Origin of the sequence: Fodinibius salinus (assembly GCF_008124865.1) — a bacterium.
Taxonomy (GTDB): Bacteria; Bacteroidota; Rhodothermia; order Balneolales; family Balneolaceae; genus Fodinibius; species Fodinibius salinus.
The window spans coordinates 865071-922741 of sequence record NZ_VNHY01000001.1; the positions used below are offsets into that span (position 1 = coordinate 865071).

Annotated in this window: 51 protein-coding genes and 1 pseudogene (2 of these 52 cut by a window edge); 33 read left to right on the plus strand and 19 right to left on the minus strand. The window is 41.7% G+C overall.

Translation table 11 applies throughout. The features are described 5' to 3' along the window. Both hprK and LX73_RS03955 read left to right on the plus strand, forming a co-directional pair. Nucleotides 1-756, plus strand: partial view of an HPr(Ser) kinase/phosphatase gene (gene hprK / locus LX73_RS03950; RefSeq protein ID WP_148898166.1) — the 3' portion only. Its footprint begins 273 nt before the window's first position; only the last 756 of its 1029 coding nucleotides appear in the window; its start codon lies beyond the left edge, outside the window; the stop codon is at nt 754-756. A 103-nt stretch (nt 757-859) separates the two neighbouring features. Then, entirely contained in the window at nt 860-1834 is a 975-nt protein-coding gene (locus LX73_RS03955; protein ID WP_148898167.1) for a M23 family metallopeptidase, read from the plus strand. A gap of 249 nt (nt 1835-2083) precedes the next feature. Here LX73_RS03955 and LX73_RS03960 read toward each other — a convergent pair whose 3' ends face one another. Continuing rightward, complete coding sequence (locus LX73_RS03960) at nt 2084-2767, minus strand: TrmH family RNA methyltransferase (RefSeq protein ID WP_148898168.1); 684 nt, start codon at nt 2765-2767, stop codon at nt 2084-2086. 84 nt (nt 2768-2851) lie between these two features. On the opposite strand from LX73_RS03960, the gene LX73_RS03965 reads away from it, so the two are divergent. Continuing rightward, the gene (locus LX73_RS03965) at nt 2852-3295 is read left to right on the plus strand and encodes a CBS domain-containing protein (protein WP_148898169.1); all 444 of its coding nucleotides are present in this window, start codon (nt 2852-2854) and stop codon (nt 3293-3295) included. A gap of 6 nt (nt 3296-3301) precedes the next feature. On the opposite strand, the gene LX73_RS03970 is transcribed toward LX73_RS03965, so the two are convergent. Beyond that, nucleotides 3302-3979, minus strand: a complete 678-nt coding sequence (locus tag LX73_RS03970; RefSeq protein ID WP_148898170.1) for a response regulator transcription factor — start codon at nt 3977-3979, stop codon at nt 3302-3304. 75 nt (nt 3980-4054) lie between these two features. Further along, entirely contained in the window at nt 4055-4747 is a 693-nt protein-coding gene (locus LX73_RS03975) for an alpha/beta hydrolase (RefSeq protein WP_148898171.1), read from the minus strand. A 304-nt stretch (nt 4748-5051) separates the two neighbouring features. Here LX73_RS03975 and bioB point away from each other — a divergent pair, with 304 nt between their 5' ends. The 3 genes from bioB to LX73_RS03990 all read left to right on the plus strand — a co-directional run bounded on the left by bioB (nt 5052) and on the right by LX73_RS03990 (nt 8076). Next, entirely contained in the window at nt 5052-6056 is a 1005-nt protein-coding gene (bioB, locus tag LX73_RS03980; protein ID WP_148898172.1) for a biotin synthase BioB, read from the plus strand. Nucleotides 6057-6401: 345 nt separating this feature from the next. Further along, nucleotides 6402-6860: a TspO/MBR family protein gene (locus LX73_RS03985; RefSeq protein ID WP_148898173.1), complete on the plus strand. Its 459-nt coding sequence runs from the start codon at nt 6402-6404 to the stop codon at nt 6858-6860. Nucleotides 6861-6870: 10 nt separating this feature from the next. Continuing rightward, the gene (locus LX73_RS03990; RefSeq protein WP_170245572.1) at nt 6871-8076 is read left to right on the plus strand and encodes a lycopene cyclase family protein; all 1206 of its coding nucleotides are present in this window, start codon (nt 6871-6873) and stop codon (nt 8074-8076) included. A 67-nt stretch (nt 8077-8143) separates the two neighbouring features. Here the strand turns inward: LX73_RS03990 and LX73_RS03995 are convergent, their stop codons facing one another. The 7 genes from LX73_RS03995 to LX73_RS04025 form a co-directional block, all read right to left on the minus strand. Continuing rightward, the gene (locus LX73_RS03995; protein WP_148898175.1) at nt 8144-9220 is read right to left on the minus strand and encodes an AI-2E family transporter; all 1077 of its coding nucleotides are present in this window, start codon (nt 9218-9220) and stop codon (nt 8144-8146) included. Nucleotides 9221-9267: 47 nt separating this feature from the next. Continuing rightward, complete coding sequence (locus tag LX73_RS04000; protein ID WP_148898176.1) at nt 9268-9978, minus strand: PIG-L deacetylase family protein; 711 nt, start codon at nt 9976-9978, stop codon at nt 9268-9270. A 105-nt stretch (nt 9979-10083) separates the two neighbouring features. Further along, a complete protein-coding gene (locus LX73_RS04005) occupies nt 10084-11421 on the minus strand; it encodes a TolC family protein (protein ID WP_148898177.1) in 1338 nt (445 codons plus the stop codon). A gap of 104 nt (nt 11422-11525) precedes the next feature. After that, nucleotides 11526-11909: a hypothetical protein gene (locus LX73_RS04010; RefSeq protein ID WP_148898178.1), complete on the minus strand. Its 384-nt coding sequence runs from the start codon at nt 11907-11909 to the stop codon at nt 11526-11528. Nucleotides 11910-11914: 5 nt separating this feature from the next. Next, entirely contained in the window at nt 11915-12355 is a 441-nt protein-coding gene (locus LX73_RS04015; RefSeq protein WP_148898179.1) for a hypothetical protein, read from the minus strand. Between the two features lie 4 nt (nt 12356-12359). Further along, nucleotides 12360-12572 carry a hypothetical protein gene (locus tag LX73_RS04020; RefSeq protein WP_148898180.1) on the minus strand — a complete coding sequence of 71 codons (213 nt, stop codon included), beginning with the start codon at nt 12570-12572 and terminating at the stop codon, nt 12360-12362. Between the two features lie 521 nt (nt 12573-13093). Further along, the gene (locus LX73_RS04025; protein WP_211359353.1) at nt 13094-14338 is read right to left on the minus strand and encodes a glycosyltransferase; all 1245 of its coding nucleotides are present in this window, start codon (nt 14336-14338) and stop codon (nt 13094-13096) included. Nucleotides 14339-14568: 230 nt separating this feature from the next. Between LX73_RS04025 and bshB1 the strand changes: the two genes are divergently transcribed. Beyond that, nucleotides 14569-15321, plus strand: a complete 753-nt coding sequence (gene bshB1 / locus LX73_RS04030; protein WP_246138157.1) for a bacillithiol biosynthesis deacetylase BshB1 — start codon at nt 14569-14571, stop codon at nt 15319-15321. 50 nt (nt 15322-15371) lie between these two features. Here bshB1 and LX73_RS04035 read toward each other — a convergent pair whose 3' ends face one another. After that, nucleotides 15372-16199: an inositol monophosphatase family protein gene (locus LX73_RS04035; protein WP_148898181.1), complete on the minus strand. Its 828-nt coding sequence runs from the start codon at nt 16197-16199 to the stop codon at nt 15372-15374. Between the two features lie 41 nt (nt 16200-16240). After that, a complete protein-coding gene (dnaG, locus tag LX73_RS04040; RefSeq protein ID WP_246138158.1) occupies nt 16241-18289 on the minus strand; it encodes a DNA primase in 2049 nt (682 codons plus the stop codon). A 215-nt stretch (nt 18290-18504) separates the two neighbouring features. On the opposite strand from dnaG, the gene sucD reads away from it, so the two are divergent. The 8 genes and pseudogenes from sucD to LX73_RS13200 all read left to right on the plus strand — a co-directional run bounded on the left by sucD (nt 18505) and on the right by LX73_RS13200 (nt 27012). Continuing rightward, nucleotides 18505-19380 carry a succinate--CoA ligase subunit alpha gene (gene sucD, locus LX73_RS04045; protein ID WP_148898182.1) on the plus strand — a complete coding sequence of 292 codons (876 nt, stop codon included), beginning with the start codon at nt 18505-18507 and terminating at the stop codon, nt 19378-19380. Between the two features lie 166 nt (nt 19381-19546). Then, the gene (locus LX73_RS04050; RefSeq protein WP_148898183.1) at nt 19547-19732 is read left to right on the plus strand and encodes a hypothetical protein; all 186 of its coding nucleotides are present in this window, start codon (nt 19547-19549) and stop codon (nt 19730-19732) included. Between the two features lie 39 nt (nt 19733-19771). Beyond that, entirely contained in the window at nt 19772-20095 is a 324-nt protein-coding gene (locus tag LX73_RS04055) for a hypothetical protein (protein WP_148898184.1), read from the plus strand. A 537-nt stretch (nt 20096-20632) separates the two neighbouring features. Then, a complete protein-coding gene (locus tag LX73_RS04060; RefSeq protein ID WP_148898185.1) occupies nt 20633-23026 on the plus strand; it encodes a TonB-dependent receptor in 2394 nt (797 codons plus the stop codon). 844 nt (nt 23027-23870) lie between these two features. Next, nucleotides 23871-25463 (plus strand): amidohydrolase family protein, encoded by a 1593-nt coding sequence (locus tag LX73_RS04065; RefSeq protein WP_148898186.1) that lies wholly within the window; start codon nt 23871-23873, stop codon nt 25461-25463. A gap of 124 nt (nt 25464-25587) precedes the next feature. Further along, a complete protein-coding gene (locus tag LX73_RS04070) occupies nt 25588-26049 on the plus strand; it encodes a hypothetical protein (RefSeq protein WP_148898187.1) in 462 nt (153 codons plus the stop codon). A 5-nt stretch (nt 26050-26054) separates the two neighbouring features. After that, complete coding sequence (locus LX73_RS04075; RefSeq protein WP_148898188.1) at nt 26055-26606, plus strand: PepSY-associated TM helix domain-containing protein; 552 nt, start codon at nt 26055-26057, stop codon at nt 26604-26606. Between the two features lie 42 nt (nt 26607-26648). Further along, a pseudogene (locus LX73_RS13200) lies at nt 26649-27012 on the plus strand ((2Fe-2S) ferredoxin domain-containing protein). A gap of 111 nt (nt 27013-27123) precedes the next feature. Here the strand turns inward: LX73_RS13200 and LX73_RS04085 are convergent. Beyond that, nucleotides 27124-29754 (minus strand): M14 family metallopeptidase, encoded by a 2631-nt coding sequence (locus tag LX73_RS04085; RefSeq protein ID WP_148898189.1) that lies wholly within the window; start codon nt 29752-29754, stop codon nt 27124-27126. 155 nt (nt 29755-29909) lie between these two features. On the opposite strand from LX73_RS04085, the gene LX73_RS04090 reads away from it, so the two are divergent. Genes LX73_RS04090 through LX73_RS04105 form a run of 4 tightly spaced genes read left to right on the plus strand, consistent with a single transcriptional unit; the run spans nt 29910 to nt 34772 of the window. Next, complete coding sequence (locus LX73_RS04090) at nt 29910-31511, plus strand: AsmA family protein (protein WP_148898190.1); 1602 nt, start codon at nt 29910-29912, stop codon at nt 31509-31511. Nucleotides 31512-31536: 25 nt separating this feature from the next. Then, the gene (locus LX73_RS04095) at nt 31537-32487 is read left to right on the plus strand and encodes a pyridoxal-phosphate dependent enzyme (RefSeq protein WP_148898191.1); all 951 of its coding nucleotides are present in this window, start codon (nt 31537-31539) and stop codon (nt 32485-32487) included. Nucleotides 32488-32500: 13 nt separating this feature from the next. Next, nucleotides 32501-33670 carry an FAD-dependent oxidoreductase gene (locus LX73_RS04100; protein ID WP_148898192.1) on the plus strand — a complete coding sequence of 390 codons (1170 nt, stop codon included), beginning with the start codon at nt 32501-32503 and terminating at the stop codon, nt 33668-33670. Nucleotides 33671-33689: 19 nt separating this feature from the next. Then, nucleotides 33690-34772, plus strand: coding sequence for an AI-2E family transporter (locus LX73_RS04105; RefSeq protein ID WP_148898193.1), 1083 nt, complete (start codon nt 33690-33692; stop codon nt 34770-34772). A gap of 30 nt (nt 34773-34802) precedes the next feature. Here the strand turns inward: LX73_RS04105 and LX73_RS04110 are convergent, their stop codons facing one another. Continuing rightward, entirely contained in the window at nt 34803-35141 is a 339-nt protein-coding gene (locus LX73_RS04110; protein WP_148898194.1) for a ribbon-helix-helix domain-containing protein, read from the minus strand. A gap of 26 nt (nt 35142-35167) precedes the next feature. Further along, nucleotides 35168-35989 (minus strand): ZIP family metal transporter, encoded by an 822-nt coding sequence (locus LX73_RS04115; protein ID WP_148898195.1) that lies wholly within the window; start codon nt 35987-35989, stop codon nt 35168-35170. Nucleotides 35990-36336: 347 nt separating this feature from the next. Between LX73_RS04115 and LX73_RS04120 the strand changes: the two genes are divergently transcribed. Further along, nucleotides 36337-38217 (plus strand): CocE/NonD family hydrolase, encoded by a 1881-nt coding sequence (locus LX73_RS04120; protein ID WP_148898196.1) that lies wholly within the window; start codon nt 36337-36339, stop codon nt 38215-38217. A 243-nt stretch (nt 38218-38460) separates the two neighbouring features. Here LX73_RS04120 and LX73_RS04125 read toward each other — a convergent pair whose 3' ends face one another. Beyond that, nucleotides 38461-40425, minus strand: coding sequence for an aconitate hydratase (locus LX73_RS04125; RefSeq protein WP_148898197.1), 1965 nt, complete (start codon nt 40423-40425; stop codon nt 38461-38463). A gap of 232 nt (nt 40426-40657) precedes the next feature. Between LX73_RS04125 and LX73_RS04130 the strand changes: the two genes are divergently transcribed. The 6 genes from LX73_RS04130 to LX73_RS04155 all read left to right on the plus strand — a co-directional run bounded on the left by LX73_RS04130 (nt 40658) and on the right by LX73_RS04155 (nt 46679). Beyond that, nucleotides 40658-40951: an HU family DNA-binding protein gene (locus tag LX73_RS04130; RefSeq protein WP_148898198.1), complete on the plus strand. Its 294-nt coding sequence runs from the start codon at nt 40658-40660 to the stop codon at nt 40949-40951. Continuing rightward, a complete protein-coding gene (locus LX73_RS04135) occupies nt 40944-42689 on the plus strand; it encodes an HU family DNA-binding protein (protein ID WP_148898199.1) in 1746 nt (581 codons plus the stop codon). The genes LX73_RS04130 and LX73_RS04135 overlap by 8 nt, the downstream gene beginning before the upstream one ends. Before the next feature lie 72 nt (nt 42690-42761). Further along, nucleotides 42762-43082 (plus strand): Dabb family protein, encoded by a 321-nt coding sequence (locus tag LX73_RS04140; protein ID WP_148898200.1) that lies wholly within the window; start codon nt 42762-42764, stop codon nt 43080-43082. A gap of 170 nt (nt 43083-43252) precedes the next feature. After that, nucleotides 43253-44548, plus strand: a complete 1296-nt coding sequence (locus LX73_RS04145) for an amidohydrolase family protein (protein ID WP_148898201.1) — start codon at nt 43253-43255, stop codon at nt 44546-44548. A 125-nt stretch (nt 44549-44673) separates the two neighbouring features. After that, nucleotides 44674-45879 (plus strand): amidohydrolase family protein, encoded by a 1206-nt coding sequence (locus LX73_RS04150; RefSeq protein ID WP_148898202.1) that lies wholly within the window; start codon nt 44674-44676, stop codon nt 45877-45879. Nucleotides 45880-46082: 203 nt separating this feature from the next. Next, nucleotides 46083-46679, plus strand: a complete 597-nt coding sequence (locus LX73_RS04155; protein ID WP_148898203.1) for a MarC family protein — start codon at nt 46083-46085, stop codon at nt 46677-46679. Between the two features lie 1410 nt (nt 46680-48089). On the opposite strand, the gene add is transcribed toward LX73_RS04155, so the two are convergent. Next, nucleotides 48090-49079, minus strand: a complete 990-nt coding sequence (gene add / locus LX73_RS04160) for an adenosine deaminase (protein WP_148898204.1) — start codon at nt 49077-49079, stop codon at nt 48090-48092. A 193-nt stretch (nt 49080-49272) separates the two neighbouring features. Here add and LX73_RS04165 point away from each other — a divergent pair, with 193 nt between their 5' ends. The 5 genes from LX73_RS04165 (at nt 49273) to LX73_RS04185 (ending at nt 55001) form a co-directional block, all read left to right on the plus strand. Next, on the plus strand, nt 49273-51165 hold the full coding sequence (locus LX73_RS04165; RefSeq protein ID WP_148898205.1) for an ABC-F family ATP-binding cassette domain-containing protein: 1893 nt from the start codon (nt 49273-49275) through the stop codon (nt 51163-51165). Further along, nucleotides 51149-51421 (plus strand): Smr/MutS family protein, encoded by a 273-nt coding sequence (locus tag LX73_RS04170; RefSeq protein WP_246138159.1) that lies wholly within the window; start codon nt 51149-51151, stop codon nt 51419-51421. The genes LX73_RS04165 and LX73_RS04170 overlap by 17 nt, the downstream gene beginning before the upstream one ends. Nucleotides 51422-52635: 1214 nt before the next feature. Further along, nucleotides 52636-53331: a MutS-related protein gene (locus LX73_RS13255; RefSeq protein ID WP_425461086.1), complete on the plus strand. Its 696-nt coding sequence runs from the start codon at nt 52636-52638 to the stop codon at nt 53329-53331. A 15-nt stretch (nt 53332-53346) separates the two neighbouring features. Beyond that, nucleotides 53347-54315, plus strand: a complete 969-nt coding sequence (locus LX73_RS04180; protein ID WP_148898208.1) for a threonine/serine dehydratase — start codon at nt 53347-53349, stop codon at nt 54313-54315. A 17-nt stretch (nt 54316-54332) separates the two neighbouring features. Next, nucleotides 54333-55001, plus strand: coding sequence for an SIMPL domain-containing protein (locus tag LX73_RS04185; RefSeq protein ID WP_148898209.1), 669 nt, complete (start codon nt 54333-54335; stop codon nt 54999-55001). A gap of 125 nt (nt 55002-55126) precedes the next feature. Here the strand turns inward: LX73_RS04185 and LX73_RS04190 are convergent, their stop codons facing one another. Next, nucleotides 55127-56056: a PIG-L family deacetylase gene (locus LX73_RS04190; protein WP_170245574.1), complete on the minus strand. Its 930-nt coding sequence runs from the start codon at nt 56054-56056 to the stop codon at nt 55127-55129. A gap of 38 nt (nt 56057-56094) precedes the next feature. Further along, nucleotides 56095-56727: an arylesterase gene (locus tag LX73_RS04195; protein WP_148898211.1), complete on the minus strand. Its 633-nt coding sequence runs from the start codon at nt 56725-56727 to the stop codon at nt 56095-56097. Between the two features lie 118 nt (nt 56728-56845). Between LX73_RS04195 and LX73_RS04200 the strand changes: the two genes are divergently transcribed. Then, complete coding sequence (locus LX73_RS04200) at nt 56846-57565, plus strand: ABC transporter ATP-binding protein (protein ID WP_148898212.1); 720 nt, start codon at nt 56846-56848, stop codon at nt 57563-57565. An 18-nt stretch (nt 57566-57583) separates the two neighbouring features. Then, a protein-coding gene (locus tag LX73_RS04205; protein WP_148898213.1) for an ABC transporter permease crosses the window boundary here: on the plus strand, nt 57584-57671 show its beginning. The gene runs 2459 nt beyond the window's last position; 88 of the gene's 2547 nt are visible here — the first part of the coding sequence; the start codon lies at nt 57584-57586; its stop codon lies beyond the right edge, outside the window.

Below are 57671 nucleotides of genomic sequence, written 5' to 3' on the forward strand. Positions count from 1 at the left end.
GCTTTCGAAAACCTGACGCAGTTTGATATTCCTATTTTATTTATTACTGACAGTAACGAACTGCCCGATTACCTGCTTAAAATGGCTGAAGAAGCAGGAATTCCTGTTGTAGGTACTCCGCTCGAGACAACGCGGTTTATGCACGTCATTAGGGATTTTCTTGAAGATCAGTTTGCACTGCAAACAATGGTTCATGGTACCATGGTAGATGTATATGGCATTGGCATTCTCATTGCAGGCAAATCAGGTATCGGTAAAAGCGAGGTCGCTCTTGATTTAGTTGAACGTGGACACCGTCTGGTTGCGGATGATGCCGTTATCCTAACCAAGAAAAACAACGTCTTGATGACCTCGGCCACAGAAATGAACAAGCACTTTATGGAAATTCGCGGACTCGGCATTATTGATATTATGTCGATGTTTGGAGTCCGCGCAATCAGGTATCAAAAACGACTGGAGGTGGTTTTGGAATTGTCATTGTGGGACGAATCCAAGGATATTGAACGTACAGGCCTTAACCGTGACACGACCTCTATCATGGATATCGATATACCACGTATTAAATTACCTATTACACCCGGTAAAAATATTACCGTTATCGCCGAAGTTATTGCCATGAATTACCTGTTGCGACACTATGGATATGATGCAGCTGAGGCCTTTCAAGATAAAGTTAAAACCCATATTGCCGAGAAAAAAGATCCTCGGGCAATGCCAAAACGGGCTATAGAGTATTTTGAAGGTGATATTGAGTAATTACATTCGATTTTTGAAAGCTCATTTTTATCCGTATAATTAAGTTCCGTATTTGCGGACATAGCTCTCTTTTGGTGACGGATCAGTATTAACAACAATTCTTATGGGTTTAAAAAATTATTACTATTACGACGAACAAAACTGTGATTTTGTACCCGTCGAATATAACAGTCTGGAACGCATTATTTATACCGCATGCGTATGGATTTTATGTGGTGTGGTACTTGCCGGCGTAGGTATTTCAATCCTCTCCTTCTCAGTAGGAACACCGGCCGAAATTGCTCTTAAAGCTGAGAACCAAGAACTCATCGATCAGCTTGAAAAGACGAAGTCTACTATTAAAAATCTTGATCAAGAAGTTGACAAGCTTGCCGAGACTGATAATGAGATGTATCGATCAGTGCTGGGAATGGATCAAATTTCGTATGATGAACGGCAAGGTGGTGTTGGTGGTGCCGATATTTATTCAGAGTTTGACATCCACAGCAAGAAAACAGCAGAAATTTTAAAATGGACTTCTAAAAATCTTGCAAGTTTAAAGCGAAGTATCAATATCCAAAAGCTTAGCTTTAAGGAGATCAAAAGTCATTACAATAAAAATCAGGAGAAAATGGAGCATATTCCTGCTATAAAGCCCACCAAGGGAATTATCCTTAGTGGGTTTGGAATGCGCTACCATCCCATTTTAAAGTATCAGAAAAAACATGAGGGACTTGATTTTCGCGCTAATGTCGGCAGTAAAATATTTGCTACCGGTGCTGGTGTTGTTAAATATGCCAGCCGTAAAGGAACTTTTGGACGGTTGGTTATTATTGATCATGATTTTGGGTATGAAAGTTATTATGCACACTTATCTTCATATGCTAAAAATATTCGGCCAGGTACCAAGGTAAACCGTGGAGACCTTATAGGTTTTTCAGGTGAATCTGGTCGTGTAGAAGGTCCCCACCTTCATTACGAAGTTCACAAAGAGAATCTCCCGATTGATCCTCTCAATTACTTGTTTGCTGATACTTCCCCCGAAGAATATCAAATGTATAAAGAGATTGTTGAAAACAATGACCGCTCAATGGATTAACAGTTTAGCATAAGTGCAAATTTATTAAGGCTGCTTTCGGGCAGCCTTTTTTATTTCACTTAACCGTTCTGTGCCATTTTATTTACTATTAAGAGTGGTTTATCTTTTCTTGACAAGAGCTGTAAATACTATAGACAAACTAAACGGAAAAGAATATTAGAAGTACATTGCGGCAATGCTGAATATGGTATATCTAGCTGCAGACATGTCATAGCACTTGTCCTGGAAATAACAATCAATAAGCCAATATTATTGGTGCTCTTTAAAGAATCGGGCTTCTAATTTATCCGGTGCCCGAACAGATTGTTTTACCCACTCCAGCCGTAAATCCAGCTTTTCATCCTCTGTTAGTGACCACTCTCGATCTCCATTGCGTAACCTACTTGTCAAATCATAAAGACACAGCGCCGCCCCTACTGATATATTAAAACTTTCACTAAATCCCGACATCGGTATTTTGGCATAACCATCTGCTTGCTGCATCGCAGTATCAGAAAGTCCTTTTAGCTCGGCACCAAATACAAGAGCTGTCGGTTCATCCACAGAAACCTCATCTATTGTCACATCATCGTGGTGGGGAGTAGTCGCAATAATTTGATATCCCTGCTCTCTCAATTTTTGATAACAGTATTCTGTATTATTCTGGTCCTCCTCATTATAGTGATGTTGGGTAATCCACTTGTGAGCACCTATAGTTACTTCATTATTAGGATCAAATGAGTTCCTGTTCTCAATAATATGCACATCCTGAATACCAAAACCCTCGCAGCTGCGCAACACAGCACTTGCATTGTGCGGCTGGTAGATATCTTCGAGGACAACGGTGAGGTGACGCGTGCGCTTTTCTAATACCTCATTAATTATTTGCCAACGGTCTTCGGTAATAAATGCTTTTAAAAAATTAAGGAGTTGTATTTTCAATGACTTATCCATAAAATTGTTTTAACGACTTGTTCTGTTATTTCTGACAAACATACCGTTTTGTTTACTGATCTTTTAACTTAAAAAGGAGGTCTTATGTTCGTACGTGATGTCTTAAAAGTCAAAGGCAATGCCGTATATTCGGTAAAGCCAAACCAAACAGTGTACGAAGCTATTGCCAAAATGGATGAGCTGGATATCGGGGCTTTGTTGGTGATGGAAGATGATAACCTACAAGGCATTCTCAGTGAGCGTGATTACCGAAGTAAGATTATTCTAAAAGGCAGACGTTCCAAAAGTACAGCGGTGAGCGATATTATGAGTAATCAGGTATATTGCGTAGAGCCTACTGATTCTGTACAAGACTGTATGTCTATAATGACTGAAAAGAAAATTAGACATCTGCCGGTTCTCAAAGACGATGAGGTTGCGGGGGTAGTCTCTATTGGAGACTTGGTCAAAAGTATTATTTCCAAACAAAAAGTTGAGATCAACAATCTCCGGGGGTATATACAAGAAGGGGGTACTTATCCCGGCTGAGCCAACTTATTGACCGCAGTGCATAATAAACCCCTTTTTGCGTACAGTATCGATATATTCCTTATCAGAGTGATTACGTATTTTTTTCCGCAAATAGCTGATATAAACGTTTATATAATTTGTTTGGGTATCAAAATGGATATCCCATACATTTACAGCAATCTCTTCTTGCGTAACAATTTGATTTTTATTTTTCAGTAAGTAAACCAACAAATTAAACTCATTGTTTGTCAGATCTACTTCAGTACCATTAACCCTAAAGATACGCTCTAGCACATCCACCTCCAGCTCCCCGCATGTTAATGTACGATCTTCCAGAAGTCCATTATTGCGTCGCGTTATCGCTTCAATACGTGCCAACAATTCTTCGGTATTAAACGGCTTAGTAATGTAGTCATCGGCCCCCACGCGCAGACATTTAATTTTTACATCTGTTTCCTGCTCTGCAGAAAGTATGAGTACCGGGGTTGTAATATTCTCGTCACGCATTCTTTTACAAACCTCAAAACCGTCACCGTCGGGTAGCCCTAAGTCAAGAACGATAACGTCATATGGATTTTCATAAGCCTGACTTTCACCGCCACTTGCCGTTTCGGCAAGGTCCACATGATTATCATCTTTTTGGAGTACCGTTTGTACTAACGTACGTACTGACGGATCATCTTCTATGACTAATATGTCCATATTTTATTTCTTTTAATTCTTACCCCTAAATAAGTATATATCTTACAAAATTTAAAAAATAGCCACATAAAAATATCATTCATTTTGAAGTGACAAAAACCATTTTTTAATCTTTTTTACATACTCAGGCTTTAAACGATGGCCGGAATCAATTGTCTGAAACTTAACATTCGCTCCCCACTCTGAAAGCAGATCACAACATCTTTTCTGTGGGTTGCTATCAACACTCTTGTCATTCGCGCCATGCAAGGCTAATACATTTAACTGTTCGTACTGTTTATCAGCGTCTTCAAATACTTCTGTTTTAATTCGCCCACCAATTACAACTAATTTATTTACAATATTGGGACGAGACAATCCGAAATAACCGGCCAAATATCCACCCATTGAATATCCCACAATGGCAACTGACTTTGCGTCAATGTCTTTCCTTACTTTGTCAATGATTTCTTCAATAAATTCTGAAGCAGCTTCGAGAGATTTTAAAAACTGATCTTGTTTCCCGTCATATAAGTACCATGCACGTCCCCAGTCTTCCACCTTTCGTTGTTTCTTACGATCGTAAATAGGATACGGACCTTGAATAAACAAGTGGTAAGCATCTACAGTAAACATATCATCAACTAAATCTTCAAAGCGCGCTATATTTTGCTTGAATCCATGTAAGTAAACAATTAACGGTTTAGAGCTATCTTTGCCAGTTTTAATAAGCTTATATGGCACCTCAATGTCGAATGGATGAGTACCAGAACATAGAACACTTTTCATATCTATTTGATAATAGATCAGTTAATGCCGATAGAGTTTATCCAGATAATTGCAGTATAATATCTTGTCTCTACTAACCTAATATTTTTTTATAAACAAGAACTCCTAAATCTTGCCTAAAACACACGTATTATTTAAATCTCTTTTCAATATAACCAGATTACATCTAATTAATAAAAAGTTAAAGTTTAAATGATGCAAAAGATGATGGATTTCCATTTAGGTATATTTTCTATTGGTATTTGCCACTCATCACTATTACTTTTGAGCAAATTGAATTATGGACTGAAGACCCAACTAATTTATGGCTGATTTGCGAAATGACTGGACACATAATGAAATTTCTGAAATCTATAACACTCCACTGATGGAGCTAATCTATCGTGCGGCAACAGTGCACCGCGAGCACCAAGAAACCGGCGAAGTACAAGTGTGCACCCTTCTTTCTATTAAAACAGGGGGCTGTCCCGAAGATTGCGCCTACTGCCCGCAATCGGCCCATCACGATACAGACGTAGAAGCCCAAGACATGCTTGACCGTGATGAAATTATATCTGCTGCGCGCAAGGCAAAAGAAGCCGGCAGTACCCGATTTTGTATGGGAGCTGCCTGGCGATGTGGAAAAGAAACAAAAGATTTTGATACCGTACTTGATATGGTCAGCGAAATTACTGACATGGATATGGAGGTTTGCTGCACCCTAGGTATGCTTACAGATGAACAAGCCGCTAAACTGAAAGAAGCAGGGCTGTATGCCTACAATCATAATCTTGACAGCGGTGAAGATTTTTATAACCGCATTATTTCCACCCGTAAATATCAAGATCGACTGGACACTATAGAGAAAGTCCGGGAAAATGATATTAGTGTTTGCTCCGGTGGAATTATTGGAATGGGCGAAACTGATAACGACCGTATTGAGTTGATTCACAATCTTGCGACCATGCCCGAACATCCCGAATCAGTTCCTGTTAATGCCCTTATTGCTGTAGAAGGCACCCCGCTGGAAGATCAGCCCAAAGTTCCTTGGTACGATATGGCCCGGATGATTGCCACAGCCCGCATAACCATGCCTGATTCAATGGTTCGACTATCAGCAGGACGTGTAGATATGAGTATGGAAGAACAAGCGCTTTGTTTTATGGCGGGTGCAAACTCTATTTTTACTGGCGAAAAACTGCTTACTACCGACAATAATGAGTTGGAAGAAGATATGAAAATGTTTGACATCCTGGGACTATCCGCCCGAGAAGCATTTAAGGATGCCAAGGACAAGCATGTCCCCAAAGGAGCTGAAGCTGCTGAATAAATTTAACTATTATAACAGGTTGCATAATAGTTACCAAGCTGCAGGGACTATCCTGCAGCTTTTTTATTTACCTTATTATTACAAATGTTATCCCATCAATTAATGTTATCAGAACAAAATAAAGGTTAAGAGCTTAACATAGCTTTTAGAAACACCTATTATGTTTGTATTAGGTAAATAAGAAACGACGATAATCAGTCCTCTTTGCACAAAAACTCAACGTGGGGTTACAAGGAAATAACAGCCAATAGCAAATATAGCCCTAAAATGGTTTATTAAGATTAATTAGTTACTTATTGAATCCCTGAACGTGATAATTTAATCAGTTTAAAATAGAACATTGGTATGAAAAAGGCACTTAACCTAGCGGGCTGGATTTTGATTTGTAGTCTGGCAGGTATATTCGGCGCTCAGTTTGAACCCGGCACATGGTACGAAATGCTGCAAAAACCCGCTTGGACACCTCCCAACTGGGTATTCCCTGTCGTCTGGCCCATTTTGTATATACTAATGGGTATAGCTGCCTGGATGATGAGGAAGATGAAATCAGTTAGTATTTACGGAACGGAATTCACTTGGTTTTTTGTGCAGCTTATTCTCAATGCTCTGTGGTCGTGGATATTTTTCGGTCAACATTTAATAAGTACGGGACTGGCAGAAATACTTCTCCTGTGGGTTTCAATCATATTTACGGTATTGCTATTTTGGAGTCGAAATCGCACAGCCGGTATCTTGCTTATCCCGTACCTACTCTGGGTGAGTTATGCCTCTGCATTAAATCTTGCAATTTGGCAGTTAAATTAATCTTAAAAGAGTGTCGAAAGCTACTTTGGATCAGCAATATGACTATATCATAGCAGGTGCTGGGGCAGCGGGCCTTTCACTGGCCTGGAAGATGATCCATTCTCCGTTATCAGATAAAAAAACACTTGTTATTGATAATGAACTGGAGCCCACCAATACCAAAACATGGTGCTTTTGGGAATCCGGCGCCCCTCCCTTTTCCGATATTATTCACAAAAAATGGACTCATACAAAAATAGGAACCTCCCAAAAGCATTTTTCCCAACCACTCAATGAATATCCTTACTATTGCATTCGCAAAATAGATTTTCAGCGAAAAATTCATCAGGCAATACGTTCCCATCCCCATTTTACACTAGCAGAAGAACAAATCACTACCTTAGAATCTCACTCCGACAGTGCCATACTCCATACTAATGATCATTCTTACCAAGCTGAATATATTTTTCAAAGCTGTTTTCCTCTTCATCCACAAAAAAAGCAAGCCCCCAAACACCCACTTTGGCAGCACTTTCTGGGCTGGGAGATTACCGTTGAAGAACCACTCTTTGATCCGCAGGTATTTACGCTCATGGATTTTGACGATAGTTTCTGCGACGGTATCGCCTTTATGTATATTCTACCCTGGTCTGCAACTTCCGCGCTTATAGAATATACCATATTTTCTGAGCGAGTTGAGGAACAATCGTTTTATGAGGATAAAATTTCTCTTTACCTCAACAATCAGTTCAATCTCCGCCCTATCGACTATCAAATTAATCGCCAGGAATTAGGAAAAATTCCAATGCAGGATCTTCTTGCAAAGCCATGGTATAAACCCCGAATCCTAAATATCGGCACCAGTAGCGGTCGCACTAAACCTTCAACCGGCTATACTTTTCAGCGAATTCAACAACAAACTAAAAACCTTGTCACAAACTTGAATAAAACCGGCACTCCTGATCCACAACCCCCTTCTGCATTTAGGTATAAAGCCTACGATCTGTGGCTACTGCATATCATTCATACTAGCCCCCAAAAAGCATTAACTGTATTTAAACAGTTGTTTACTAATAATTCAGCTGATGATCTTTTCCGTTTTCTGGGAGAGCAATCCACCTTCAGGCAGGATTTAAGCATTATGAGCAGCGTTCCCTATGCACCATTTCTTAAAGCGATTTGGAATACCCGGAATCGGCTTTGGCAAATTTTTAAGAACTATTTATTACGGAATTGAGCAGAGAATATCACAAAAAGTTATAAAACAACCTTCCCCTGCGGGTGACCAACACTCTTAAACGCTATTAATTTGTACTTTCTTCTGTTCCTGGATGATATTCTCTTTTATTACCAAAAATATATCCGTAGGGTCGGAGTATTTCCACTTGGTCAAAAATACATTTGAGAATTCCCAGAAATGGCACAAAAAGTATCATCCCGGCAATTCCCCAAATTTTACCTCCTACAATCAGTGCAATAAGCGCCATAAACGGGTTGATACTAACCCTCGACCCGATCACATTAGGCGTAATAAAATTACCTTCTAAAAACTGTACTACCGCAAATACTGCAACCACTCCCAATGGATTTAACAACGAATTCGTGAACAGCAGTGCATAAATAATGGCCGGCAGACTGCCGATTATAATCCCGATGTATGGGATAACGGCAAGGATGGCTGCAAAAATGGCAAAGAACAATACATGTTTAATGCCGACAATCCATAATCCTATAGCATTAAGGATGGCAAGAAGCGTAATAACGGTAATCATCCCAATAATATAGTTTTGCGTTACATTCTGGATGCCGTCAATGACCGAATCAATGGCTTCATTTTTGCCATCCCACAACTTGTGCAGGAAGGTGCGGTACATCTTTTTGTAGTACATCATAAAGAATACAAAGAACGGTAAGAGTCCCAATGTAGTGAATACATTGGTGGTAGCTCCAAGGGCAGTTGTTACATACTGACCGCTTTTATTAACCACCGTTTCCAGTCCCCGTTTGAAATAGGCAATTTGACGATCTGGAGAAATATTAAACTGGTTTTCGAAAAACTGAACAATATCACTGCTGACAGCCTGTATTTTTTGATTGGCCTCCGGCAATTGATCGGCAAATTGCACCAGCTGTATAGAAAGCAGCGATATAATACCTGCTAAAATAATACCCAAAAAGAACATACTGGTGATGATGGCTGCAATACGGTTAAATTTATACTGCTGCAGCCAGTTGCTTATGGGTTCTAAAAGCATGGCAAAAAGGGCGGCAAACGCCAAGGGCATCAAAATGAACTTGCCATAATAAAGAAGTATAAAAAGCAAGGCTACCCCTCCCAGGATTGCCGGACCCTTTATCCAAAAGGGATACGGTTTATTCATAACTCTTACTTATACTTTGTAAAGTACTCTGATAATAATTTTCACATTCACGATCCGATTTTATCACCAAGATCTGACAAAGAGGGATCGAAATTTTCCTGAAATATTTCAAATGGCACCCTCTGCCCTACTTCCTCTTTGACATTGCTGTCTTCAATAACCTGTTGATAAGTTTCGTAGCAATCCAGTGCATCCAGAAACTTTTGATAATCTTTTTCATTCGCTTCTATCCAGCAGTCAATCTCTTCTTTATTTGATGAGCTCAGCTGAAATTTACCTTCTCCATCTTCTTCATTATAGTGGGTAAAAAATGCCAAGCGCCTGGGATATTCTTTGCCCTCTCTTTTCATATTGCAATATACACTTTTAACCGCAGCGTGGCTCACCAAGTGATCCTCAAAGCCGCTAATTCCATGCACGGCATAGGTTATGAGTACATCTGGCTGTATCTCTTCGATATGCTCTTGAATTGGATTTTCAATATCCGCTGGATCCATCTCTTTAAGTCCGCTGTCTGGCAAGTCAAGTACGGCCATTCCATTCAAATCAAGAACTTCTTGTACACACTGCATCTCCTTAAAGCGAATCTTACCCATTTCTTCTTTACTTACCTCCAATCGAAATCGTTGCTTGGTGGCTTCTCCTTTGGTGAGAGTCAATAAAAAAACCTCATCGCCCATGCGACGCTGAGCGGCCATAGCCGGGGCCGGACCGAATGATTCATCATCAGGATGGGGAAAAACATATAGAATGCGCATATCAGTTATACTAATTCAAATTCAGTGTAATAGTAATCATCTTACCTACAACAAAAAAGCCCCGGTAACCGGGGCTTCAAAATTAAGCTGTTGCTATCCTTTTACTTAGTTTAGAGATATATTTTTATCGAGCTTACCAATGTAGTAGTCAAGCAACTTTTGTTGAAAAATAAGTCGAAACAGCGCTTGAGCCCGATTTGATTGCGCTTCAATATATTGTGCATTCGCATCACTTAATTCAATGAGCGTTCCTGCACCTACTTTATATCGCTCTTTTTGCGTTTGATATGATCTTTCAGCAGCCTGAAGTGATTTCTCTGATGATTCAAGCTGTTTTATGTATGACTTATAATCATTATATGCCTGATTAACTTCCTGCACAATTTGTAATTCGGTGTCACGCAGGTTCAATTTAGCATTTTTGTAGTTGATTTCCTGTGATTGCACATTGGTTCTTCTATTCAAATTACCAAAAATAGGAATGTTGAGCGAAAGACCTACTGAACGGTTAATATTTTGATCAAAAAACTGATCTTGAAAACCAAACGGCTGCAATTCTGAATAACTACTTGAAACAGATCCACTTAAACTTAGTGACGGATATAAACTTCCGCGGGTAGCTTTTAGTTGATGCTTTATAGACTTGATACTGAACTCTTCACTTTTCAAATCTGATCGATTTTTAAGTGCCGTAGTTACCAACTCGTCCAAATCATAACTTGTTGCTTTTACAGACTGTGTATCAATCTCGGGAGTAGCAAATTCATATTCTTTTCGGGGATCAGTTTGCAGGGTTTGAATCAACTTTAACCGACTGGATTCCAGCGAATTTTCGGAGTTTACTACTGAAAGCTCATTATTAGCAACGGTGGATTCCTGATTGTAAAGGTCAACCTGAGGACGGGAGCCAACTTCAACCTGCGCTTTAACCTGCTCCAGCGTTTTTCTGGAAGCTGCCAAATTTTCACGATCAATCTCCAGAATTTTCTTATCTAAAATAAACTGCAGATAGTTGCTGGCTGTGTTAAAGATGATATCCTCGCGAACACGCTGCAAAGTTTCCTCATTAGACTGCTGGTTGTATTTACTATTCTTAAGTGAATGTAAATTTTCTAACCCACTAAAAACTGGTAAATCCGCACTCAAACTACTGCGGAAAGAATTGTTTGTTCGAGTTGTTATTCGACCGGTATTTTGATTAAAAGTACGGCCAATATTTTTATTTCCGGATATATTGGCATTCAAAGAAGGTAGGTAATCAGCCTTTTCACTCAACACCTCCTTTTCGGCGCGAACAACATTGTTTTTGGCTACTTTCAGCTGGTAATTATTTTCCAGAGCAATATCTATAGCATCTTGCAGCGATATTTTTTTAGCCTCTTGAGCGTATGTGGTCGTTGCCAAACACAGGCTTACAAATAAGAATAGAATTCCTTTGCGCATATCAATAAATATTGATTTGTGATTTGTAACTCGTGCAATTACACGAATGTCTATAAGAATTGTTACAGTAAGAAGAGATTTTAAAACCTTAAAAGTAAAATATGTTACTCTTGCTCTTCTTCATCAGATGACGACAAATGTTTATCAGCTTTAGCTTCCAGCAGTTCTTCTACATAATCCGTAGCGTAAGAGATGGCTTTGCGGGTCGCTAATTTTTTTAACTGTTTTACCAGCGCAGAGCTAAACTCTCCGGGAGATGATTTCTTTGCTGATGAGCGGCTGTCATGTCCCAACAAAAATCCAATTAATGTCGCTCCCCCTACGATAGGTAGCGGATGTTTTTGAATTATCGCTTTGGGATCGAGCTTGTTATTTACATTATCCCGGACCTGGTCAATGGAATTATCCAGCTCCTCTTGTATCTGTCCCAGCTCTTGCTGTAATTCCTGTTTTTTCTTCTCCAGTTCGTCTAATTTGTCTTCAGCCATAATAGTTAATTATCCTTCTCAGTATTAGATCGGTTTAAATCGGTTGCTTCCAATTTCTTTTGCTTGCTTTCTTTGGTCTCGTTTACTGCCTTAATGACTTCGGCTTCAAAGAGCTGTTCCAATCGATCACGCATAGCCTCCGGTTTAAGGTATACAAACAACAATCCGGAAAACAGTAATGGTAACGAAACCAATACAAATCCAAGGCTTTCGCTGCCAAGCAGATCACCAAGATAAATAGCCAGCGCAACAAGCAGAAAACAAACACCGCCCAAAAGTAATAATACGCCGGCCGTACGCTGCACTGAGGCAGCCATCCATCCGGAAATATATTCTCCGGCATTCAGCATTACCAGCTCCAGGCGTTTTTCAATATACAGCTTAATATCAGCAGAAATACGCTGCAGGCGCTGACCTAACTTGTCACTATTCTTGGACTTGTTCATGATACTAATCTTCTGAACTAAATAGTTTCCCCAGCATATAACCAGCCAGCAGTCCTCCTGCTACGCTCTTAACGGGGTGCTTTCGTACCATTCGTTCTACCCGCCCTTTCAATTCATCTACCTGCTCGGTAAGTTCTTCGTCTTCAACGATACGTCGTCCGCGATCAAGGGCCTCATCCAGACGATCATTTAAGTTATCCAGTATCTCTTCATTCATAATAGTATCTATCTTGTGTAACGATTGCTTGTTTTATTATAAGGAAATATGAGGAGAGAAAATATACAGTTTTCTACTTTTGTTATTTATTTGATGCTTAATGTATTGAAGCAGTTGTTACTGTTATATTAAATTAACTATCCCAAATAGATTATACTATTTGGAACAAGATAAATAATTATAAAAGTGGCAGTTCATATGCAATATATGCCTCACTAGAATGACCATTCCCGTTCATAAAAAGAAAAACATATTAAAAACTATCAACGCAATTTAACTAATAATATCAATAGTAATACTTCTTGTATTATTTACTGCTTCATATTTATCTCAAGAAAGTTCGAAAACAGGCCAAGATATTAACAGCGTACCAAAGAACAAATCTGCAAACGACTGTTCAATTAGGCTGTCAAAGATCCCCAGTGACCTTTTCGGAGCATCAACAAAATAGTGTACCTATCCCTAATAAATTTTTATGCCGTGTTGAGTCCAATAAAGCTTGTTGCCGTTAACCAACTTTACTAGCTGTTCTTCTCCTCAATCCAGCGCGACATATATTCTGTGCTGGCCACGCGATGATGCTGTAACATTTGTCCCATAAAATTTTGGCGGCGATGACTTTCCAGGCTATCACTTATTTTCTTTACCCTCTCCATAAATTGTTTGGTGAAATCCGGACCAACAAACCTATTGTTAATGATATTGATACCATTTTTCTGTGCCCTGCTCCATGCTGTTTGGTTGCTGTACAATTCTACAGCTTTAAATGCAATATCCTCAGGACTGTCAGCTATTTCCCCGGCCCATGGCAGCTCGCCGTTCAATCCTTCGGCTCCGATTGCAGTCGTCACGCTGGGAGTACCACACTGCATGGCTTCTATCAATTTTCCTTTGAGTCCCGCCCCAAACCTAAGTGGTGCCAACATAATACGGGCTTGCTGTATTACTTCCTGGGATTTTTTTGCTCGTCCCTCTATAAAAAATCCCTTCTCGGGATTATGGAGCTCCCTTGCTTGCTGTGTGACATATGAACCATAAATATGAAGCTGGGCTTCGGGCAGTTCTTTTCGTATCAGCGGCCAGATTTTTTCATGAAGATACCAAACCGAATCCCAGTTAGGTGGGTGATGAAAGTTACCGATAGTCATAAAATGTTTGCGATCATCAAACGATGGCCAACTACGTGATTTCTGCTTGTCAATCTCATCGAACAGAAAAGGAATATAACACAACAGTTCATCATCAATATCAAAAAAGCTGGTCAGCAACTGCATCTCATATTCTGAAATGATCAGCGACAAATCTGACCGATAAATGCTGGCTATTTCGCGCTTGGCTGTATCTTCATCCAGAAGATCATTCTCAGTAAATGTATGCTCCTCTTTCACTGCTTCTTTGCGACTCCGACGCAAAAAGTGCAGATCTTCGGTATCTAGAATACGCAAGGCATTGGGGCACTGCTCGGCCACCCGCCATCCAAACTGTTCTTCAATCACAAAACGATCAAACAAAACAGCAGCAGGCTGTAAATTACTCACAAAATCATCAAATGTTGAGCTGTTTACCTCAATGGAAACGGTTTCAACACCGAGCGACTCCAAATCGGTCCGATATTCACTCTCTGCTGCAGAGGTAGCAAAGGTAATTTGCCAACCGGCGGACTGAAATATCGAAATCAGCTCCATCATTCTCCTGCCTGCCGCCGATGAGTCGGGCTCCGGCCAAACGTACCCGATTATCAAAAGCTGTTTTGTTGCTTTGATCATTGATACTATCGATTAAAATTTATTCCAACCTCCCTTATCCTTCTTCATAAGAAGAGGAAGATCTTCAATCCAATTTTACTTTCTTTTTAAAGAGTAGAAGAAGGGTCAAAAATCATTTTATAGAAAAATAGGTCTATTAATATCAGGATTAACTCAATTAAGTGATGCCTACATCTGTATTTAATGGTCGCTGAAATTTAAGCTATATTTAACCGCAATGATAATGAAGAATGACTGATATGCAACTCGATGTTTTAGCTTTAGCACCTCATCCTGATGACACTGAACTTTGCTGCGGAGGTACTCTTACCGCACTCGTCAACCAGGGCAAAAGTGTAGGCGTTGTGGACTTTACCCGCGGAGAGATGGGCAGTCGCGGAACCCCGGAACAACGGCTTTCTGAAGCTCAAGATGCAGCTGAAATTATTGGCCTTGAAGTCCGCAAAAATCTGGGCCTGCCAGATACAAAGCTTAAAAGCATACGCGAATATCAGAAAAAAATTATTCAACAAATTCGAGCCTATCAGCCGCATATCTGCATTGTTGGCGCTCCCTCGGACCGCCATCCCGATCACGGCAACGGCACCCAACTTGCGCTGGATGCAATTTTCTACAGCGGACTCACAAAAATTGAGACAACCGGTGAAGAAGGTAATCTTCAGGACCGTTGGCGACCGTCGCATGTGCTCCATTTTATGCAGGACCGCCCCTTTAAGCCCGACATTGTTTTTGACATTTCGGATACCTTTGAAACAAAGAAGGAGGCTATTTTAGCTTTCGAAACCCAGTTTAATGTTCAGGATACCGGCGATGATCCGGAAACATATATCTCAAACGAGCAGTTTTTTGAGGGTATTGAAGCGCGGGCTCGTCACTATGGACACCTGATCGGGGCCAAATACGGAGAGCCGTTTAAATATCACAACGGACCAGTACCTATGGAATCATTTGAAACATTTTTTGAGACGGAACCACAGCGGTGAGACGACAGATGGTAAACGTGAATTGTGAGAGAAACTAGCAATTACTGCTCTTATATCATTTCACGTCTGCCGTTTCGCTCCTCTTCCGAAAAATAGTTTTCCATTTCATCCAGCAAAAAATCATGCACCACTGCATTCCCCGCCATAATACGCCGGCCAAGTAGCCAGTTGTCACTACCCTTCCAGTCAGAAACAATACCCCCGGCCTCTTGCACAATTAAAGCCGCAGCACCAACATCCCAGGGATTGAGCGCGTACTCATAAAAGCCGTCAAAACGTCCACATGCCACACAACATAAATCGTAAGAAGCCGCACCGGCACGCCGAACAGCCTGAACATTATTCATCAGCATGCGAAAAAACTGCAGGTAATGATCAACCAGACTCATATCATTATAGGGAAACCCTGTACCTACCATAGCCTTTTGAGGATCATCACATTTTGATACAGAGATCGGGTTTCCATTCCGATAAGCACCGTGGCCGTTGAGCGCTGTAAACAGTTCGCCGGATGAAACCTCAAGCACCACTCCTACTTGCGGCTTGCGATTTTCCCATAACCCGATAGACACACAGTAAACCGGGAAGCCATGCGCAAAATTAGTAGTCCCGTCAATGGGATCAATTAGCCAGGTACGTTCTTCCGGGAGTGTCAATTCTTCTGCACTTTCTTCAGCCAAAATATAATCTGCGGGAAAGTTGCTTTCGATGATAGAAAGAATTTGCTCTTCCGCTTTTACATCAGCCTCTGTCACCAGATCGTTTTTGCCTTTGTAATCAACCGAGAAGTTGCGTTCCGTCTGATAATTTTGAATAATTTCAGCCGCCGATTTTACGGCCTTTTTTGATACGGTTAACTCTTCTAAATACTTTGACATCTATAACATTAAATTTGGAAAAATTACTTACTCAATATCCATTACTGATTCCGTTCGTGCTTCATCTTATACTCAAATACTTTATCAGAGACTTTTTTTGCCGCATCAGAATCAGGATCGGGGAATAGTTCATCGATAGGTGATTGTTGTAAAATAGTACGCTGACGTCCAGCCTCTTTCATCGCTTTCATTACTTTTTTTCGCTCTTCATCTTCAGCCGAATTATACCGTTCATAAAGCTCTACCTGCAGGCGATCCAAATAATGGATCTTTAATGCTTTTAACGCCCCTTTGGCCGTCCGGTATGGGTTCTTATCCTTCTTATATTGAACCCCCACCTTTTCGTGATGACGCTCGCTCACCGAATGTTCTTCAAGCGCCACCTCTCCCACCAACTTAGGATACGGATGTTCGCGATCAGCATAAACTTCTATTGATACTTCCTTTTCATCCTTGTACCGGGCAATGATATCCTCGTAAAATTTTCGCAGTTGTTTATCTTCAAACTGCTGGCCATTACACTGCGACCCAATATAATCAATGATGTCACGGTCGTATATTAGCATCAGGCGAATGAGCTCTTTCTCATAATTGGGACGCTTGCCACGGGGCTGCGATTGTCGTTGATCCTGCTGATTGGCGTCTGTCTGTTCATTAAATGCAACGGTATGCGGTTGAGAGGCGCGGGAACGGCCATTATCCTGATCCCTATTAGATCGCCGGGCCTCACGTTCTCTGCGCTTTTTTTCGCGCCGCTTAGCCTTTTGGCGCTCTTCTTTAAGATCTTTGCGAATTTTACCCAGTTCATCAAAAAGAGCGCGGTCACCCACTTTCGCCTTGCTGTTGAGATGCTGCACAAATGTTTCGCGGGACACCGGATCCGGCATGTGGGCAATACTTTCCAGAATTTCAGAAATAACGTTCTTCTTCTCTGCAGGATTTTCCCAGCGCCCCTCTTCTTTGGCTTTATGAATCTGATACGTTAAAAAGTTTTCTGATTCCTCCTTTTTCATTTCCAGAAAAGAATCCTTGCCGAACTGACGCACAAATGAGTCGGGATCCTCACCTTTGGGCAGCTCCAGCAGGTTCACATCCATACCTTCGCGCAGTGCTATATTTATGCCCCGCTTCATCGCCCGCTGACCGGCGGAATCGGAATCATAAATCATCGTAATGGTATCGCCATAACGATGCAATAGCTTCATCTGTCGGGGCGTCAGCGAGGTACCGCTGGAAGCAGCCACATTATCGATACCCTTTTGCTGCAGTGAAATTACATCCGTATATCCTTCCACTAAAATCACTTCATCAGTTTTACGGATTTCATTTTTCGCAAAATTGATACCGTAGAGTACAGAGCTCTTATCATATACTTTGGTCTGCGGTGAGTTGATATATTTTGCGGCTTTTTCTTCACCGAGTACACGTCCCGCATAAGCAATAACTTTACCCGAGGGATTAAAAATTGGGAACATAAGTCGACCGCGGAAGGCATCATAAAAACCATCATCGCGATTACTCGGCTTTACCAATCCGGATTCTAGTAAATACTCTTCCTTAATACCGGAATCAATAGCTGTTTTATAAAGTTTATCGCCGCCAGCGGGAGCATATCCTAACCCATATTTTTTTATGATTGACCGGTCATATCCCCGTTGTTGTAAATATTCACGCGCTTTTTCGGCCTCATCGGTTTCCACCAGGTGACGATGAAAAAAGACACCGGCATATTTTAAAGCGTAATAAATACCCTCGCGAAGGTGGTGCTGTTCGTCAAACTCCTCGTCATCTTTTTCGGGTAAGGAAACGCCGTAACGGTCGGCCAGTGAGCGCATAGCTTCCACAAATCCCACGCCCTCCATAGCCATCACAAAATTAAATACATCGCCCGACTCTCCACAGCCAAAACATTTATAAATACCTAAATCCGGTGTCACATGAAAAGAAGCTGTCTTCTCATCATGAAATGGACAAAGACCTTTCCAGCTGCGCCCGGAACGCTTTAATTTTACGTAGTCTTCGACCACCTCGACGATATCCGCCGCCCCTCGTACTTCTTCTTTTTTTTCGTCGGGAATCATAGCTGCCATAGCACTGAAATGATAACAGAATTATGAATGATATTCATCCTTATAATCAGGAATTAGGAATTAAAAAAATCAGGAATATAAAACCATAACTATCTATCTTATCCATTATTCATTTAAAATTACTAATTCTCTACTCTCATCTTTGCCAAATCATAATGATGTGGGTATATTCCGATCGACTTGAAGAAACTTTTTAACTTAATTTTTGAAAGTTCATGAGCGTACTTGTAGGTAATGATACTCGACTCGTTGTACAGGGAATTACAGGTAGTGAAGGTAGCTTCCATGCCGAACAAATGATTGAATACGGTACCGATGTGGTAGCTGGCGTTACACCCGGTAAGGGTGGACAGACGCATCACGATCTGCCAGTTTATAATACGGTGGCTGATGCCGTGGAAAAAGAAAATGCAAATACCTCGGTCATTTTTGTACCACCCGCTTTTGCAGGCGATGCCATTTCTGAGGCTGCTTTTGCCGGTATTGAAGTCATTATCTGCATTACCGAAGGCATCCCCGTAAAGGACATGATTACCGCCAAAGAGATTGTAAATAATCACGATGCCACACTCATCGGTCCTAATTGTCCTGGTGTAATTACTCCCGGAGAAGCAAAGATTGGCATTATGCCCGGCAGCATTTTTACGCCTGGTAAAGTAGGTCTCATCTCTCGTTCCGGAACACTTACATACGAAGCAGTTGATCAGCTTACTAAAGCTGACTTGGGACAAAGCACAGCTATCGGCATCGGCGGCGATCCGGTCATCGGCACTACGCATACTGATGCAGTAAAAATCTTTGAGAACGATGATGAAACCGAAGCTATTGTGCTAATTGGTGAAATTGGCGGTACGGCCGAGGAAGAAGCTGCAGCATATATCGAAGAAAATGTAGATAAGCCGGTGGTTGCATTTATTGCAGGCAGTACGGCACCTCCCGGCCGACGAATGGGGCATGCCGGTGCTATTATTTCTGGTGGTGAAGGCGGTGCCGATGCTAAGAAACAGGCACTGCGCGATGCAGGCGTTACCGTTGTTGATAGTCCTGCTGAAATCGGTACTACGCTCAAAGAATTGCTGGAAACTGCTTAAGTTATATTCTTTACTGATCCGATCGTTTCAAACCGATCGGATCATCTTTTTTTTCCTGTCATTATATTCCAAGGACCTGGATTAGTATTTTACTTAAATGAAATTTTCAAGAGGTCCTGAAACAAGTTAGGATGATATTTTTTAAAATTTAATCCGGGTATATATTATGGCATACCTTATATTTGGTCTGGCAACGGGTACTTTTGTCTGTGGATTGATTGAGCACTTCCACAAAGACGATCAGTCCAGCTGGATTAAGCCTTCCTACCTATTTGGCATCAGCGGACTCGGATATGCTTCATTCTTATATTTTGCTTGGCCTCTGCTGCAACAAGTATTTTCACATTTCTGATTTGTAAGGTTATTAGCCAAGCACTAACTTTAGAAACTGATGAAAAAGCGTAGATTTTATATTTGGCTAAGTGTTGCCATCATGCTCATTATGAGCATGAACCTTATCATTTCTACGCTTCATTCCCATCATAATTTAGAGCTCCACAACTCCACCGATTTTGCGGATACTGGGCAGTGCCTATCCGCTGATAATCACCTCTGCCCCATTTGTGGATATATTCTACAAACTGACCCTCCTTCAGATTTCTCTTTTGCTGATATTTTCCTCGATGTTACCGAAGTGGTAAAAGATCGGCGTGATACATCTACTTTTTCTCCTTCCTACAATATTCGCAAAGGACGTTCTCCTCCAATGGGCTAACAGTTGAGGGATATTATATGTAGCAGTATATCAGCTGGATATATCAAAGCTAGTTGATACACAATTAATCCATCGCTGATAATACATCTCTAACCTAATTAGATTTTAAACGATCATATAAAAATACGGCTGTAATACGTCCAATTTATTTGATCTTTAATCAGGACCTGTGTTACGCATCAAAACCAACATATTTAAACAATCCATAATTTTTGTAGTTGGAGTATGCCTTATTGCTTCGGCATTTCATTTCCACCAGCTACATCCTGATTACAATTTCAACAACTTTTCGCTTGATCACCACTTAACAAATTCCCAGCCCGACTGTATTGCCTGTCAAAATTTACTACAGAGCAAGTTTGTAAATCCTGATAATTCTATAACAATATACTTTGAGATAACAACACAAATTGGGTTTAGCAGTATCCCCCTCAAAGTCCTGGAACATACTGGTCTTAACAATAAGTCTCCGCCTGCCAGCTGTACCGTTTGTTTTTCTAACACAGATTTTAATAACCTATTATTGAAACCAGTATTATGAAAAATCACATCATACGTTTTTCGATTACCATTGTATTACTTTGCACTAGTTTCTTATTTAATAACAAAGCCGCTGCTCAATCAACAAACAAATCGTCAACAGCAATAAAGGGTATTGTTAAAGACAAGAATGATAACCCATTACCGGGCGTAAATGTAGCCTTTCCACAGTTGAGCCGCGGTGCTTATACCGATTCTGAAGGGCGCTATCACATTTCTGACTTGCCAACAGGCATCTATACACTCATATTTTCTTTTGTGGGATATGAAAGCCAAAAGAAGGAAATAGTCATTACAAAAGGTGAAACAAAAATAGTTAGCATATCGCTGACAGAAACCATGCTCCAAAGTGAAGCTATCACCGTAACCGGCACTCCATATGCCTCCGATCCGCTGACTACCCCGGCGGATGTTGATGTGCTAACGGGTGATACCAAATTTGCCAAACAACAAACCTCACTGGGAAGCTCTCTCGAGGAACTGTCAGGGGTATCAAGTATCTCAACGGGTAGTCAAACGGGAAAGCCTGTTATCCGTGGACTCAGCGGGAGTCGCGTGCGTGTGCTCGATGACGGTGTAGCCATGGATTATCAGCAATATGGGGTGCGTCATGGTCCTAATGTAGATCCTTTTACCTCCGAACGCATTGAAGTTGTTCGCGGAGCGGCCAGCGTACAATACGGTTCGGATGCCCTGGGCGGTGCCGTAAATGTAATATCGAATTCATTGCCTGATGCTATTGATGCTCAACCCTTTTTACAGGGACAAACGCTCGGTGAATTTTCCTCGAACAATGATGAGCTTGCGGGTGGTTTGCACCTGGATGGGGCCACCGGACGATGGGGATTTACAAGCACAATTATTCGAAGAGTATCCGGCAATATGACTACTCCCGATGTGTCGTCTAATAGTGTCTCTGCTCCGAAATTTTCGGGAGAACTTGACCATACCGACTATGAGCAGTTGAACGGGAGCTTCGGCATCGGCTATCAAACTAAAATAGGACAACTCACTGCTGAATATACCCGTTGGCAAAACAACCATAATTTTCTACTGCCCAACGGCAAAGGATTGGGGCAAAATCTTGAAAATAACTCCCTGCAGATCGAAGGAAATCTTCAGCTCGGCAACAACTTTATCTTGAAGCCAAGTTTCACTTACTCTACTAATCTTCGTCAGTCAAATGCCGGCGGAGCTAACGCTCAGCCCAGAAGTGAACTCCCTGACCAAGGGTTTGCTCATCTTGACATTCTTCTCAAAAGCTATACAGCCAAAACTGAGCTGGAACATCCAAAGGTAGGACCTTTTTCTGGAACTGCTGGACTGGAGTATAAGTACCAAGACCAACAAACGCGCGGTATAGAACCGCTGGTACCGTCGGCTGAGATACAAAATATTGCAGGATTTGTATTCGAAAAAGCAAAGTTTGGGGATCTTACGCTTTCTGTAGGTGCCAGAGCTGATGTCCGTTCCCAAACGGCAGCCGCCAACAGTGATTTAAACCTGCCTGATTACTCAGCAGGTGAAACGACAGATGTCCTAGAACAATCCTATTTTGAATTTAGTGGTTCACTTGGGGGTACCTACCAAATTACAAATACTTTCGCCATCGCGGCTAATGTTGGGCGCGGATTCCGAGCACCCAACCTGTTCAATCTACATGTAGACGGCGTGCATGGTGGCATAGCAGCTTACCAAGTAGGTAATCCACATTTAGATTCCGAACACTCATTAAATACCGATCTGTCGCTCCGTTGGCGCTCATCTCGCGTTAAAGCTAAAGCTTCGGTCTATCGCAATACCATCAACAACTACATATTTCTAGTTAATACGGGTCAATCTGCAGGCCCCAACAACGGCGGGCTTCCCATTTTGGAAACCGTGCAGGGTGATGCCCGGCTGCTGGGAGCTGATGCTAATATTTCTGCCCAGGTATTTTCATGGCTACAGCTTTCGGGTACCTTTGAAACAGTGGACGGCAAAAATGTGGACAATAACATTTCTCAGGTTGATACACTGCCGCTACTGCCACCAACAAAGTTAAGCGGGACAGTAAAATTTGTTCAAAATGAGATCGGCAATTTTCAAAATACGTTTGTAAGTGTCGGTATAAAACATTCACTTTCAAAGGAGGCTGCCGGACGTTATGAGCCATTCTGGCAGTTCGGAAATACTCCATTTGGAGTAGCCTCAACAGATGCTTATACCCTGTTTAATGCTACCGTTGGTGGTGAAATAGCACTATGGAGTCGCCCGGTTTCCCTGCAAATATCCGCCCAAAACATTCTCGATAAATCCTATCGGGATTTTCTGAATACTTACAAAGGATATACGTTAAGTGCTGGTAGAAATATTACATTCAGAATTAAAGTCCCTTTTACCATTCTTTAATACTGAACAACTCCAAAATATCATTTTCATAAAAAAAGACCCTCGAGAGTATCAGTCTCGAGGGCCTGTGCTTTAGGTTTCAGCATTTAGGAGTGACTAGTTAACTCTAGATAGGGTCTAGAGAAACAATAGTAGTGTGTTCTATTAACAGGATTAACGAGGAGGCTATTTGTTACAAAAAAAATAAAATTAATTCTAAATTGCCTTTTATAACTTCTTATAAGCACTTATTGATCAAATAACCAGCTGATTCAGCTTCTGGTTACGCCTTTAACTTTACCTTTTTTTGAGAAGATTGTCCGAATTGTGCGAACTTATATACAAGTGATCTTTCGACAGGTAATGAGGGGGAGTAATCAACATTATGTAGACAATTTTAACACTTTTTCAGTATCGCTATATCCTAAAGGTACATCCTTTCAATAAGCGGTCTGAGAAAAATTACAGAAAGTAGCATACGGAACAGCCATAACGAACCCTCGAGAGTATCAGTCCCGAGGGTTTGTGCTTTAGGTTTCAGCATTTAGGAGTGACTAGTTAACTCTAGATAGGATCTAGAGAAACAATAGTAGTGTGCTCTACTATCAACTATTATAATATAGGTAATTTATAAAAAAGTTCCCCAAAAATTGTAATCACCCTTTATAAGCTCATATCGCTACTTTATAATGGAATAACTGGAATATTGGGCTAAAGTCATTAAATATCATCAAAACAAGAATATTCTGCTAAAACACGAATATTGTATTGGTATGATTCTTTTGTAAGAAACAAAAAAAATCCTGCGATACGGCGAACTAGTTCTTACCTTTACCAACTATTTATTCTCAACAAAAGTACTGTTATGTGTAATTATCGATCACTTTTCCTTAGTATTATCATTATAGCATGCACAACTCTTGCCTTTGGGCAAGTTCAGAAAGCTCCTGAACGAACAATGGGCGAAGGTCCTTTCGACCGTCTTATTATCCGCGGTGTAACCTTGGTAGATGGCACGGGTTCTCCGCCACGCGGCCCTGTAGATGTGGTCGTGAAAAGGAATAAGATTGCCGCAGTACAATCAGTGGGATACCCCGACATCCCCATTAATGAAGACCGGCGCCCACAAGCTGATGAAAATACCAAGGTGATCGAAGCCGAGGGCATGTATTTGTTACCCGGATTTATCGACATGCATGCTCATACCGGTGGCGAAGCACAAGGCACCCCGGCCGAATATGTATATAAGCTTTGGATGGCCCACGGCATCACCACTGTACGTGAACCCGGATCCTTTAATGGGATGAACTGGACATTGCGGCAAAAAGAACGTAGTAAAAATAATAACATTACGGCTCCACGTATATTCTCATACATCGGCTTTGGAATGGGACATGACGGTCCTATCACCACTCCCAAAGAGGCTCGTGAATGGGTACAAATGATTGCTAAGAAAGGGGCTGACGGCATTAAGTTCTTTGGAGCTCCCAGACCTGTTTATAAAGCGGCTATTGAAGAAGCCAACAAGTTGGGACTCGGCACCATGACTCACCATGCACAAACACGCGTAGTATATAACAATGCTCTTGAATCTGCACGGTTGGGCCTAACAAGCATTACTCACTGGTACGGTATCCCCGAAGCATTATTTACTGATCAAGTTATTCAGGATTATCCGCTAGACTACAACTATAATAATGAGCAACACCGGTTTGAAGAAGCCGGGAAATTATGGAAACAAGCCGCTCAACCATATAGCGATAAGTGGAACAGCGTGATGAATGAGATGCTACAGCTGGATGTAACGCTTAATCCCACCTTTACCATCTATGAGGCCAGTCGTGATCTGAGTGCTCAACGGCGCGCTGAATGGCATAAAAAATATACCCTCCCCTCTCTATGGGAGTACTATAAGCCCAGCCGTATTTCCCACGGTTCATACTGGCTCAATTGGGGTACCGAGCAAGAAGTAGATTGGAAAGAAAACTTTGACCTTTGGTTTGAGTTTGTCAATGAATTCAAAAATCGCGGCGGGCGTGTAACGCTTGGCTCCGATGCCGGCTATATTTACAAGCTTTACGGCTTTGGATATATACAGGAAATGGAACTCTTTAGAGAGGCCGGTTTCCATCCTCTTGAAATTTTTCAATCGGCTTCACTTAAAGCGGCAGAAGTCCTTAATATGGATAACAAGCTAGGAACTATTGAAACAGGCAAACTGGCCGATATGATACTTGTTAATGCCAATCCGCTGAAAAACCTTAAAACACTTTATGGAATGGGTGCTATCCACGTAAATAAGGAGAACGAGGTTGAGCGAATCGGCGGTATTCAATATACCATCAAAGACGGTATTGTTTATGACGCGCAAAAGATGCTCGAAGATGTAGGAAATATGGTAGAAAAAGCTAAAAAAGAAAAAGATTACGAAATCACTCAACCGGGATTAGATTACTGACAGACCTATAGCCCACCCATATTTCGAGTAAAACAAATCGGCTAAATAGCTGTTAGTAATAACAGAAACTTTTACTTTCTTCTTCATTATTTCTAAAAAAGATTATCTATAAATATCATTAGCTATGAAAAAAGTGTTACTCATTATTTTTTTCTGTGGAACTCTCTTAACTATTGGACACTCAGCCTATGCCCAGAACTCGGGCTTCGGTGTAGGTGCAATAATTAACAGTCCCACAGGTATCAGTGCCAAAGCGTGGATTAACGAAGATTTTGCCATTGACGGCGCATTTTCCTTTCAAGTGGGAACCGGCATTTCACAAACCTATCTGCACGTCAATGCCTTACAGCACCACCAAACCAATAATCAACAGCTAAAATTCTATTACGGACTGGGGTCACGTTTTTTATGGAATGATCTAACAAATGATGTAACTGCCGGTATCCGAGTGCCAGGCGGTATTTCGTATGCCATCAACAATACAAAGCTGGAAAGCTTTTTCGAAATTGCTCCTACTATTGATTTTACTCCAATAACCAGATTCGGTTTTGAAGGAGCCGTAGGTCTTCGGATTTACCTTAACTGAGTTTGATGTTTAATATAAATCTACGGCGTGATTCCCGAAAACTGCATCGCTGGGGTGCTATTCTTATTGCCCTACCCTTTTTAATAGTTCTGCTTTCGGGATTATTCCTGCAGGTTAAAAAAGAATTCAACTGGATTCAGCCTCCGAGCCAATCAGGTAGTCAAATCGGAGCATCTATTCCTTTTGACAGTATCTTAACAACTGCGAAATCAATTCCCAAGCTCAATGTCAGCAAGTGGAAAGATATTGACCGGCTTGATGTAAGACCTGATGACGGGATTATTAAAATTAGAGGACTCAACGGCTGGGAAGCACAAATTGATTCACATACCGGCCAGATATTACAAGTGGCACAACGCAGGTCTGACCTCATCGAGTCTATCCATGACGGTTCTTGGTTCCATGATAAAGCCAAACTGTGGCTGTTTCTACCCTCAGCAGTTGTTGTACTCATTCTCTGGCTCACAGGTATTTACCTTTTTTTCTATCCTTATTTTGCCAAATGGTACAACAGAAAGCGGCTTAAAAAACGTAAACAAAACCGTCAAAAAGAGTGAAAAAGTCAAAATTTATAAATCTCTCTAACGAATATTCCGTGAATGAATAAACGTGTGCGAAGGAAAGCCAAAGAATTACATATCGATAAAATAAAGCGCCACATCTTCCTCTGCGCTGACCAAACCCAAATGTTGTAAAAAAGAAATTGGACTCAAAAGCTGGAACTTTCTAAAAAAGCGCCTCAAGGAATTAGATCTGGATGGCAAAGGAGGCATCTACCGTACCAAAGCAAACTGCCTGCGTATCTGCAAAAAAGGTCCGGTGGCGGTCGTCTATCCCGAAGGCATATGGTACCACTCTTGCAAGCCCCAAGTACTCGAGCGTATCATCCAAGAACACCTTATCAATGGTAACCCAGTGGAAAAATATATGTTTGCTGAAAGTCCCCTCCAGGAGGAAAATTAAGTAGCCTACCTTTCATAAAGAAGTTTGTTACAGGCTATAATATTATAGCGATGGCATCTACTTCAAGTAGATGCCATCGTCTAAGTAAAATCTGCCTCAAAAACAGCCTTCTTACATATCATGTAAAAGCATAACGGCATTTTGCATCATGCGAGCAGGCCCTACCCAGAACATACGATATTGGGTGTTATCTAGTAGAAAGACTACCTGCCCGGATCCCATTCGTTGGACACCAGCAAAAGCATTGCCAGCTACCTGTTTCTTATTTTCAGGAGAAGCATAACCTGACGCTAATACCGATTGTGAGTCCTTACTATAATGCCCTACTACCTGCCAGTCCGTTGATGGTACCAATGACTCATCACTAAACTTTAGTGAGAATAACTTATTTGGCATTCCGAAGGCAAGTGGATTGGTATTATCAATATGCCCCTGGAAAGCTGAACCCGGAATACGCTTAAGTCCGGATGAATCTTCACGGGCGGCATAAGTTGTATAGGCCGCTGGTTTAATCGTATCCTCTTCTTTATCACCTTTTGAGGGTTCATCCGCAAGCTCTACAGAAGTAAAACCAGACTTGCCTTTACTCATAAATTCTGCAGCACTTTCGGTAGCAACAAGCGTACCACCGTCTTTCACCCATCCTTTGAGCTTATCCAAAGCGGTAGAATCAAGAGTCGAAGACAATCCGCCCCAGGCACCGGGCAGTACTAATACATCATATTCTTGCAGATCTAAGTAAGAAAGTCGGTCACTTCGAATTCGATTGATTCCAAATTCGGTCCATTGATCGAATAGAAACCAAATCTGACCGGCTGTGTACGAGCTAAACGGGCTATCGACCATAAGCGCTACATTCGGCCTATCAACCGGCTCGCTGTCATTTGAGGCTAAATCCATGCCGCTGACCATACGTCCGGTATCAAAGCCTTCAATCGTAACCTTGGCTTCTTTAGCAATACGCTCCATATCGGAGGCTATAGTATCACGCTTTTCATAGTTACGGCCAAGTAGAATTACAAGACTGCCCCGGCTGTATCGTTTTCCGTCGTAGGTGAAATATTTTTTAGCTACCCGTACACGATAACCGGCATCCCAAAATTTAGCTAGTGCATTGGGAGCATAACGCTGTTTTCCATCAACAACATAGGCATAACCGGCCCCACTGTTTTTCACTCCATGATCATAAGTTGAAACTTCTGTTACCGGAGTTGTTTCTACCTTTACGTCATCATTCGACCAAGCGGCATCCAGATTATAAGCCATAGGAGCTGCCCAGGTTGCCATATCATACATTACCGAATCCCCAATAGCCAATTGACGCTTCATAAGCGTATTCAAAAATATATGGCGTGGCTGATCCGTAGAAATAATGTAACTACCTTTCTTGAACTGACGGCTTTCTGCTTCTCCATCCCAATAACTGTAGGCATCATCTACTTCAAAGTTCTCTGTTGCCTGCCCTATTTCTACTCCATGCTGCAACATAATATTGATCAGCTCACCGGTATAGGAACGATCATTATTGGGAATAATAAACGCCTCCACATCTCCTTTCTTTGCTTCCTCACTAAAGGCATTTTGGAAATAATCAAGCAGGGGCTTCCGGTTTTCAATGGAAGTACGGACTGTTGCAATCGAGTTCGTATAATGGTCAAATACACGCTGCCGGAGCGTCAACTTATATCCATCTTTTGTTTCAACGGAACGGCCGCCCCGACTGTGTCCCCCTTGTTCTGCCAACATCCCGATAGCTCCCATATTGCTGGGATAAGAAGAGCCATAACCGGGATAAAAGAAATCAAAGGCCTCACGGGTGGCATAATTGATATTATGATCATCAAACTCGGCAATCACGCCACGCCCAAAAACATCTGCCCATTTTTCATAATTCTCGGGCAGCTCATGATTTCGAGGGGTTGTACCGGGCATAGTAAAGTAGTTACTGTTGAAACCCTGCTCATGCAGATCCAGGTGAACCTGGGGCATCCACTTCTGATACGTTTCAATACGCCCGCGTGACTCTGGATGCACCAACCAAACCCAATCACGATTCAGATCAAACCAGTAATGATTAGTCCGTCCACCGGGCCAGATCTCATCATGCTCCAAGTCATCGGCATTAGAATTTAATAATGCACTTCGCGAAGATTTATACCAGTACACATATCGATCTCGACCGTCGGGATTAAGCATTGGGTCAATAATAGTAATGGCATCACTCCTCATCTTCTTGGTCTCGGCATCCATTCCCGCAACCAACCGATAGGCCGTCTGCATAGCTGCTTCACTACTAGACGGCTCATTGCCATGGACATTGTAACTCAGCCATACCGTAACAGGCTGGTCTCCCTTTATGGATTCCGCTGTATTGTCCTCTAAATTTCCCGGATCAGTAAGTTGGAGATTATTATTACGCAGCTGATCAATATTTGACTGATTTCCTTCAGAACTGATTACTGCAAAATAGAGCCCTCGACCTTCATAGGTTTCGGCATACTTTTTTAAACGGATACGATCAGATTCTTCAGCCAAATATTTCAGGTAGTCTACCACATCTGAATGGAAACTAAACTCAGACCCCAGCTCATAGCCTAAAAATTCTGCCGGAGATGAGATCTCAGAATCATATGAAATATTCGGATCAAACTGGAAACGTTTATCTTGGGCATGCAAAATACTGGTACTTATCAAAAGGAAAGCAACAGCAAAAAGGAAGTATCGAAATCGATATTCTAACATAGCTTAGATTGTTTATTTACTTTTTTATGTTGTAATCGCTTATCATTGTACAAAAATTGAAAGTAAAATGGCGTTAAAAAAAAGTCCGAATTACCTATGATTAGAGCATATTAAGAGGTTTTGTAAATAATCCTGTTCACTTATTCATCTATTTTATGAAACGTTATCAAAAAGTGTTGCTGGTCATATGCATAACCCTCCTTATAATGGTCGGTGGTATTCAGATCTATTTTAGCTTCTTTTTAGATTCTCAAATTAAACAAACGCTAACAAACCGTGTTCAACAATCTATAAACCATTCTTTTAGTTTAACGATTAACGATCTGGACTTACATCTGCTGGGAAGGCGTATTACTATCTCCGGAGCTACCCTTTCGTCAAAAAAACAAGACAAAAAAAATAATCTCTATGCCACAATAGAAGATATTCACATTCGAGGAATAAGCTTTTGGCAATTATTAATATATCAAAAGCTTAACCTCAAAAAAGTCCAAATTATCAATCCCCATATTTCACTGACCAAAGCCCCCTCCAGCAATTCTTCTATAACTCCTCGAGATATCCGGAAAAAACTTTCTAGTAACGATGTGCTAAAACAACAGTCAATTCCCAAGTTTTCCGTCACCGGCTTATCTCTAAATTATACTACAAAAAACAAACAAAATGGATCATCTTTGAGCTTTCGCGATAGTGATATCCATTTATATGAAATCTCTCTTGACTCTGCTGCTCTTACAAGCAATAAGATTATCACTGCTAAAAATATTATAACTGACTTTCGTGATCTTCAGTATCGTACAGCCAATGGGGTGTATAAGCTCTCTACCAATCAAATAGTCTTTTCTTCTTTTGACAGTAGTATGAATATTCGTTCTCTACAGCTCAAACCCCAATTTGATAAAGCTTCTTTCCCCAAACAGTTTAAATACGAAACCAACCGGATTAGCCTGAATATACCAACCGTAGAAATACAAAACTTAGATCCGCTGCAATTAAATAAAGCAAACGGCATAACGGCTCAAAAGGTACAGATCAACAAACCTAACCTGGATATATTTAAAGATAAGCATGCACCTTTTCCGCCTAACCGACAGCCTCCCCTGCCCCAGCAAATGCTTAAAAATATTCCATTTACGCTCGATATTGACAGTTTGTCCATAGAAAATGGCAACATCAAATACAGTCAGCTAAACCCCAGGGCCGACACTACAGGCTATATTTTATTTGCTGATCTTAATGCTGATTTCACAAACCTCAGTAATCTTCAAAATCGAACCAAAAAAACAAATCCACCAACACTTTCGGTACGAACTAATGTGATGGATAGTGCTCGTTTGCAAGTACAGTTCACCTTTCCAACGAGCACCCTCAAACAACATATTTCCGGTCATTTAGACTCTATGGATATGCGTGCCTTTAATAGTGCCCTCGAACCTATGGCATTTGTACGAGTGGACAAAGGACAAATTTTGGATATGAATTTCGATATGGTCCTGGATAAACAGGAAGCAACCGGTAAAGTGGCTTTTCGTTACAAAGATTTAAAAATCTCTTTGCTGGATAAAGAATCAAAAAAAGAAGATTTTGGCAAAAAGATGAAATCACTTCTTGCAAACACTATCAAAATAAAATCAAAAAATAGAGCTGAAGATCTCCGTATTGGCAAGGTTAATTTTAAACGAATAGAACGAAAAGCCGTTTTCAATTATTGGTGGAAAAGCTTACTCTCAGGACTCAAACCAAGTATAGGACTTTAAATTTTTGCTAATAAAACTCTAGTCAATGCAAATTCCAAATTTTCAAGACGTACGACAGGCATATCTTAAAATACGGGACCAAGTGCATCGAACTCCCGTACTGACGAGCCAAAAAGTGAATGAACGCGCTGGTGGAAAACTTTTTTTCAAATGCGAAAACTTTCAAAGGGTTGGTGCTTTTAAATTCCGTGGCGCTACGCACGCCGTAGGTGAACTATCCAGTAAACAGGCTCAAAACGGAGTAGCCACACACTCCTCCGGTAATCATGCACAAGCTGTAGCACTAGCAGCTAAACTTCGCGGTATCCCCGCTCATATTGTGATGCCCGAAAATGCTCCAAAAGTGAAAGTCAATGCTGTACGGGATTACGGAGCTAATATTACGTTTAGCGAATCTACACAAGAAGGACGGGAAGCAACCCTGCAAAAAGTAGTCGAAAAAACTGGCGCTACCTTTATTCATCCCTATGACAATCCGGATATTGTCATGGGACAGGGCAGCGCTGCTATCGAACTGCTTGAAGAACAGCCAGAGCTTGATATCATTCTTGCTCCTATTGGCGGCGGTGGGCTCATGAGCGGAACAGCGATTGCAGCATCTGGCTTATCACCGGAGACTAAAATTATTGGTACAGAACCGGAAGTAGCTAATGATGCATACCTTTCCTTCAAAACGGGTGAGCGTCACCCTGTTCAAAGCACTGATACCGTAGCAGATGGACTCCGAACATCATTAAGCCCCTTGACCTTTTCCTGTATACAGGAACATGTAGATGCTATTTACACTGTAACAGAACAAGAGATTGTTGAAGCTATGCGCTTTATTTGGGAACGCATGAAAATTATTATTGAACCTTCATGTGCAGTTCCAGCAGCAGCAATTTTTAACGGCGAAATTGATGTTCAAGACAAAAAAGCTGGAATTATTATAACAGGCGGCAATATTGATTTGGATAAATTGCCGTGGCAAGATTAAGAATTAGGAATTGATGTCAGAGCAGATCATCATTATCGGCAGTGGCGTGTCCGGAATTACTACAGCCCTTACCTTACAATTGCTGGGTTATGATACAACAATATACACCGAAAAGGTCATTACGGACATTTCAAATAAAAATGAACACCCAAAGTTTGCCAGCCTCTTTCCATCGGCTTCGGTAATTCCCCACTCGGTGTACTCCGATCAATTGAAAAAGCTATTCAAACGGTCTCAGTCTATATTTTATGAGCTCCGTAAACTGGCTTTTCCGGGCATTACCATCAACAAACATTATGAACTATGGGAGTCTAAACCCAACCGCCCCGACTACTGCAACTGGATGCTAAACTATGAAGCTGTATCTGATACAGATATAGAAAACATTCCCCACCGACCGCCTGTTGATAATCTGTATGGCTGGAGCTTCAACTGTATTTTCGCGGATTGGTCACTCTACATGCCGGCACTGCTCGATACCTACTTACAAAATGGTGGAACAATCAGGCAGAAAAAAATTACCAGGAAAATAATTTCTGACCTGCCTGCAGAAACTATCATCAACTGCAGCGGCACCGGTAGTCCTTCTTTATTTGATGATCCCAGTGATAAGCAACTTGTTGTCCGTGGACATCTGCTCCACAAGGCAGATGCCCCCTTACTCACAAATCCAAACGGGGAAGTCGTATCCTATAACTATACTCCAAAACCAGCTATCTATTCCGATAGTAAGGGCAAGGCTGCTGATGTGTATTGCTATCCCCGAAAAGACGGTTGGATTCTTGGGGGGAGCCGCCAAGTTGGAACTCTTGGAAGTGAAGAATGGCAAGTTAGTGATAATTATCATGAAATTGAGGGTATTAGATTTCCAAAACAGATTGTCGACCTCAACAGTGAAATTATTAAAACCCTTTTTGATACTGAATTAAGTATAAAGGATGAGCTTACCCCAGCAGTAGGCTATCGATATATCCGAAATAAAAAAGATGGTCTTCGCCTTGAATCAGAAACTGTATCAAATAAAAAGGTAATACATAACTATGGGCATGGGGGCGCCGGTGTTACGCTTTCCTGGGGATGTGCCCTTACTATTTCTGAACAACTCTTGTCTCAAGAAATAGATTCAGCTCATGATGTTTTACTATCGGAGATTAAAAAGGTCGTGCCAGTAAATTCCAGCTAACTTTTTAACAGTAAAGGCTATGGAAAAATCTACTTTTGCTAAACGAATCTTAATACGGCTGTTACTGGCATTTTCAATCATTGCAGCTCTTATTATAACGCGTCAACTACTGGTTCCCCTGTTCCTATCAATTTTATTTGCTTATCTACTCTTTCCGGCTGCTCAAAAATTTGAGAATAAAGGACTGCCAAGAATTCTCACAAACTTCATCTTAGTGGGAGGTTCTTTCCTGCTGGTAATCGGCTTTTCTTACGGCATTTCATTACTTGTTGTAACATTTACCGAAAACCTTCCGGATATACAGGAACAAATAAATACTAATATTACTCATTTCCGCTGGGCTTTGGGCCGGACCTTTGGAGTAACAGCAGAACAGCTGGACTCTATTGTTGAAAGCATCAAAGGGTCAGGCCAATATATCAAACAGTTTTTTACAGGAACCGCTAATACCATCCTTACCATCGGACTTATTCCCGTTTATACGTTCTTACTACTATTTTATAGAAATAAGTTTAGAACATTTATTTCTATGTTGGTACCTGATGAACGGAAACAAGAAGCACAAAATATTATTGATCAGGCAGCAGAGGTTGTTCCCAGCTATTTGAAGGGATTATTTTTAGTCTGCCTTATTCTAATCGGACTCAATAGCCTAGGATTCTATATCATCGGAGTCAAATATGCACTGCTGTTAGGATTAATAGCAGCAATATTCAATCTTATCCCCTACCTGGGAACTATAATCGGTTATGGTATCGCTCTCCTTTTTGTTCTGGCTACCCAGTCGTTATCTGTCGCCCTCTTAGTTATAGTACAGTTTTTTATCGTGCAATTTATTGAGAATAATATTCTGACGCCTAATATCACCGGCTCCTATGTGCGGATAAATCCATTAGTAACCATTCTCTCACTTATTGCCGGCGGTATGATATGGGGACTGCCCGGAATGTTTATGGTTATTCCTTACTTGGCAATGTTAAAAATAGTATGCAAAAATATTGAAAGCCTTAATCACATAAACTACCTCTTAGGAACAAAAGGTACCGAGGACCACTCATTGACGTTTCAATCTTTTAGAAATGTCTTCAATAAAAAAGCGTAATAAAAAAATGGCTAGGTAGGCTAGTCAATATCAGCTTTGAATTTGTTTTTCGGCGCAGTCAGGACAATCTAACCAGTGCTCTGATGGCATAGAAGGTAATGCTTTTGGACTACTGCCCTTTTCAAATACAGGTCGATATAATATATCACCCTTCTTATGTGATTCCCCACAGCTATGGCAGTTTTCCACTTCATCGAGTTCTTTAGGAGTATATCCTGCAATTACCCAGCCTTCGTGGCCGGCATGCACTGCCAAACTTTCTAAAGCAGCACGTACTGTTTGGGATTTATTGCCGTTATAATATTTCTCAGACAATTCCTCCAAAAGTTGAACCGTCTCATTATCCAATGTAAAGTTTAGCCGTTTCATAATATCTTTTCCTATTGAGTTCCCTTTTAATACACAATATACCAAGCTGCAAAAACGACTATTCCCCCAATAAAGGTATTTAACACAGCCCATTGACGGTATTTATCCAGCTTGTGATGTTCATCATGATCTAACTTTGTATCTCGATGGATATTCCCCCCCACCTCACATTCGGGCAAAAAATCGATGGCAACATGAAAAAAGATTCCCGTTGCAAATCCAAAAATAAGTGCATTAGCAACTGCATTTCCCGGGATGTTTATCATACTGACAGGAAGAGCTGTAAGGCCTATTGCTGAAGCCGGTAAAAGCAACAATACCGATGATTTCCCCTGCATTTTAAGGCGACGTGAAGCAGCATAGCCTGCAGGAGCTTTGTGAGAGACAATAGCGATACCCAAGAGTAATCCTATTTCCGGCATTGCTGCATATACGATACCAATAATCAGACCTGCAGCAAGGGCGTGGGATGTCAATTCCAGCACTACAGGAGGAGTCGCAAAAGAAGTGTGCGTTAACCCATGATTGAGAGTATGAATAGCAAAACCAGCCATGATACCAACTGCAATACCTACGCCCCCGTAAACCGGATCGTGGTTAACGGCCGTCGGGACTAAAAAGATAGCCGCACTTGTAATCATAGCCCCACTTGCCAAACCATAACCCGCAATGAGATTATTCAGTTTTGTTTTCCCAGCCGCTTGAACTCCCATCGGGATAGCCAGTGCCATAGCTCCAAATGCGATCCATGAAATACCGATGACCTTCCAGTTCGAATCCAACATGGCAAACACAGTCAATAGGCATAAAATAGTAATAGTACTGTAAGCAATAACTTTGTCAGACATACACAGTAAAAACTTATTTCAAATTAGTACCCTTAATAATAAAACACCCTCACACTGAATGGCCCATCTAGTTAATACAATAACCAGCGATCCAAAGCAGATTTCTGGGTTATGATAACTGATTCAACAACCGGAAAAACAAGCAATAAAAAGTGCATAATCCCAAAAGATCAATCCCTAGTATTTTTTAAACAATGAGTTGATACAGATGAAATTTAGTGTGTACTAAAATACACACTTTACTACTTTGTCACAAATTCTTCCCAATCAATTAATGTTAATTGTTTCATAATAATCACAGTCTGCTATATTTAGTGGTAACAAAAAAGATAATAAACTCCCGTGATATGAAGAATAAGAGTAGTATTATCCGTTATTCTACGCTCATACTTTTCATTATTTGTATTGCTCTCCCCTTGTATGGGCAATCCCAACAATTTTCTAAATCTGATTACATCAAATCAGAATACGATATTGAAATGCGCGACGGTATAAAACTGCATACTGTTATCTACCGACCCGACAGTGCTAAACAAAAACTGCCCTTTTTGATGAAGCGCACGCCCTACAGTTGCCGCCCGTATGGTGAGGAGACGATGCCACGAAGCATTCACAGCAACCCTCAATTAGTAAAAGACGGCTATATCTTTGTCTGCCAAGATGTTCGGGGGCGCTGGATGTCCGAAGGACAGTACTCTACGCTCACGCCCAACGTGCCCGGTCCGGGAGGTACCGACGAAAGTTCCGATACCTATGATACCATTGAATGGCTGCTCGACAACATATCCAACCACAATGGCAAAGTGGGTCAGTACGGTATTTCATATCCGGGATTTTACACCGCAGCAGCCTTGCCCAATGCTCACCCCGCTTTGGTAGCTTCATCACCGCAGGCTCCTATTTCAGATTTCTTCTTTGATGATTTTCATCACCACGGTGCTTATTTGATGAGCTACTGGTATGCTACTAATGTATTTGGATATCAACATGAACAGCCTACCTCGAACCCCTGGTACAATCTACCGGATATTTCTTCGAATGATGCCTACTGGTTTTATTTAAATAAGCTGGAACCTCTCAGCAAAGCTTCAAAATATTATAAGAAGGATAATTTCTTCTGGCAGGAAATCATTAATAATCCGAACTACAACAACTTTTGGCAGAGCCGCAATATCCTGCCACACCTGCGTAATATCGACCATTCGGTATTAGTTGTAGGCGGATGGTTTGATGCTGAAGATCTGTACGGTCCGCTCAATGTGTATAAAACCATTGAAAATAAAAATGATGGAGAAGCCCAAAACACTATCGTTATGGGACCCTGGAGCCACGGCGACTGGGCAGGGTCGGACGGCCCGCAAATAGTCGGTGATATTTTCTTTGGCAATAACCTTTCAGGCTGGTTTAAGAAAAATGTAGAAGCTCCCTTTTTCCGATCTAAACTCAAAGGAAAAGGCAGTGCCGATCTGCCCGAAGCTTATATGTTTGACACAGGACTTAAAAAATGGGATCAATTTGAGCAATGGCCGCCCCAAAATGCTAGCCAACAAAGCTGGTATGTACATGGAGATGGATCTCTTAACCTGCAGAAACCTTCTAAAAACAGTACCGAATATACTGAGTATGTCAGTGACCTTTCTCATCCCGTGCCTCATATAGAAACCCCTAAAATGCGCTTTACCCCGCGCCCTTTTATGACCAGTGACCAACGCTTTGCCGCACGGCGGCCCGATGTTGCCACTTTTGAAACTGAAGTGCTAAAAGAAAATGTTACGATTTCCGGTGAGATCCTCTCTAAGCTCTATGTCTCAACATCCGGTACAGCATCCGATTGGATTGTAAAACTGATTGATGTCTATCCGCCTTCGGTTAAAGAAGGTAAACATACCCCTAAAAATGTTGAGCTGGATAATTATCATCAGATGGTACGCAGTGAAGTTATAAGGGGTCGTTTTCGCGATAGCTATGAGAATCCAAAACCTTTTGAACCCGACAAAATTACCTCTGTAGATCTGCCGCTACAAGATATTCACCACACTTTTAAGAAAGGACATAAAATTCAAATTCAGATTCAAAGTACCTTCTTCCCCTATATCGATCTGAATCCCCAAAAATATGTAAAGAATATTTTTAAGGCCGACAGCAGTGACTTCCAAAATGCTACACAGCGGATTTACCATACATCCGAGCATCCTACGTCAATCCTAATGGATGTGCAAAAAAAATAAAACTTCCGGTATCGGTCTAAAAGAAGAGAACATAGCAACTACAATGGCAAACATTCATGGAAACTGCTTTTAATCCACCATTTAAATTTCTCAATGGTTAAGGAATAAGATTCGTGGTTCAACATGTTTCTCGTAGTACCAATCCACACGATCTTGATCCTCTAAACGAACTACTATAATGTATTCCAATAAAAAAAGCCCCGGAAATCCGGGGCTTTTAATTCATTTTCTATGAACAGTTGTTTAACTACCGTTCTTTCTAGCTTTAAAACGATTAATCACACCACCGTGTAATACAGCTTCCTTTTGCCGATCACTGAAAGTGTGCTTGACCGTGTATTTCTTATCCTTCGTTTTGTTGTGAATAACAACCTCGTTGCCATTCTCGATAGCCCCTCGGATGTCATTTACTTCAAGGATATCTCCTTGATCAATATCTTCGTAATCCGCATCATTCTCAAACTCTAATGGCGGGATTCCGAAGTTGATCAGATTTTGCCAGCCAATACGAGCATAACTTTTAGCAATGACAGCCTTCATGCCAAGATATCGGGGAGCAATGGCCGCGTGTTCACGACTTGAGCCCTGTGCATAGTTTTCACCAGCAATAACTACGTGGCCACCATGCTCATCTTTAGCTTCCATGGCACGGTCGTGGAAGTTCTCATCCACAACATCAAGCGTAAACTTGCTAATTTCAGGGATATTGCTGCGGTACGGAAGTACTTCAGCTCCAGCACGCAGAATCTCATCCGTTGAAATATCATCACCCATCTTCAACAGAACAGGAACATCAAAATCTTTCAGCTCATCAAAATTAGGCATGGTAGAAATATTGGGCCCTTTCTTGATTTCACCACGTTCTTCTTTGGGCTTTGGCTCGGTCAGCATCTCGGTATTGATATGAATTTCTTTCGGATGCTCAAACTTGGGATATCTCATATTGTAAAGATCCTCAAGATCCCGCGGATCAGTAATTTTACCCGTCAGCGCTGAAGCTGCTGCTGTTTCAGGACTAACCAAGAATACTGAGTCTTCGGGCGTTCCCGACCGATCAGGGAAGTTACGAGGCACCGTACGGAGACTATTCTGTCCTGATGCCGGCGCTTGTCCCATTCCGATACAACCATTACAACCGGCCTGGTGAATACGAGCACCGGACTGTACCAGGTTAAACATCACGTTATTTTTGACCATGTTCTCAATGATCTGACGCGATGTGGGATTAATATCAAAAGAAACGTTGTCCTTTACTGTCTTGTCCTTCACAATTTCGGAAGAGATCCAGAAATCGCGGTAGCCCGGGTTAGCGGATGAACCAATATACGATTGGTAAATGTCTTCCCCTTCAACCTCACGGACCGGAACTACATTTCCGGGACTGCTTGGCAGTGCAATCATCGGTTCAACATCATCAAGCACAAGCTCCTCGTACTTGTCATATTCAGCACCTTCATCGGCTTTAAGCTCTACAAACTCATTACCGCGTTCTTGTGATTCCATAAACCGGTGAATTTCGCCATCAGCAGGGAAAACCGTACTTGTTGCCCCCATTTCTGTTCCCATGTTGGCAATTACGTGGCGGTCCATGGTGGAAAGATTTTTCAATCCTTCACCAAAATACTCAATAACATATCCGGTAGCACCATCAACATCGTAGCGGCGCAGCATTTCAAGCACTACATCTTTAGCGCTCACCCAGTCGGGCAGGTCGCCTTTTATTTCAACGCCTAGTACTTTAGGCATTTTTATATATAGCGGCTCACCGGCAATAGCAAAAGCTACGTCCAATCCACCGGAACCGATTGCTAGCATACCCATACAACCGGAGGCAGGTGTGTGACTGTCGGATCCCGCCAGTGTTTTACCCGGAATAGCAAACCGTTCGGTCTCAATTGGGTGACTTACTCCATTACCGGGTCGGCTAAACCACATGCCAAATCGTTCAGCGGCAGATTTCAGAAATACGTGATCATCCGGATTTTTAAAATCGGTCTGGATCAGGTTGTGATCAACATACTGACACGACATTTCGGTCTGCGCCTCATCCAGCTCCATGGCTTCAAGCTCTAACATTACCATCGTACCGGTAGCGTCCTGCGTTAAAGTCTGATCAATTTTTAGGCCAATTTCTTCACCCGGTACCATTTCTCCATCCACCAGGTGGTCTTTAATTAACTTTTGCGTGACATTTAGTGACTGACTCATAAATATTTTTCTTTTAAAGTTCCGCTGTATTCGTGAATATAAACGTTTTTCTCTTAAAAAATCGTTTATTAAAATACCATTTGAATGCCCTAATCTTCAAGTTAATCCCCAAAAAACTTCTATTTATAAGTATTCTAAGCTATCATCAAACAGGGTGTTCGTTTTTAAACAATTTTTTTCTTAATTATAAGAGGATCTGATTCTTTAAACACCCAAATGATTAGTACATCATATGAATACCGCGGATCTGGTTAAAAAACTTGCCAATAACTGGGATATTACCCAACGACAAGCCCGAAAATATTTGGATATTATCATTCAAACTTTTAGCGATACGTTGGCAGCCGGAAATTCATTTACATTGCCCGGCGTGGGGACTTTTGAAACTACCACGCGCGATGAGCGTGAATCATATAATCCACACTATGAACAAAAGATGAAGCTGCCGCCCAAACGCGTAGTTCATTTTTCACCCAGTGCAGGATTAAAAGAAGATGTTAAACAAATAGAACAAGACAATGAGTGAGAAAGTAACGTTTCAGGAACTCATTGAGTCAATTGCCGAAGAGACAGATAATACCGAGCAATTCACTCACGATTTCCTCAAAGATTTTGCGGAAGTTATTAACGGTGGGCTACAGCAAAATGATACCGTCAATATTGCCGGCTTTGGTAAATTTAAGCTGCGCAAGATGGAGGAGCGCGAGGGTTATAATCCTCAAACAGAAGAAAAAATTACCATTCCCCCTCATAATAAAGTGGTTTTTAAGCCCTATAAAGATCTTCGCGAATTGGTAAATGCACCTTATGCCCACTTGGAACCGGAACTTATCAAAGAAGAGGACTCTTCTGTCAAGGAAGAGGAAGACACTTCTTCACCCACGACTTCGGAGACTGACGAAGGCCCAGCAGAAAATATTGAGAGTGATCAAGATACAACAACGGAAGAAGAAAATGAGATAACGCCGCAAGTAACAGCCGAAGAATCAGCACCGCAAGATACTGCATCAGCTGATGATACCACTACTGATCAATCGGATGACACAGAAAAAAGCAAGGTCTCAAACGAGAAGACAGAACAGGAACAAGATCCATTTGACTTTGATAATGATGATGCGGAAGCGCCAAATTCTTTACTCCAGGAAATTGCTGATGAAGATGATAATGAGGACCATGAAAGTACTGAAGATCTCACCGATGACTCTTCTGTAGATGACGATGATATTGTAGAATTTCAGGAAAGTCCTGCCCAAGAGGAAAGTAAAGATGAGAAAGAGGATGAAAACGTTGAAGAATTTGACGAAGATGATGAAAAAGATGATGCTCCTGCTTGGCTAGATGCTATGGTGGGACCAGAAGCATCAGGGAAGATCCAACATTCTGATGAGGAAGACGATCAGAAGTCTAAAAAACAGGGTCAAGAACCTCAACATACTGATTCTAAAGAAGATAAAGAATCTGATGAGACCTATATGCCCGGGAATGAATCTTCTGAGGATAAAAAAGAAGGTGAGCAAATAGAGGAGAAACCAAAAACTGCTAACCCAAACATGGATCGAAATATGCGCAATCGTAACTCCGGGTCCTCTCTCGGTATTTGGATTGCAGCAGCGGTTATTCTGCTGATGCTGGCAGGCGGGGTTCTCTACTTTAGCTTGATGTCCGACACAAACCAACGTAGATCAAACACTCAGAAAGTTGCGTCCACCTCTACCGTACAAAAGAATGACGCTAGTCAACGGCAAGAACAGTCAGCTGACCAACAAAAAGAAACCAGATCAGAAAATAAGCAGCAGTCCACATCACAGAAACAACCCCAAAAATCAGCACAGCAACCTACTGCCGAAAAATCCTCTGGGAATAAATCTTCTGCAGATAAGACTGCTACAAAGAATAAAAAAGTAAGTCACTCGATTAAAAAAGGACAAACCTTGTGGAGTATTGCCGAAGATAAGTATGGCAATCCGCGGCTTTGGCCCTGGATTTACGGCAAGAATGATACACTAACTAATCCACACGTAATCCAAACCGGGCGATTGTTGACCGTACCTCTGCCCTCTGGTAATCAAAATAGGTTGAGCCAGTCAGATTCTGTGGGTGTAGCAAAAGGATTCCTTTCAACTTATCAATGGTACAGAAATAACGAGCCATCGAAAGCTAAGAACCACCTTTGGGTGGCAATGCAGTACCATGAGAATATTCGGGATTTAGCAACAACTAAAATAGACCAAGCCGATCTTTCTTACGCCAATAGATTCCGTTAAATAACCGGGAACTATATACGTAGAAAATCTTAAATTTTATCACTGAAACTTAACACAAAAGGAGAAATATTTATGATTCGCCATGTAGTAATGTGGAAACTCAAAGATGAAGCCGAAGGAGCCTCAAAAGAAAAAAATGCGGAGAAGATGAAGCTGATTTTGGAGGGGCTTAAAACCAATATCGACGAAATTAAAAATGTGGAAGTCGGTATTAACATTTCCGAAGATGATGATGAAGCGGGTTCTCCACACGATGTAGTCCTTATTTCTGACTTCGAGACAGAATTAGACTATTCAATGTACACGCGTAATGAGCACCACAAAAAAGCAGTGAAATTTATTAACTCTGTTATTGAAGAACGTCATTTTGTAGATTACAATGTTGACATGTAGTGTATAAAATCCACTGACATTCTTTTACCCTGATTGGGCTAACCACTCAATCGGGGTTTATCATGAAGGCATATAGAATTTTGAACAACAAAAAACATTTGCCAACGGAACTACGATTTTTAATAATAAGTTCAATTGACAGAATATTTCATCCTCAAACCGGACGGCCTATGAAACGACTTATCCTATTAAGTTTACTTGTCATTAGTATTCCCTCCCTTGTATCAGCACAACAACCAAAAGTGTTTACCGGCGCAAAGATTATCCCCATCAGCGGTGAAGCTATTGCAAACGGCGTTATGATTATAGAAGATGGTAAAATTACTGAAGTCGGGTCACAAGCAAATGTCAAAATTCCTTCTAACGCCAAAACACACGATGTATCCGGCAAAGTTATTATGCCCGGGCTAGTAGATTCGCATTCTCATATCGGCGGTGGCTCCGGCGGTGACCGTTCGGCCGCTATGCACCCCGACGTTCGCATCCTTGACAGCATCGACCCGCGCAGTGATACCTTTAAAAAAGCGCTGGCCGGGGGCATTACCACCGTAAATGTTTTGCCCGGCTCCGGACATTTGATGAGCGGCCAAACCGCATATTTAAAGCTGCGCAAAGCAAATCAAATTGAAGAAATGCTGTTTGTAGATAACCCCAAAGAGCAAGTAGCCGGCGGACTCAAGATGGCCAACGGTACCAATCCTATTGGCGATGGTCCTTTTCCCGGAACGAGAGCCAAATCAGCATCAATGGTTCGCGAACTATTTATTAAGGCACAAAATTATAAAGAGAAAATTGAAAAAGCCGATGGTGATCCCGATAAGATGCCATCCCGCGATATTGGCATGGAAACACTGGTTGAAGTGCTAAATGGCGAACGCATTGTGCATAATCACACGCATCGCCACGATGATATCCTCACAGCTATTCGACTTGCTGAGGAATTCGACTACAGGCTGGTTCTGCACCATGTGAGTGAAGCCTGGAAGATTGCCGATGAAATTGCTGAAGCTGATGTACCTGCTTCTATTATCGTTTTGGATTCACCCGGTGGAAAAATGGAAGCGGTGAACATCAAATATAAAAACGGTGCAGTCCTTGAAGATGCCGGCGTAACGGTAGGATATCATACTGATGCTTCAATCACCGATACGCGGCTGTTTTTACGCTCTGGAGCATTCGGCGTCCGCGCGGGAATGAGCAGAAAGGCCGCCCTGAAAGCACTAACCATCCAAAATGCCAAGATGATGGATCTGCAAAACCGGGTAGGCACCCTTGAAGAAGGTAAAGATGCTGACTTTATTGTGCTCTCCGGCAATCCGCTCAGCGTTTATACCCGCGTACAGCAAACTTGGGTAGAAGGCAAAAAGCGCTTTGATCTCAGCAATCCCGAAGACCAAGAATATGCCACCGGCGGTTACAATGTATTTGAACGCACCACCCAGAATCATCACCACGGGCGTAAATAAATCACTCCCCCCCTGTCATGTTAACAACTCATAATTCTTTCTTCCCTCTTGAAGGGAAATACAAGAAGGGGTCAACTTTGTTCGCAGCATCAAAAAAATCTGTACAAATATATTTTCTCAATATTATGAAGAATCGAATTACACTATTTATTTTTGCAATCCTTTTCGGAGTTTCCACAGCTGTGCAGGCACAGATTGCCGTACAAGCCGACACTATCTATACCATGGAAGGCGCTAAAATTGTGGACGGCATTGTGCTTGTTGACGGACAACAGATTGAAGACGTAGGTTCCGCCTCCGATATTCAAATACCCTCTGACTATAAAACGTATGAAACCTCTGTTGTTACTCCCGGGCTGATTGATGCCCACACTGTTGTAGGGCTGGCAGGGATTTATAACCAGGATAGCGACCAAGATCAGCTTGAAACATCAACGGCCATCCAGCCGCACCTCCGGGCTTTTGACGCTTACAATGCCCGTGAAGAATTGGTCAAATTTGTGCTCGGTAAAGGAGTAACAACCGTTCATACGGGGCACGGTCCCGGTGCACTGGCCAGCGGACAAACAATGATTGCCAAGACACCTTACAATACCGTGGAAAAGGCACTCATTGATTCGGCAAAAACGGTTTCTTTTACGCTGGGATCATCTGTAGGGCAATATTTTGATACCCCGGGTACCAAATCCAAAGGTGTTGCCATGCTGCGGCAAAAATTAATTGATGCCCAAGAATATATGGACAAGATGAAGGTCGACGATCCCGCAAAACGTCCCCCCAAGAACCTTGAGCTGGAAGCCCTGGCTGATGTACTAAACGGAAAATTGACGGCCATGATTACTGCTCATCGATCGCAGGATATTATGACAGCACTGCGTCTCAAAGAAGAGTTCGGTTTTGATATGATTCTGGATGGTGCTTCCGAAGCCTACCTGGTTCTTGATGAAATTAAGGCAGCAGATGTACCGGTAATTGTACACCCCACTATGGTCCGCACTTATGGCGCTTCTAAAAATGCCAGCTTTACCACGGCCGCCAAGCTGGCCAAAGCAGGCATTCCCTTTGCGTTCCAGAGCGGTTATGAAAGCTACGTACCCAAAACACGGATTATTCTTTATGAAGCAGCTGTTGCATCTGCATACGGTCTAAACCGAAGTATGGCACTGAAAGCTCTTACAAAAAGTCCGGCTCAAATTCTCGGTATTGATGATCGCGTTGGCACATTGACAGAAGGCAAAGACGCTGACCTCGTACTCTTTGACGGTGATCCTCTGGAATATACTACACATATAAGCACTGTCATTGTTGATGGCAACGTAGTCAAAAAATAAAATATCATCCTGCCCTGTGCAGCTGTAGTTGCCGGGGCTGGACGCTTGGGATAGCAGAGATCAACAAGCAGAGCAGCCCATGGGATAAAAATACTTGTCTTATACTACTCCAAAAAATATATCAATCATTTTCAGGCCGTTGCCCTCCTATGAATAAATAGCTATCCTAGGGTTCATACTGAATCGCAGATTAGTTGTTTGTAATGGACATTGCCGCCTACTTAAATGCTCTTGCAGGACTCTTTGTCATCATTGATCCCATCGGCGCCGCACTCATCTTTCATTCGCTGGTACCGCCGGGTGAATCGCGTCACCGGCGCATCATGGCTTTTAAAGCTATCACCATTTCTGTGGTTTTGCTGATTGTCTTTGGCAACTATGGACAGCCACTGCTAGAACTACTGGGCATAAACATACAGTCGCTGCGCATTGCCGGCGGACTGCTACTCTTTTACACCGCCTTTAATATGGTTACTGAAGAAATCGAGTACTCTACAGCCGACAAAAAGAAAGATATATCGGTGTTCCCCATGTCTATCCCCCTGCTGGCCGGCCCCGGCTCACTAACTTTGTCCATCCTTCTTTTTTCAAAATCAGCCGAGATGAGCGCAGATATAGGTGTTATGGCTGCTATTCTTACCGTATGCCTGCTCACACTCATCCTGATGCTGGTTTCCAAGTATTTAAAGAAGATTATCGGCCAGACCGGCGATGAAATTCTGAAGCGATTTTTGGGCGTCATCCTTGCAGCTCTGGCCATACAGTTTGTGTATGACGGTATTGCCAATATTGCGGGATAGCAATACGACTGTTCAGCTAATTGAAACTGTTTTCCTATATTTTTTTGAGCTGAAATTCACACTGCCAGCTAAAGATTACCGTTGGTATTATATTACAATATGATGCCTACTAGCGATAATATTTTATAGTCGTTGATAGTCTGTTGTCTATTCCATAAACTTTTCATAGCCTTATCAGCAGATAACCGGTGCCCCGTAATACATTATCCAAACTCCTAGTTAAAATATTTATGGGATAGGTTACTTTCGAAAAAACTACATATCCATCCAGATAAAAATGAAGAAAATATTTAGAGTTTATATTTCACCGATTTTAATTTTACTAGCAATTGGATGGTGGTATTTAGCAGCTTATCGATGGTTGAGCATACCATTTTTGGCTATATTACTCATTGCTTATCTCATGCAATTAAAGAAAAAGAAGTTGTCCAATCTTTTTCTGGCTGGATATATCTTTTTTCTAATTACTACATTTTTACCATTTGATATAAGCTAAAAAAATTATCCTGGGAATCCTCAATTCGTACCTGTAATAACTGGTTTGCCAACTGAAAAGGCAATAGAAAAGGCCTCAAATGGAGAAGCAATACTATACGGGTGTGTTATTTCTGGATTCGAACCTAAATGGGTGTTTGTCTGGTAAAAATTCACGGCAACTCAACCCGCGCGTGAAGCGGAAAAACCTCCCTACCCTGCCAATTTTGGGATAGTCAATTTCTATAGTACATTTTGTTTCTAAATTGATAGCAGACCGTATGCCTCTTATACCCAAATTGTTAGGAACTGCGAACCAAGATCCTGTTATATAATTTTATCATGAATATGATTAACACTTATTTATATATAGGTTTCAGTTCCTTAGGGATAGTGGTGGTGAATCTGATTTGGTGGATTTATCTTTCAATTACTTTTGGATCATTTAATGTAGTTAAACAAAAATACTTAAGCCATTTTCCCGAAGAGATTAGGAATGCCATTATACTAACCTTGATTTCTATTTCTCTTTTGGGAATAGCTATTTTCTGCTTTTATAAAGCTTATAATCTATCCCAAAATAAAATTAAGAAAAAGATAACCAAGGCTTCCTTAATAATATCCTGTCTTTTATTAGCTTGGCATATATTTTCTTTAATGTGATATCATTAAATGCCCCTGGCAGGCTTCGGTGAGCCGGCTAGTGCCCAATTTGTTTTCTGGGTGCCAACTGGTAAACTGCAATCGTATTCACACTAGCCTGTGCGCTGGTTAAGTATAGCCTGGTTATGCTCCATAGCTTCAGCAACGGGGCGCGTAGTGGCCCGTAAAAGAGTTAAATACTGCTGACTCAACTAAACACGGTGGGGTTTATATCCCACCTTTTAATAAAACATATGCTTGGCGCAAGTTTTATTAAAAGCTGTGTTCAACCCATTAACACTTATAAGCCTCTATTATCTCTTGACGTAATTGCTTTTTAATCTTCTCAGTCGTAAAAGCATGCTCAATAGCCGCTAAATTACACTCAATAAGCTGGTCTTTATCCCACTGAAACACATTTTGAAGTTTCTGATATTCCTCTGTGAGCGTCACGTCTGAAATGGTCCGCGTATCCGTATTGATGCTCAGCGAAACGCCAGACTCAAAAAGCATATCTACGGTATGGTCCGTGATTCCTTCATACACATTTGTCTGAATATTACTAGTGGGACACACTTCTAGGTGAATATCTTGTTTCTTTAATATCTTCAGCAGGTCCTCGTCTTCAGCACTACGCACACCGTGGCCAATACGCGCCGGTTTAAAATATTCAAGTGTCTCCTGCACACTGGCTGCCCCGCGTGCTTCTCCCGCATGAGCCGTACAATTAAGACTATGCTCATCCGCATATTCAAAAGCTGAAATATGATTATCAATTGGAAAGCCCGCCTCGTCAGCAGCAATATCAAACCCCACCACACCGGTATCGCTAAACTGCTCTACCAGTTTTACCGTATGCATGCTTTGGGCCTCGGAGTAATGGCGAAGCGTACACAAAATTATACCTGCTTCAGTACCTGTCTCCCCTATTTGATCAACGACTGCTTCACTCACTGTTTCTACAACTTCCACGGCCGACAATTCGCCCTTTGTATGCTCCAGCGGCGCAAAACGGAGTTCTGCATAGATTACATGGTCAGCCTGTAGCTGTTTAAACAAGTCTTCAACAACTAATGTTAATGCCTCTTTCGTTTGCATCAGCTTGATGGCTTCCTGCGAACGACTGATATAATCCGCCAAATCACGACACTTATCAGGAGCTACAAATGAATCTCTATATGCTGATTTGCTGATATCCGGATTGAGCTTGCTAACTACATCATAACTCAGTGAGCAATCCAGATGGAGATGCAATTCTATTTTTGGTAAGGAAGAAAAGTCCATATAAGAATATATTTTTTGTGGCTCAATAAAACAATGATCTACTGTTTCTTGCAAGCCTAATTTTAGGCGGGCATCTATTACACAAATTCAATTTATCCAGCGTTTCTAAGTGGCCTGATCGTTCCTTATTTTTATAAATTGCATGCAACATTTTTCTCGATCAAGATCGGAACTACACCATTTATAGAAAATCATGACCTTTCTTTCTACCGAAAATTTATCTAAGAGCTACGCAGATAAAACGCTTTTTGAAGGACTCTCATTTGGCATTTCTGAAGGAGATAAAACAGCACTCATTGCCGAAAACGGATCGGGGAAGTCCACACTACTGCAAATTCTGGTGGGTGATGAAACAGCCGACAACGGGAAAGTGATGGTACAAAACGGCGTCAATATCGGCTTTCTGGAACAAGATCCCCAGCTTAATGAGGATATGACAATACGCTCCTATATTGCGCAAAGTGATAATGAGATGGTGCAGCTCATCCAAAATTATGAACAGGCTGCCCAAGCACAGGCAGAAGATTATAATGCAGAAACACAAGAAAATTTTACACAGGCTGCTGCCGCCATGGATGCCGCCGGTGCCTGGGATTATGAGCAGCGGATGGAACAAATTTTGGGACAACTTGATATCCATAATCTTGACCAAGAAATTGCTACGCTTTCCGGAGGACAGCGAAAACGCGTGGCCCTGGCCTTTGTACTGCTCGACGATCCCGATATGCTAATCCTTGATGAGCCTACCAATCATCTGGATGTAGCCATGATTGAATGGCTCGAAAGATATCTCCAAAAGAGCAACCTAACCCTCCTTATGGTAACCCACGACCGTTATTTCTTGGATCGTGTATGCGACCATATCATTGAGCTCGAAGGTAACAACCTGTATCATCACGAGGGCAATTACCAATACTTTTTACAGAAACGTGCTGAACGACGCAAAATCGAGCGCAAGCGGGCTCATAAAGCCAATCAGCTGTATAAAAAAGAACTGCAGTGGATGAGGCGATCGCCCAAAGCACGAACGACAAAATCAAAATCGCGGATTGACGATTTCAAGGATCTGAAAGATAATCTTGATGACGGTCCCGATGATCCGGAGCTGCGCCTACAAATGGATATGAGTCGGATGGGCGGTCAAATACTAGAGATGCTCAATGTATCCAAAAGTTATGGCGACGAGCAGATTCTGGATAGTTTCTATTATGATTTTGAGAAGGGTGAACGTATCGGCATTATTGGCAAAAATGGGGTAGGCAAAAGTACCTTTCTTCAAATGCTAACCGGCGAAGAACCCATCGATTCGGGAAAGCGAAGAGTGGGCAAAACTATTGTATTCGGGCATTATCGCCAAGAGGGACTCGATTTTGACGAAGATCAACGGGTGATTGACGTGATACATAGCGTTGCCAAAGTCATTAAGCTTGAAAGCGGCAAAAAGATATCGGCCTCCAAGTTTTTAACTCATTTCATGTTTACGGATGAGATGCAATATACCCCCGTCAAAAAACTCAGCGGTGGTGAAAAACGCCGACTCAGCCTGATGATGGTATTACTCGAAAACCCAAATTTCCTGATTCTTGACGAACCCACCAATGATCTTGATCTACTTACGTTAAATAAGCTTGAAGAATTTTTACTGGATTTTCCGGGCTGCCTGATTCTCGTATCCCACGATCGCTTTTTTATGGATAAGCTGGTGGAACATTATTTTGTGTTTGAAGGTAATGGTCAAGTTCGTGACCACCATGGTACCTACGAAGAATATCGCAATCAGCGCAAAAAAGAGCTGTCTCAACAATCTGCATCCGAGAAGTCATCAGCTTCCAAAGATAACAGCAATAAACAATCACGGTCTTCTGGAAATGACAACACACTTAGTTACAATGAAAGACGTGAATACAATAAGCTCGAAAACAAGATTGATGAACTCGAGGAACAAAAAAAGCAGCTGGAATCCGAAATGAGCAACGGCGACTTGGATCACAAAGAACTACAGGAAAAGTCGGACCAGTATGAAGAGTTAAAACAAGAACTTGAAACCAAAACCGAACGGTGGTTTGAACTTGCCGAACGAGCCTAACCATATTCCCATCAACGGTGTGCTCGACCTGCACAAATTCCGTCCTGATGAACTGGGTTCGCTCATCCCCACTTATATTGACGAATGCCTGAAAGAAAATATTTATAAAATCCGAATTATACACGGCAAAGGTACCGGCAATCTGCGCCGTTCGGTACATGCCCTACTCGACCGAAATTCACATGTACAAAGTTACTCCCTGGCAAGCGATCGCAGCGGATGGGGAGCTACGGTAGCAACATTAAAAAATGATTAGCAACTAGCTGTTATTTTTCTCATCCTTTCTATATCCTTCAACCGAGTTTACCTTCAATTAGTTAAATTATGAATACCTACAGCCGCAATTCTTTACAACAGGCGTTAAAGAATCAGATCCGCCGTCTTAGTAATAAAACAGAAGAACTTGATCAGCTGAGCAGCCGTCTTTCTATGGTACGGCTCGGTACATTTGTCGGCGGTTTGACCCTAATTTACTTGGCGGGCACCTTTGGTCCTGAGTGGCTTTTTTGGCTTAGCGTAGCAGCATTTATAGGTGGATTCTGGAAGCTGGTGAACCTGCATAATCACGTTGATCGTGCTGTTGAGAAATTTACGATCTGGAAGTCAATCCGCAGCCAGCATTTTGCACGACAACAGCTGAACTGGGACAAAATTCCGGAACATAATATCTCGGAAGATTATGAAAACCATCCCTTTGCCTATGATTTAGACCTTATTGGCCAACATTCTCTCTTACAGCTCATAGACAACGCTACGTACAACGGCAGCACTGATCAACTGTGCAAATACTTGTTAAATAGAGAAGCTGACTGGGACAAAATTGGGAATCGACAGGCCATCATTAAAGAGCTGGTCCAAATACCTCAGTTTCGAGATCAGCTGCATCTTCGAGCTAAAATTGGTAGCGAAAAAGAACTTGAAACAGATTGGTCGCTCGATGAACTTCGTACATATCTTCATCAATCGGAGGAAGTTAATTATACCCTTTCTCTCGCTGTGCTGGGATTTCTATCGCTATGCAACATAACCTTGGGTATACTTTACCTGGCAGGAATCATCAATCCCTATGTTATTTTCAGTTTTATACTGTACTTGGTGATCTACAATTTTAACAGTAAAAAAGTATCGGGATTATATGAGGAGTCGCACCAGATCAAAAAATTACTTACCCAATTTAATGCCGTCCTCAACTTTCTAGAAAATTATAACTACGCTAACCAATCTCATCTTAAAAAGTTTTGCCGGATATTCTGGAAAAATGATCATTCACCGTCGAAATATGTGAACAAAATTATTCGCATTGCCGGTGCGGCTTCATCACAACAAAGCGAAGTAATTTGGGCGCTGCTAAATTTCCTGGTGCCCTGGGATTTATACTTTACCCAAAAATTAAGCTCTTACAAGAAAGAGCTAGCACCCTACTTCTCAGAGTGGGTTGACGATGTGTATAAACTGGAGGCCTACTGCTCCATGGCAAACTTTGCGTGGTTGCATCCCCATTATAATTTTACACTGCCCGATAAAGATGCTGAAAAACCGTTTTTAGCAACCAGTCTCGGCCATCCACTTATCCCAGAAGAACAAAAAGTAACTAACGATGTTTCAATAGATCAGAAAGGGAATATTTTGCTTATCACCGGCTCAAATATGGCCGGTAAAAGTACTTTCCTGCGGACCATGGGCATTAACCTGGCACTTTGCTTTGCCGGCGCTCCCGTTAATGCCAAAACATTGTCAACCATCCCTTTTCGGTTATTTTGCAGTATCAATGTCAGCGATTCGCTGGATGACGGGCTCTCTCATTTTTATGCCGAGGTTAAAAGACTGCGCGAGCTACTTAACTTACTGAATGACAACCACCAAACGCCAGTCTTTTTTATGGTCGATGAAATCTATCGCGGTACAAACAATCGCGAGCGCCTGCAAGGCAGCAAAGCTTTTCTGAAACAGGTAGCCGGGAAAAATGGCGTGGGGCTTGTTTCAACTCATGACCTGGAATTGGCAGGGCTCGAAGAAGAAATACCACAGCTAAGCAACTATCACTTTGCCGAAACGCTGGAAGACGATAAGATGAGTTTTAAATATAAACTAAAACCCGGTCCTTGTCCCACAACGAACGCCCTCAAAATTATGGAGATGGAAGGACTGCCCACCTCAACAAATTAAAGACACTGAGGAATAATGAATCTCTTACAAGAAATTGACAGTGCATATCGACGCATTAAATCTGATATTCTGCATACTCCCCTCCTCTACTCCAATTGGCTTAGTGATTATTGTGAGGGTGATATATATCTAAAGATGGAAAGCGAGCAAATTACCGGCTCCTTTAAAGCGCGGGGTAGCCTCAACAAATTGAAATGGATACAGGATCAACAATTAGATGCACTGCCAGTCACCGCCTCTACTGGCAATCACGGCCTCGGTTTTGCCCGGGCATGCGACCTCTTGGATATCAACGGGAAAGTTTTTTTACCCCATAATGCAGTTTCTTCAAAAGTTGAAAGTATTCGGGCTTATGATGTAGAGCTGGAGTTTCATGGTGATGACCCATACACAACAGAAACCTATACGCGAGAACAAGCCGAAGAAAAAGACTGGATCTACGTATCACCCTATAACGACCGGCAAATTATTGCAGGACAGGGAACCATCGGTATTGAAATTCTGGAAGAGCTTTCTGATGTCGATAATATCTTGGCCACAGTGGGCGGTGGCGGACTTATCAGCGGTATTGGAACGTATATAAAGCATCAATCAGCAGGTACCAAAATCATTGGCTGTCAACCGGAAAATTCTCCCGAAATGACTATGAGCGTTCGTACCGGTGAATACCAAGAAATAACATCAAAGCCAACGCTCTCAGACGGCTCGGCCGGTGGGTTCGAACGTAACTCAGTCACTTTTGATCTCTGTAAAAAGCTTGTCGATGATTTTATCTTAATTTCTGAAGACGAAATTGCCAATGCCATTCGTTCTATGATTAAGCATCACAGCAAATTAGTGGAAGGTTCCGCGGGCGTGGCCATTGCCAGCCTGCTTAAACATCCCGGACGGTTCTCCAATCAAACGACTGTCATTGTAGTCTGTGGTGCCAATATTTCATCCGATAAATTGCAATCTGTGTTATGTGACACCGATAAATCCTAATCTATTTTTTTGGACTTATGAGAGTTTTAACATTTGCCCTGTCGCTATTTGTACTCGCTGGAACCGTCCAAGCCCAAAACGAAATTAGTATTAATGCAACAGCTGATGTTGCCGTCCCGGCGGATGAAATATCATTCCAGATAACATTAAACGCACAAGCGCCTACTCCTCAAGAAGCATACGGGATTCACCAGAAACGGGAACAAGTGCTCATAGAACAACTGAAAAAGCATGAGATTAGTGAAGAAGATATTCATTTTAAACCTGTTAGCATACGCAAAAGCCACAATAATAACTATCCCAAGGGGGAACGCCAGCAGGTCCAAACCCAACAAAATGTAACCCTATCGCTAAGTGATTTTGATACGTATGAACAAATACAAGTTACGTTAATCGAAAATGGGTTTGATCAGTTTAGCGGGGAGTTTTCATCAAGTAAGTCTAAAAAAGCAGAAGAAGAGGCACTCAAAAAAGCCCTGAAAATTGCCCGTCAAAAAGCGAATATTATCGCATCAGAGACGGGATTAACCATCTCGGGCATCAAAAATGTGAATTACAATTATGACCATTCTCCCTCGCCTTCTATTGCAATGCGGTCACAATCAACAGCCAGCCTAATTGAGGAATATGATCAGTCGGTAAGTATCTCAGCCAGAATATCAGTTACCTATAATTTTGATGAGTAACAGATAACATCTCTTATTAATCGTTACGTGACCTACTCCTCTTCTATTATCCCTTTAGGAACCAAAGTTGGCCTGTATAAAATCGGCAACAAACCGTTCATATATTTTTAAAAGGACCAACCATTCTATTCGTTATCAAAATCTATATCGGGATTCCGATAAATAGGTACTTCGTTAACAGCTTCAAAAAAGGTGTGTGCTTTCTCAATGCGCGCCGAATCATTCATGGCATAGGGCCAGTACTGCTCAACATTGCCACGCCCCATCAGCAGCTGCATGGTGCCCTGTGATTTGTGCTCGGCAATTACCCAGCTAGCAATAATCTTGTAGTTCAACCGCTCCTCGTGGCCAAATGTTTGCCGCCTATCAAACTGCAGGGGGCTTTCTTCCACCGCTAGTTTTGAAATTGGGTACCCTTCTAACTGTGTATAAGAAGTCGAATCATCCACTGATGATGTGATATCCGTAGCCAGCACAGTGGGTCGTTCATCTTTAGGAAGTTTTTTAATCGCGCGCAATGCTAAAATGGCTGATGCTTTATGATGAGCATGCGTATCCTCAGACGGGGTCATCGTAAATACGAAATCGTACTGCTCTTGTTTTAAAATATTCTGCAATCGACGGATAACGATTTTTGTATCCCACCTTTTCAAAGGATTATCAATGTCTTTTGAATATTCTTTATCCACTTGGTCAAAAAAGAAATAGTTCCGCAATCCCACGATTTTTCCGCCGGCCATCAGCTCGCGCTTGCGGATACCGGGTAAATAAGCTCGTCCCACTTCCTCTTTATCCAGCTCCCGGTTGTAAATAAAGTTACCCAGCGTAGAATATTTATAACCACCTTCTCCATTGGTCATTAGTGCTAAATCAACTACTCCATTCAACAAATGCGTAGTCTTGAATACTGTAGCTGAAAAAAGAGCATCATCATCAGGGTGAGCCGTTACCAGCAAAACTTTAGGTTTATAATCAAGCTCTTGCGCATCGGCTGGACTACCAATGACAAATATCCCCAGAAGTAAAAAACAAAAAAGATAACTTAACTTGCGCATAACAAATGAACTATATGGTCTGATTAATTTTGTGATACTCATTTATTCATATTTAAAAGCATCGGCTTCAAGGTATCCCAAACCGTTTGTGCCAAAATTTTATGGCCCTGAGCAGTGGGATGAATACCATCAGCTTGCATGAGGTCGGAATCTCTGGCTACTCCTTCTAATAAAAATGGGATAAGTTTTGCATCATTTTCTTCTGCCAATGCGGGATACATCTCTTTAAACTTTTTGGTGTACTCAGGACCCAAATTGGGAGGAACTTCCATACCGGCAATGATTATTTTTGCGTTGGGATACTTTGCTTCTACTTTATCAATAATTTTTTGCAGATTCTTCTTTGTGGCATCCAAATCTATCCCGCGCAGTCCATCATTGCCACCAAGCTCCAGCATAAATACCGACACCGGCTGGCGTAACATCCAATCTACGCGGCGCAATCCACCGGCAGATGTTTCGCCACTCAGACCCGCATTTATAGCATTGTAATCCCAATTGAGAGAATCAATTTTGTGCTGTATCAATGCCGGAAATGCCTTTTCTTTAGTTATACCATTGCCTGCTGTTATGCTGTCTCCAAAAAATAATATGCGGTTTGATGAATCTTGAGCAGATAAGCTAATTGACAGTAAAAAAGATGCAACGAAAAAGACTAAAAATCGTTTCATTATTCTAGATCAGGTATTAGAGAATTATATCCATGGATGATACCAACGCAGAGTACCTCTGAATGATTCATCCGTCCCAATATGTTATAATCGGTAATCAATATTACAAAAAATTTTTATGCAGAAAGACCCGATACTCAAAGTTACGAATCTTACACAACAATTCAGCAGTGGCGATCATACACTTACTGTTATTGATGATGTTAGTTTTTCAGTTCAAAAAGGTACCAGTTGTTCTATTGTTGGTCCATCAGGCAGTGGAAAAACTACTCTTTTAGGACTCTGCGCCGGTCTGGATCGCCCCACCAGCGGGCAGATCATCCTGAATGGTACAAATCTCAACCCATTAAATGAAGACCAGCGCGCCGAAATTCGCAATAAGCACGTGGGGTTCGTTTTTCAAACTTTTCAGTTGGTGCCTACCCTTACCGCCCTAGAAAATGTGATGGTACCTCTCGAACTGAGAGGAGAAGAAAGATCTGAAGTAGAACACGATGCCAAAGATTTACTGCAGGATGTTGGGCTTGGCGACCGCATGGATCATTATCCGGCGCAACTCTCCGGTGGCGAACAGCAGCGAGTGGCCATTGCACGAGCTTTTATCAACAAGCCGCGCATTTTATTTGCTGACGAACCTACCGGTAATCTCGATACTGACACAGGCAGTACCATAGAAAAGTTACTCTTTGATCTGAATGAAGCTATTGGCACTACGCTGGTGCTGGTAACGCATGACCTGTCTCTGGCCAAGCAATGCCAGCGTATGATCAGCCTGGAAAATGGCCAAATTTTTGATGATGAATGGATTGCCGACTCCCAATCAGCCCAACTAATCTAAAGATTTTTATACCCGTTTATGTCTTCATTCTTCTCTAAATGGTCATGGAAAATGGCCTGGCGCGACGCTCGTTCAAACAAAAAGCGGCTTTTTATCTATATCTCAG

Bases quoted from the DNA above. Each gene is read 5' to 3' on its own strand.
- LX73_RS03955 (WP_148898167.1), top strand. From the start codon at position 860: ATGGGTTTAAAAAATTATTACTATTACGACGAACAAAACTGTGATTTT.
- LX73_RS03960 (WP_148898168.1), bottom strand. From the start codon at position 2,767: ATGGATAAGTCATTGAAAATACAACTCCTTAATTTTTTAAAAGCATTT.
- LX73_RS03965 (WP_148898169.1), top strand. From the start codon at position 2,852: ATGTTCGTACGTGATGTCTTAAAAGTCAAAGGCAATGCCGTATATTCG.
- LX73_RS03970 (WP_148898170.1), bottom strand. From the start codon at position 3,979: ATGGACATATTAGTCATAGAAGATGATCCGTCAGTACGTACGTTAGTA.
- LX73_RS03975 (WP_148898171.1), bottom strand. From the start codon at position 4,747: ATGAAAAGTGTTCTATGTTCTGGTACTCATCCATTCGACATTGAGGTG.
- bioB (WP_148898172.1), top strand. From the start codon at position 5,052: ATGGCTGATTTGCGAAATGACTGGACACATAATGAAATTTCTGAAATC.
- LX73_RS03985 (WP_148898173.1), top strand. From the start codon at position 6,402: ATGAAAAAGGCACTTAACCTAGCGGGCTGGATTTTGATTTGTAGTCTG.
- LX73_RS03995 (WP_148898175.1), bottom strand. From the start codon at position 9,220: ATGAATAAACCGTATCCCTTTTGGATAAAGGGTCCGGCAATCCTGGGA.
- LX73_RS04000 (WP_148898176.1), bottom strand. From the start codon at position 9,978: ATGCGCATTCTATATGTTTTTCCCCATCCTGATGATGAATCATTCGGT.
- LX73_RS04005 (WP_148898177.1), bottom strand. From the start codon at position 11,421: ATGCGCAAAGGAATTCTATTCTTATTTGTAAGCCTGTGTTTGGCAACG.
- LX73_RS04010 (WP_148898178.1), bottom strand. From the start codon at position 11,909: ATGGCTGAAGACAAATTAGACGAACTGGAGAAGAAAAAACAGGAATTA.
- LX73_RS04015 (WP_148898179.1), bottom strand. From the start codon at position 12,355: ATGAACAAGTCCAAGAATAGTGACAAGTTAGGTCAGCGCCTGCAGCGT.
- LX73_RS04020 (WP_148898180.1), bottom strand. From the start codon at position 12,572: ATGAATGAAGAGATACTGGATAACTTAAATGATCGTCTGGATGAGGCC.
- LX73_RS04025 (WP_211359353.1), bottom strand. From the start codon at position 14,338: ATGATCAAAGCAACAAAACAGCTTTTGATAATCGGGTACGTTTGGCCG.
- bshB1 (WP_246138157.1), top strand. From the start codon at position 14,569: ATGACTGATATGCAACTCGATGTTTTAGCTTTAGCACCTCATCCTGAT.
- LX73_RS04035 (WP_148898181.1), bottom strand. From the start codon at position 16,199: ATGTCAAAGTATTTAGAAGAGTTAACCGTATCAAAAAAGGCCGTAAAA.
- dnaG (WP_246138158.1), bottom strand. From the start codon at position 18,289: ATGGCAGCTATGATTCCCGACGAAAAAAAAGAAGAAGTACGAGGGGCG.
- sucD (WP_148898182.1), top strand. From the start codon at position 18,505: ATGAGCGTACTTGTAGGTAATGATACTCGACTCGTTGTACAGGGAATT.
- LX73_RS04050 (WP_148898183.1), top strand. From the start codon at position 19,547: ATGGCATACCTTATATTTGGTCTGGCAACGGGTACTTTTGTCTGTGGA.
- LX73_RS04055 (WP_148898184.1), top strand. From the start codon at position 19,772: ATGAAAAAGCGTAGATTTTATATTTGGCTAAGTGTTGCCATCATGCTC.
- LX73_RS04060 (WP_148898185.1), top strand. From the start codon at position 20,633: ATGAAAAATCACATCATACGTTTTTCGATTACCATTGTATTACTTTGC.
- LX73_RS04065 (WP_148898186.1), top strand. From the start codon at position 23,871: ATGTGTAATTATCGATCACTTTTCCTTAGTATTATCATTATAGCATGC.
- LX73_RS04070 (WP_148898187.1), top strand. From the start codon at position 25,588: ATGAAAAAAGTGTTACTCATTATTTTTTTCTGTGGAACTCTCTTAACT.
- LX73_RS04075 (WP_148898188.1), top strand. From the start codon at position 26,055: ATGTTTAATATAAATCTACGGCGTGATTCCCGAAAACTGCATCGCTGG.
- LX73_RS04085 (WP_148898189.1), bottom strand. From the start codon at position 29,754: ATGTTAGAATATCGATTTCGATACTTCCTTTTTGCTGTTGCTTTCCTT.
- LX73_RS04090 (WP_148898190.1), top strand. From the start codon at position 29,910: ATGAAACGTTATCAAAAAGTGTTGCTGGTCATATGCATAACCCTCCTT.
- LX73_RS04095 (WP_148898191.1), top strand. From the start codon at position 31,537: ATGCAAATTCCAAATTTTCAAGACGTACGACAGGCATATCTTAAAATA.
- LX73_RS04100 (WP_148898192.1), top strand. From the start codon at position 32,501: ATGTCAGAGCAGATCATCATTATCGGCAGTGGCGTGTCCGGAATTACT.
- LX73_RS04105 (WP_148898193.1), top strand. From the start codon at position 33,690: ATGGAAAAATCTACTTTTGCTAAACGAATCTTAATACGGCTGTTACTG.
- LX73_RS04110 (WP_148898194.1), bottom strand. From the start codon at position 35,141: ATGAAACGGCTAAACTTTACATTGGATAATGAGACGGTTCAACTTTTG.
- LX73_RS04115 (WP_148898195.1), bottom strand. From the start codon at position 35,989: ATGTCTGACAAAGTTATTGCTTACAGTACTATTACTATTTTATGCCTA.
- LX73_RS04120 (WP_148898196.1), top strand. From the start codon at position 36,337: ATGAAGAATAAGAGTAGTATTATCCGTTATTCTACGCTCATACTTTTC.
- LX73_RS04125 (WP_148898197.1), bottom strand. From the start codon at position 40,425: ATGAGTCAGTCACTAAATGTCACGCAAAAGTTAATTAAAGACCACCTG.
- LX73_RS04130 (WP_148898198.1), top strand. From the start codon at position 40,658: ATGAATACCGCGGATCTGGTTAAAAAACTTGCCAATAACTGGGATATT.
- LX73_RS04135 (WP_148898199.1), top strand. From the start codon at position 40,944: ATGAGTGAGAAAGTAACGTTTCAGGAACTCATTGAGTCAATTGCCGAA.
- LX73_RS04140 (WP_148898200.1), top strand. From the start codon at position 42,762: ATGATTCGCCATGTAGTAATGTGGAAACTCAAAGATGAAGCCGAAGGA.
- LX73_RS04145 (WP_148898201.1), top strand. From the start codon at position 43,253: ATGAAACGACTTATCCTATTAAGTTTACTTGTCATTAGTATTCCCTCC.
- LX73_RS04150 (WP_148898202.1), top strand. From the start codon at position 44,674: ATGAAGAATCGAATTACACTATTTATTTTTGCAATCCTTTTCGGAGTT.
- LX73_RS04155 (WP_148898203.1), top strand. From the start codon at position 46,083: ATGGACATTGCCGCCTACTTAAATGCTCTTGCAGGACTCTTTGTCATC.
- add (WP_148898204.1), bottom strand. From the start codon at position 49,079: ATGGACTTTTCTTCCTTACCAAAAATAGAATTGCATCTCCATCTGGAT.
- LX73_RS04165 (WP_148898205.1), top strand. From the start codon at position 49,273: ATGACCTTTCTTTCTACCGAAAATTTATCTAAGAGCTACGCAGATAAA.
- LX73_RS13255 (WP_425461086.1), top strand. From the start codon at position 52,636: ATGGCAAACTTTGCGTGGTTGCATCCCCATTATAATTTTACACTGCCC.
- LX73_RS04180 (WP_148898208.1), top strand. From the start codon at position 53,347: ATGAATCTCTTACAAGAAATTGACAGTGCATATCGACGCATTAAATCT.
- LX73_RS04185 (WP_148898209.1), top strand. From the start codon at position 54,333: ATGAGAGTTTTAACATTTGCCCTGTCGCTATTTGTACTCGCTGGAACC.
- LX73_RS04190 (WP_170245574.1), bottom strand. From the start codon at position 56,056: ATGCGCAAGTTAAGTTATCTTTTTTGTTTTTTACTTCTGGGGATATTT.
- LX73_RS04195 (WP_148898211.1), bottom strand. From the start codon at position 56,727: ATGAAACGATTTTTAGTCTTTTTCGTTGCATCTTTTTTACTGTCAATT.
- LX73_RS04200 (WP_148898212.1), top strand. From the start codon at position 56,846: ATGCAGAAAGACCCGATACTCAAAGTTACGAATCTTACACAACAATTC.